At 34.3% G+C, this 57671-nt stretch carries 55 protein-coding genes and 3 tRNA genes (1 of these 58 running past the window's edge); 29 read left to right on the top strand and 29 right to left on the bottom strand.

The genetic code is table 11. From position 1 onward, the window contains the following. The 13 genes from ISP73_06245 to ISP73_06305 all read left to right on the top strand — a co-directional run bounded on the left by ISP73_06245 (nucleotide 1) and on the right by ISP73_06305 (nucleotide 13106). Nucleotides 1–72: transfer RNA gene (locus tag ISP73_06245), tRNA-Gly, on the top strand. Nucleotides 73–82: 10 nt separating this feature from the next. Beyond that, nucleotides 83–154 (top strand) — tRNA-Thr (locus ISP73_06250). 71 nt (nucleotides 155–225) lie between these two features. After that, nucleotides 226–1413, top strand: coding sequence for an elongation factor Tu (tuf, locus tag ISP73_06255; GenBank protein ID MBL6658185.1), 1188 nt, complete (start codon nucleotides 226–228; stop codon nucleotides 1411–1413). Between the two features lie 63 nt (nucleotides 1414–1476). Next, nucleotides 1477–1549: transfer RNA gene (locus ISP73_06260), tRNA-Trp, on the top strand. A gap of 16 nt (nucleotides 1550–1565) precedes the next feature. Beyond that, nucleotides 1566–1757: a preprotein translocase subunit SecE gene (secE, locus tag ISP73_06265; protein ID MBL6658186.1), complete on the top strand. Its 192-nt coding sequence runs from the start codon at nucleotides 1566–1568 to the stop codon at nucleotides 1755–1757. A gap of 8 nt (nucleotides 1758–1765) precedes the next feature. After that, nucleotides 1766–2308 carry a transcription termination/antitermination factor NusG gene (gene nusG, locus ISP73_06270; GenBank protein ID MBL6658187.1) on the top strand — a complete coding sequence of 181 codons (543 nt, stop codon included), beginning with the start codon at nucleotides 1766–1768 and terminating at the stop codon, nucleotides 2306–2308. A gap of 80 nt (nucleotides 2309–2388) precedes the next feature. Then, nucleotides 2389–2835 carry a 50S ribosomal protein L11 gene (gene rplK, locus ISP73_06275; protein ID MBL6658188.1) on the top strand — a complete coding sequence of 149 codons (447 nt, stop codon included), beginning with the start codon at nucleotides 2389–2391 and terminating at the stop codon, nucleotides 2833–2835. Between the two features lie 4 nt (nucleotides 2836–2839). Next, nucleotides 2840–3529, top strand: a complete 690-nt coding sequence (locus tag ISP73_06280) for a 50S ribosomal protein L1 (protein MBL6658189.1) — start codon at nucleotides 2840–2842, stop codon at nucleotides 3527–3529. A 13-nt stretch (nucleotides 3530–3542) separates the two neighbouring features. Then, complete coding sequence (locus tag ISP73_06285) at nucleotides 3543–4064, top strand: 50S ribosomal protein L10 (protein ID MBL6658190.1); 522 nt, start codon at nucleotides 3543–3545, stop codon at nucleotides 4062–4064. 80 nt (nucleotides 4065–4144) lie between these two features. Further along, a complete protein-coding gene (gene rplL / locus ISP73_06290) occupies nucleotides 4145–4522 on the top strand; it encodes a 50S ribosomal protein L7/L12 (GenBank protein ID MBL6658191.1) in 378 nt (125 codons plus the stop codon). A gap of 105 nt (nucleotides 4523–4627) precedes the next feature. Beyond that, on the top strand, nucleotides 4628–8443 hold the full coding sequence (gene rpoB / locus ISP73_06295) for a DNA-directed RNA polymerase subunit beta (GenBank protein ID MBL6658192.1): 3816 nt from the start codon (nucleotides 4628–4630) through the stop codon (nucleotides 8441–8443). A 34-nt stretch (nucleotides 8444–8477) separates the two neighbouring features. Then, the gene (gene rpoC, locus ISP73_06300; GenBank protein MBL6658193.1) at nucleotides 8478–12776 is read left to right on the top strand and encodes a DNA-directed RNA polymerase subunit beta'; all 4299 of its coding nucleotides are present in this window, start codon (nucleotides 8478–8480) and stop codon (nucleotides 12774–12776) included. Nucleotides 12777–12794: 18 nt separating this feature from the next. Continuing rightward, nucleotides 12795–13106 carry a DUF3467 domain-containing protein gene (locus tag ISP73_06305; protein ID MBL6658194.1) on the top strand — a complete coding sequence of 104 codons (312 nt, stop codon included), beginning with the start codon at nucleotides 12795–12797 and terminating at the stop codon, nucleotides 13104–13106. A 72-nt stretch (nucleotides 13107–13178) separates the two neighbouring features. Here the strand turns inward: ISP73_06305 and ISP73_06310 are convergent, their stop codons facing one another. From ISP73_06310 to ISP73_06320, 3 genes are read right to left on the bottom strand one after another with little or no spacing between them, the layout of a single operon-like run. Continuing rightward, complete coding sequence (locus tag ISP73_06310; protein MBL6658195.1) at nucleotides 13179–14258, bottom strand: acyl-CoA desaturase; 1080 nt, start codon at nucleotides 14256–14258, stop codon at nucleotides 13179–13181. Nucleotides 14259–14317: 59 nt separating this feature from the next. After that, nucleotides 14318–15292, bottom strand: a complete 975-nt coding sequence (locus tag ISP73_06315) for a pyridoxal-phosphate dependent enzyme (protein ID MBL6658196.1) — start codon at nucleotides 15290–15292, stop codon at nucleotides 14318–14320. Between the two features lie 11 nt (nucleotides 15293–15303). Then, the gene (locus ISP73_06320) at nucleotides 15304–16521 is read right to left on the bottom strand and encodes an ABC transporter permease (protein ID MBL6658197.1); all 1218 of its coding nucleotides are present in this window, start codon (nucleotides 16519–16521) and stop codon (nucleotides 15304–15306) included. Nucleotides 16522–16530: 9 nt separating this feature from the next. Here ISP73_06320 and ISP73_06325 point away from each other — a divergent pair, with 9 nt between their 5' ends. Continuing rightward, nucleotides 16531–17676 (top strand): DUF1343 domain-containing protein, encoded by a 1146-nt coding sequence (locus ISP73_06325; protein MBL6658198.1) that lies wholly within the window; start codon nucleotides 16531–16533, stop codon nucleotides 17674–17676. Here the strand turns inward: ISP73_06325 and ISP73_06330 are convergent. The 3 genes from ISP73_06330 to ISP73_06340 all read right to left on the bottom strand — a co-directional run bounded on the left by ISP73_06330 (nucleotide 17663) and on the right by ISP73_06340 (nucleotide 19883). Continuing rightward, nucleotides 17663–18151, bottom strand: a complete 489-nt coding sequence (locus tag ISP73_06330) for a YkgJ family cysteine cluster protein (protein MBL6658199.1) — start codon at nucleotides 18149–18151, stop codon at nucleotides 17663–17665. The genes ISP73_06325 and ISP73_06330 overlap by 14 nt on opposite strands. Beyond that, a complete protein-coding gene (locus ISP73_06335) occupies nucleotides 18151–19350 on the bottom strand; it encodes a pyridoxal phosphate-dependent aminotransferase (GenBank protein MBL6658200.1) in 1200 nt (399 codons plus the stop codon). The genes ISP73_06330 and ISP73_06335 overlap by 1 nt, the downstream gene beginning before the upstream one ends. A gap of 74 nt (nucleotides 19351–19424) precedes the next feature. Continuing rightward, nucleotides 19425–19883: a DUF1573 domain-containing protein gene (locus ISP73_06340; GenBank protein MBL6658201.1), complete on the bottom strand. Its 459-nt coding sequence runs from the start codon at nucleotides 19881–19883 to the stop codon at nucleotides 19425–19427. Nucleotides 19884–20009: 126 nt separating this feature from the next. Between ISP73_06340 and ISP73_06345 the strand changes: the two genes are divergently transcribed. Beyond that, complete coding sequence (locus tag ISP73_06345; protein MBL6658202.1) at nucleotides 20010–22619, top strand: valine--tRNA ligase; 2610 nt, start codon at nucleotides 20010–20012, stop codon at nucleotides 22617–22619. Here the strand turns inward: ISP73_06345 and ISP73_06350 are convergent. Further along, entirely contained in the window at nucleotides 22616–25342 is a 2727-nt protein-coding gene (locus tag ISP73_06350) for a T9SS type A sorting domain-containing protein (protein ID MBL6658203.1), read from the bottom strand. The two genes, ISP73_06345 and ISP73_06350, sit on opposite strands and share 4 nt — an antisense overlap. Then, nucleotides 25343–26686, bottom strand: coding sequence for a protoporphyrinogen oxidase (gene hemG / locus ISP73_06355; protein ID MBL6658204.1), 1344 nt, complete (start codon nucleotides 26684–26686; stop codon nucleotides 25343–25345). It abuts the gene before it with no gap. A gap of 55 nt (nucleotides 26687–26741) precedes the next feature. Here hemG and ISP73_06360 point away from each other — a divergent pair, with 55 nt between their 5' ends. Continuing rightward, nucleotides 26742–30110, top strand: a complete 3369-nt coding sequence (locus tag ISP73_06360) for a methylmalonyl-CoA mutase family protein (protein MBL6658205.1) — start codon at nucleotides 26742–26744, stop codon at nucleotides 30108–30110. Here the strand turns inward: ISP73_06360 and ISP73_06365 are convergent, their stop codons facing one another. The 6 genes from ISP73_06365 to ISP73_06390 form a co-directional block, all read right to left on the bottom strand. Further along, nucleotides 30111–30809: a hypothetical protein gene (locus ISP73_06365; protein ID MBL6658206.1), complete on the bottom strand. Its 699-nt coding sequence runs from the start codon at nucleotides 30807–30809 to the stop codon at nucleotides 30111–30113. It abuts the gene before it with no gap. 89 nt (nucleotides 30810–30898) lie between these two features. Further along, a complete protein-coding gene (locus tag ISP73_06370; protein MBL6658207.1) occupies nucleotides 30899–31072 on the bottom strand; it encodes a hypothetical protein in 174 nt (57 codons plus the stop codon). A 40-nt stretch (nucleotides 31073–31112) separates the two neighbouring features. After that, the gene (locus ISP73_06375; protein MBL6658208.1) at nucleotides 31113–31385 is read right to left on the bottom strand and encodes a hypothetical protein; all 273 of its coding nucleotides are present in this window, start codon (nucleotides 31383–31385) and stop codon (nucleotides 31113–31115) included. 23 nt (nucleotides 31386–31408) lie between these two features. Beyond that, nucleotides 31409–32416, bottom strand: coding sequence for a GyrI-like domain-containing protein (locus ISP73_06380; protein MBL6658209.1), 1008 nt, complete (start codon nucleotides 32414–32416; stop codon nucleotides 31409–31411). A 9-nt stretch (nucleotides 32417–32425) separates the two neighbouring features. Then, complete coding sequence (locus ISP73_06385; GenBank protein MBL6658210.1) at nucleotides 32426–32617, bottom strand: hypothetical protein; 192 nt, start codon at nucleotides 32615–32617, stop codon at nucleotides 32426–32428. Continuing rightward, a complete protein-coding gene (locus ISP73_06390; protein MBL6658211.1) occupies nucleotides 32617–33201 on the bottom strand; it encodes a YceI family protein in 585 nt (194 codons plus the stop codon). Before ISP73_06390 ends, ISP73_06385 begins: the two co-directional genes overlap by 1 nt. 69 nt (nucleotides 33202–33270) lie before the next feature. Here ISP73_06390 and ISP73_06395 point away from each other — a divergent pair, with 69 nt between their 5' ends. Both ISP73_06395 and ISP73_06400 read left to right on the top strand, forming a co-directional pair. Then, a complete protein-coding gene (locus ISP73_06395; GenBank protein MBL6658212.1) occupies nucleotides 33271–33672 on the top strand; it encodes a nucleoside triphosphate pyrophosphohydrolase family protein in 402 nt (133 codons plus the stop codon). Then, nucleotides 33656–34084, top strand: a complete 429-nt coding sequence (locus ISP73_06400; GenBank protein ID MBL6658213.1) for a GNAT family N-acetyltransferase — start codon at nucleotides 33656–33658, stop codon at nucleotides 34082–34084. The genes ISP73_06395 and ISP73_06400 overlap by 17 nt, the downstream gene beginning before the upstream one ends. On the opposite strand, the gene ISP73_06405 is transcribed toward ISP73_06400, so the two are convergent. Beyond that, nucleotides 34071–35117 carry a branched-chain amino acid aminotransferase gene (locus tag ISP73_06405; protein MBL6658214.1) on the bottom strand — a complete coding sequence of 349 codons (1047 nt, stop codon included), beginning with the start codon at nucleotides 35115–35117 and terminating at the stop codon, nucleotides 34071–34073. The two genes, ISP73_06400 and ISP73_06405, sit on opposite strands and share 14 nt — an antisense overlap. An 8-nt stretch (nucleotides 35118–35125) precedes the next feature. Next, nucleotides 35126–36214: a M42 family metallopeptidase gene (locus ISP73_06410; GenBank protein MBL6658215.1), complete on the bottom strand. Its 1089-nt coding sequence runs from the start codon at nucleotides 36212–36214 to the stop codon at nucleotides 35126–35128. 59 nt (nucleotides 36215–36273) lie between these two features. Between ISP73_06410 and mnmD the strand changes: the two genes are divergently transcribed. From mnmD to ISP73_06435, 5 genes are all read left to right on the top strand, one after another. Beyond that, nucleotides 36274–36942 carry a tRNA (5-methylaminomethyl-2-thiouridine)(34)-methyltransferase MnmD gene (mnmD, locus tag ISP73_06415; GenBank protein MBL6658216.1) on the top strand — a complete coding sequence of 223 codons (669 nt, stop codon included), beginning with the start codon at nucleotides 36274–36276 and terminating at the stop codon, nucleotides 36940–36942. 95 nt (nucleotides 36943–37037) lie between these two features. Continuing rightward, nucleotides 37038–37289: a 30S ribosomal protein S20 gene (locus tag ISP73_06420; GenBank protein MBL6658217.1), complete on the top strand. Its 252-nt coding sequence runs from the start codon at nucleotides 37038–37040 to the stop codon at nucleotides 37287–37289. Nucleotides 37290–37354: 65 nt separating this feature from the next. Further along, a complete protein-coding gene (gene radC / locus ISP73_06425; protein MBL6658218.1) occupies nucleotides 37355–38047 on the top strand; it encodes a DNA repair protein RadC in 693 nt (230 codons plus the stop codon). After that, a complete protein-coding gene (locus ISP73_06430) occupies nucleotides 38048–39346 on the top strand; it encodes a polysaccharide deacetylase family protein (protein MBL6658219.1) in 1299 nt (432 codons plus the stop codon). It begins immediately after the preceding gene. Then, the gene (locus tag ISP73_06435) at nucleotides 39343–40227 is read left to right on the top strand and encodes a hypothetical protein (GenBank protein MBL6658220.1); all 885 of its coding nucleotides are present in this window, start codon (nucleotides 39343–39345) and stop codon (nucleotides 40225–40227) included. The genes ISP73_06430 and ISP73_06435 overlap by 4 nt, the downstream gene beginning before the upstream one ends. Here the strand turns inward: ISP73_06435 and ISP73_06440 are convergent. The 6 genes from ISP73_06440 to ISP73_06465 all read right to left on the bottom strand — a co-directional run bounded on the left by ISP73_06440 (nucleotide 40224) and on the right by ISP73_06465 (nucleotide 45020). Continuing rightward, nucleotides 40224–40916: an NRDE family protein gene (locus ISP73_06440; GenBank protein ID MBL6658221.1), complete on the bottom strand. Its 693-nt coding sequence runs from the start codon at nucleotides 40914–40916 to the stop codon at nucleotides 40224–40226. The genes ISP73_06435 and ISP73_06440 overlap by 4 nt on opposite strands. Next, nucleotides 40903–41406 (bottom strand): hypothetical protein, encoded by a 504-nt coding sequence (locus tag ISP73_06445; GenBank protein ID MBL6658222.1) that lies wholly within the window; start codon nucleotides 41404–41406, stop codon nucleotides 40903–40905. The genes ISP73_06440 and ISP73_06445 overlap by 14 nt, the downstream gene beginning before the upstream one ends. A 3-nt stretch (nucleotides 41407–41409) precedes the next feature. Continuing rightward, nucleotides 41410–42360 carry a hypothetical protein gene (locus tag ISP73_06450; protein ID MBL6658223.1) on the bottom strand — a complete coding sequence of 317 codons (951 nt, stop codon included), beginning with the start codon at nucleotides 42358–42360 and terminating at the stop codon, nucleotides 41410–41412. A gap of 112 nt (nucleotides 42361–42472) precedes the next feature. Further along, nucleotides 42473–44152, bottom strand: coding sequence for a T9SS type A sorting domain-containing protein (locus tag ISP73_06455; protein ID MBL6658224.1), 1680 nt, complete (start codon nucleotides 44150–44152; stop codon nucleotides 42473–42475). A gap of 4 nt (nucleotides 44153–44156) precedes the next feature. Beyond that, nucleotides 44157–44561 (bottom strand): DoxX family protein, encoded by a 405-nt coding sequence (locus ISP73_06460; GenBank protein MBL6658225.1) that lies wholly within the window; start codon nucleotides 44559–44561, stop codon nucleotides 44157–44159. Nucleotides 44562–44705: 144 nt separating this feature from the next. After that, a complete protein-coding gene (locus ISP73_06465; GenBank protein MBL6658226.1) occupies nucleotides 44706–45020 on the bottom strand; it encodes a YHS domain-containing protein in 315 nt (104 codons plus the stop codon). A 193-nt stretch (nucleotides 45021–45213) separates the two neighbouring features. Here ISP73_06465 and ISP73_06470 point away from each other — a divergent pair, with 193 nt between their 5' ends. After that, entirely contained in the window at nucleotides 45214–45606 is a 393-nt protein-coding gene (locus ISP73_06470; protein MBL6658227.1) for a small multi-drug export protein, read from the top strand. Beyond that, nucleotides 45606–46298 carry a noncanonical pyrimidine nucleotidase, YjjG family gene (locus ISP73_06475; protein MBL6658228.1) on the top strand — a complete coding sequence of 231 codons (693 nt, stop codon included), beginning with the start codon at nucleotides 45606–45608 and terminating at the stop codon, nucleotides 46296–46298. The genes ISP73_06470 and ISP73_06475 overlap by 1 nt, the downstream gene beginning before the upstream one ends. Here ISP73_06475 and ISP73_06480 read toward each other — a convergent pair. The 7 genes from ISP73_06480 to hpt form a co-directional block, all read right to left on the bottom strand. Further along, nucleotides 46273–47499 (bottom strand): 3-phosphoshikimate 1-carboxyvinyltransferase, encoded by a 1227-nt coding sequence (locus ISP73_06480; protein MBL6658229.1) that lies wholly within the window; start codon nucleotides 47497–47499, stop codon nucleotides 46273–46275. The two genes, ISP73_06475 and ISP73_06480, sit on opposite strands and share 26 nt — an antisense overlap. A gap of 3 nt (nucleotides 47500–47502) precedes the next feature. Further along, a complete protein-coding gene (gene aroB / locus ISP73_06485; GenBank protein MBL6658230.1) occupies nucleotides 47503–48513 on the bottom strand; it encodes a 3-dehydroquinate synthase in 1011 nt (336 codons plus the stop codon). Beyond that, complete coding sequence (locus ISP73_06490; protein ID MBL6658231.1) at nucleotides 48510–50063, bottom strand: alkaline phosphatase family protein; 1554 nt, start codon at nucleotides 50061–50063, stop codon at nucleotides 48510–48512. The genes aroB and ISP73_06490 overlap by 4 nt, the downstream gene beginning before the upstream one ends. A 145-nt stretch (nucleotides 50064–50208) precedes the next feature. After that, complete coding sequence (locus ISP73_06495; protein MBL6658232.1) at nucleotides 50209–50751, bottom strand: phosphatase PAP2 family protein; 543 nt, start codon at nucleotides 50749–50751, stop codon at nucleotides 50209–50211. Beyond that, nucleotides 50752–51750 carry a GTPase ObgE gene (gene obgE, locus ISP73_06500; protein ID MBL6658233.1) on the bottom strand — a complete coding sequence of 333 codons (999 nt, stop codon included), beginning with the start codon at nucleotides 51748–51750 and terminating at the stop codon, nucleotides 50752–50754. After that, nucleotides 51750–52322 (bottom strand): adenylate kinase, encoded by a 573-nt coding sequence (locus tag ISP73_06505; GenBank protein ID MBL6658234.1) that lies wholly within the window; start codon nucleotides 52320–52322, stop codon nucleotides 51750–51752. The genes obgE and ISP73_06505 overlap by 1 nt, the downstream gene beginning before the upstream one ends. A gap of 2 nt (nucleotides 52323–52324) precedes the next feature. Beyond that, nucleotides 52325–52855, bottom strand: coding sequence for a hypoxanthine phosphoribosyltransferase (hpt, locus tag ISP73_06510; protein ID MBL6658235.1), 531 nt, complete (start codon nucleotides 52853–52855; stop codon nucleotides 52325–52327). Nucleotides 52856–52948: 93 nt separating this feature from the next. On the opposite strand from hpt, the gene purE reads away from it, so the two are divergent. The 4 genes from purE to ISP73_06530 form a co-directional block, all read left to right on the top strand. Beyond that, entirely contained in the window at nucleotides 52949–53461 is a 513-nt protein-coding gene (gene purE / locus ISP73_06515; GenBank protein ID MBL6658236.1) for a 5-(carboxyamino)imidazole ribonucleotide mutase, read from the top strand. A 654-nt stretch (nucleotides 53462–54115) separates the two neighbouring features. After that, a complete protein-coding gene (locus ISP73_06520) occupies nucleotides 54116–54874 on the top strand; it encodes a hypothetical protein (GenBank protein MBL6658237.1) in 759 nt (252 codons plus the stop codon). Beyond that, complete coding sequence (locus ISP73_06525; GenBank protein MBL6658238.1) at nucleotides 54871–56751, top strand: helix-hairpin-helix domain-containing protein; 1881 nt, start codon at nucleotides 54871–54873, stop codon at nucleotides 56749–56751. Before ISP73_06520 ends, ISP73_06525 begins: the two co-directional genes overlap by 4 nt. A 35-nt stretch (nucleotides 56752–56786) precedes the next feature. Then, nucleotides 56787–57671, top strand: the 5' portion of a protein-coding gene (locus ISP73_06530) for an AMP-binding protein (GenBank protein ID MBL6658239.1). The gene runs 756 nt beyond the window's last position; only the first 885 of its 1641 coding nucleotides appear in the window; the start codon lies at nucleotides 56787–56789; the stop codon falls past the right edge of the window.

Below are 57671 nucleotides of genomic sequence, written 5' to 3' on the forward strand. Positions count from 1 at the left end.
GGGAGTAGCTCAGCTGGCCAGAGCATCAGCCTTCCAAGCTGAGGGTCGCGGGTTCGAATCCCGTCTCCCGCTCTTAATCTAAGCCGATGTAGCTCAGGGGTAGAGCGTTTCCTTGGTAAGGAAGAGGTCACGGGTTCAAATCCCGTCATTGGCTCAACTGATAAAAAAACAGCCTTTCTTTTATAGAAGGTATTAACTTTTTAAACTAATTTAAAATAGCTAGCTATGGCAAAAGAGAATTTTAATCGTACCAAGCCACACTTGAACATTGGTACTATTGGTCATGTTGACCACGGTAAAACTACCTTAACTGCCGCTATTACTAAGGTATTGGCGGACGCTGGATTGGCTGAGGCTCAAGCGTTTGACTCTATCGATAACGCTCCAGAAGAAAAAGAAAGAGGTATTACTATTAACACTGCTCACGTAGAGTATGAAACTGTTAACCGTCACTACGCTCACGTTGACTGTCCAGGTCACGCCGATTACGTAAAGAACATGGTTACTGGTGCTGCTCAAATGGATGGTGCAATTTTAGTATGTGCGGCCACTGATGGTCCTATGCCTCAAACAAGAGAGCACATCTTATTAGCTCGTCAGGTAGGTGTTCCTGCTGTCGTTGTATTCCTTAATAAAGTGGACATGGTTGATGATGAGGAGCTTTTAGAATTAGTAGAAATGGAAGTAAGAGAATTGCTTTCTTTCTACGACTATGATGGCGATAACGCTCCTGTGGTTTCAGGATCTGCTTTGGGTGCACTTAACGGTGAAGCTCAGTGGGTAGATACAGTAATGAAATTAATGGATAGTGTTGATGCGTATATTCCAGAACCAGTTCGTGATAACGCTAAAGACTTCTTGATGCCAATCGAGGATGTATTTACTATTACAGGACGTGGTACTGTTGCTACCGGTCGTATCGAAACAGGTGTTGCAAACACAGGTGATGCAGTTGATATCATCGGTATGGGTGCTGAGAAATTAGGCTCAACTGTTACTGGTGTTGAAATGTTCCGTAAAATCTTAGATAGAGGTGAAGCGGGTGATAATGTAGGTATCCTTCTACGTGGTATTGAGAAATCAGATATCAAAAGAGGTATGGTAATCTGCAAGCCAGGCTCAGTAACTCCTCACACTAGATTTAAAGCTGAGGTTTATATCCTGAAAAAAGAAGAGGGTGGACGTCATACCCCATTCCACAACAAATATCGTCCACAGTTCTACTTAAGAACGACTGATGTAACAGGAGAAATCCATTTACCTGATGGAACTGAAATGGTTATGCCAGGTGATAACTTAACAATTACAGTTGAATTAATCAACAAAGTAGCGATGAGCGTAGGTTTACGTTTTGCAATCCGTGAGGGTGGTAGAACAGTAGGTGCTGGTCAGATTACTGAGATTTTAAACTAGTAATTATAAATTATTGCAGCAATAGGGTAAAGTCTTTAATTAGGCTTTGCTCATTGCTGTTTTACGGGTGTAGCTCAATTGGTAGAGTAGTGGTCTCCAAAACCATTGGTTGGGAGTTCGAGTCTCTCCACCCGTGCAAAAAGTAAAGAGAAATGGCAAGATTTGTCGAGTATATAAAAGAGTCAGCAGATGATCTAATGAACAAGGTCTCTTGGCCAACTTGGAAAGAGTTGCAGAGCAGTTCTATTGTGGTTGCAGTAGCATCCCTAATAATTGCATTGATTGTTTATGTAATGGATTTAAGTTTCCGAAATATTTTGGAAGTTTTTTATGACTTGTTTTAAATAAAGAAATGGCAGATAAACATTGGTACGTTGTTAGAGCTATAGGTGGACAAGAGAAAAAAGTGTCCGCTTACATTGAAAATGAAATCTCAAGATTAAATCTTAGCGATTTTGTTTCTCAAATATTAGTTCCTACTGAAAAAGTATTTCAAATTAGAAAAGGTAAGAAAGTGAGCAAAGAAAGAAATTTCTTTCCTGGATACATTCTAGTTGAAGCCAATCTAGTTGGAGAAGTACCTCACATTATCAGATCAATACCTGGTGTTATCGGATTTTTAGGAGCCACCAAAGGCGGTGACCCTGTTCCAATGAGAACATCTGAAGTTAACAGAATTCTAGGTAAAGTTGATGAGCTTGCAATTACTGATGAGGAAATCGTTATCCCATTTGTTGTAGGCGAATCTGTGAAGGTCATTGACGGACCTTTCAATTCTTTTAGCGGATTAATTGAAGAAATTGACGAGCAAAAGAAAAAATTAAAAGTTACAGTAAAAATATTTGGTCGTAAAACTCCTGTTGAATTGAGTTTTATGCAAGTTGAAAAAGAATAATTTGTGTTAACCGATTTAATGTTTCAGAAACATTTTGCTTCCAGTTTCTGACACAGAAAAATCAAAAATAAATCAAAGCAATGGCTAAAGAAATTAGTAAAGTTGTCAAATTACAGGTCAGAGGAGGCGCAGCAAACCCGTCGCCACCAGTAGGTCCTGCTCTTGGTGCGGCTGGTGTTAATATCATGGAGTTCTGTAAGCAGTTTAATGCTAGAACTCAGGATAAGCAAGGAAAAGTTTTACCGGTTGTAATTACCGTATACGCTGATAAATCGTTTGAATTTGTCATCAAAACTGCCCCAGCAGCTGTACAACTATTGGAAGCATCCAAAAAGAAAAAAGGTTCAGGAGAACCAAATAGAAATAAAGTAGGTTCTGTGACATGGGATCAGGTTAAATCTATTGCAGAAGATAAAATGGCAGATTTAAATGCCTTCTCTATTGATTCAGCAATGATGATGATTGCCGGTACAGCCAGAAGTATGGGATTAAATGTTAAAGGTGGAACCGCTCCACAAAAAAAATAACACTATGGCTAGACTAAGTAAAAATATGAAAGAAGCGACAGCTCAGATTGATAAGTCTGTAGCCTATTCTCTTACTGACGCTGCTGGTTTAATGAAATCTGTTTCAAAAACTAAATTTGACGCATCAGTAGATATCTCAGTCAAATTAGGTGTTGACCCTAGACAAGCAAACCAAATGGTCAGAGGAGTAGTTACTCTTCCTCACGGAACTGGAAAAGAAGTAAAAGTTCTTGCCTTAGTTACTGCAGACAAAGAAGCAGAAGCTAAAGAAGCAGGTGCAGATTATGTAGGATTAGAAGACTACATAGCTAAGCTCAAAGACGGGTGGACTGATGTTGATGTTATAATTACTATGCCTTCAGTTATGGGTAAGCTTGGTGCTCTAGGACGTATCCTTGGACCAAGAGGCTTAATGCCTAACCCTAAAACTGGTACAGTAACAATGGAAGTTGGTAAAGCAGTTTCTGATGTGAAAAAAGGTAAAATTGATTTCAAAGTAGATAAGTTTGGTATTATTCACTGTGCTATCGGAAAGTCATCATTCGAAGCTTCGAAAATTGTTGACAATGCTAGTGAATTATTACAAACTATTTTGAAGTTAAAACCATCAGCTTCAAAAGGTACATACGTGCAAAGCGTGTACATGTCAAGTACTATGAGTCCAAGTGTTCGTATTGATGAAAAATCAATCTAAATCATAAACAGTTATGACAAGAGAAGAAAAAAATAAAGCTATTGACGCACTAAGCGTTCAGTTAGTTGACAATAAGAATTTTTACCTGACAGATATTTCAGGTTTAAATGCTGAAAGTAGCAGTAACTTAAGACGTTTATGCTACAAAAGTGATGTTCAGATTCAAGTAATCAAGAATACACTTTTAAAGAAGGCTATGGAGAAAAATGAAATCGACTTCGAACAAATGTATGATTCTTTAAAAGGAAATACTGCAGTTATGTTCGCAGAGTCATCAAATGCTCCAGCAAAAATTATAAAAGAATTCAGAAAGAAACAAGAAAAGCCAATTTTAAAATCGGCTTACATAGAAGAAAGTTTTTATTTCGGAGATGATCAAGTGGAGGTATTATGCTCATTAAAGTCGAAAGACGAGTTAATTGGCGATATTATTACATTATTACAATCTCCTCCGAAAACAGTTATCTCTTCTCTGCAATCAGCAGGAGGAACACTTTCTGGAATAATTAAAACATTATCTGAGAGATCAGAATAAAAATCTTAGTGATTACGCACCACTAATTTTTAATGCTTCCACATTAAATAGAATTTATAACAAACTTAAACTAAATTAAAATGGCAGATTTAAAAGCTTTCGCAGAACAGTTAGTAAACTTAACTGTTAAAGAAGTAAGTGAATTAGCTGATATCTTAAAAGACGAGTATGGTATTGAACCTGCAGCTGCTGCTGTAGCTGTAGCAGGACCTGCTGTTGGAGGTGGCGGTGACGCTGCTGAAGAGAAATCAGAATTTGATGTAATATTAACAGCCGCTGGAGGTTCTAAGTTAGCAGTAGTAAAACTTGTAAAAGAGTTAACTGGTCTTGGATTAAAAGAAGCTAAAGATATTGTAGACGGTGCGCCAGCTCCAATCAAGGAAGGTGTAGCAAAAGACGAAGCAGAAGCATTGAAAACTCAATTAGAGGGTGCAGGTGCTGAAGTTGAGCTTAAATAAGTTTACATCATCATCCCTAAAGGTTTAGGCTTTAAACATCCGTTTAAAGCTTAGACCCTTTTGTGGTTACAAACAATTCATTTTATAACAAAAAAACATACTAAATTGACTTCAAATAAAACTACCAATAGAATCAATTTTGCTTCAACTAAGAATCAGCTTGAATACCCAGATTTTTTGGATATTCAAATTGGTGCATTTAGGGATTTCTTTCAAATAGGAGCATCATCTGACAGAAGAAAAGAAGAAGGACTATGTAGAGTGTTCAATGATCACTTTCCTATTTCTGACTCAAGAAATAATTTTGTTTTAGAGTTTATTGACTACGCTATTGACCCACCAAGATATTCCATTGAAGAGTGTATTGAAAGAGGTTTAACGTACAAAGTACCTTTGAAAGCAAAACTTAAATTGTATTGTACTGACCCTGATCATGAGGATTTTGAAACCATAGAACAAGAGGTGTTTTTAGGTTCTGTACCTTATGTTACTCCAAAGGGGTCATTTGTAATTAACGGTGCTGAGCGTGTGGTAGTTTCACAATTGCATCGTTCTCCAGGTGTTTTCTTTGGACACAGTTTCCATTCCAATGGAGCTAAACTTTACTCAGCTAGAGTTATTCCATTTAAAGGTTCATGGATAGAATTTGCTACGGATATTCACAATGTAATGTATGCTTACATTGACAGAAAGAAAAAGTTGCCTGTAACAACATTATTAAGGTCTATTGGCTTTGAAAATGATAAAGATATTTTAGAAATATTCGATCTTGCAGATGAAGTAAGAGTTAGTAAAGCATCTCTTAAAAGAGTTGTTGGACGAAAACTTGCAGCAAGAATATTAAAAACTTGGATTGAAGACTTCGTTGATGAAGATACTGGTGAGGTTGTTTCAATCGAAAGAAACGAAGTAATTGTTGATAGAGAGACAATTATCGAGAAAGAGCACATTGATGATATAATTGATTCAGGCTCAAAAACAGTACTTCTTCATAAAGAAGATATTAGTACATCAGAGTATGCTATAATTTACAATACTCTACAAAAAGACCCTACTAACTCAGAAAAGGAAGCTGTAATTTATATCTACAGACAACTCCGTAATGCTGAGCCACCAGATGAGGAAACAGCTAGAGGCATAATTGACAAGTTGTTTTTCTCTGATCAACGATACAGTCTTGGTGAAGTAGGTCGTTTTAGAATTAACAAAAAATTAGGTTTGAATGTTGATTCAGACATACAAATCCTAACTAAAGAAGATATTATTTCAATTATCAAGAACTTAGTTGAGTTAGCTAACTCTAAAACTAATGTTGATGATATTGATCACTTAAGTAACAGAAGAGTAAGAACAGTTGGTGAGCAGTTATCAAATCAGTTCAGTTTAGGTCTTTCAAGAATGGCTAGAACCATTAGAGAAAGAATGAACGTAAGAGATAACGAAGTATTTACACCAGTTGATTTGATTAATGCAAAGACATTATCTTCTGTAATTAATTCATTCTTTGGAACTAATCAGCTATCTCAGTTTATGGATCAAACAAATCCATTAGCAGAGGTAACTCACAAACGTAGAATGTCTGCTCTAGGACCTGGTGGTCTTTCAAGAGAAAGAGCTGGTTTTGAGGTGCGTGATGTACACTATACTCACTATGGTAGATTATGTCCAATTGAAACTCCTGAAGGACCAAACATTGGTCTTATTTCTTCACTTTGTGTTTATGCAAAAGTGAATAGTCTTGGATTTATTGAAACGCCTTACAGAAAAGTAAAAGAAGGCGTTGTTCAGTTGAACGAAGCCCCAATTTACTTGACTGCTGAGGAAGAAAACGATATGACAATTGCTCAGGCTAATGCTCCTGTAGCTGATTCTGGAAAATTTGAAATTGATCGTGTAAAAGCAAGATTTGAAGGTGATTATCCAGTAACAGAGCCGCAGAATATTAGTTTAATGGACGTCGCTCCTAACCAAATTGCATCAATTGCAGCATCTCTTATTCCATTCTTGGAGCATGATGATGCTAACCGTGCATTGATGGGATCGAACATGATGCGTCAGGCAGTTCCATTACTACAAGCTGAAGCACCAATTGTTGGAACAGGACTTGAGCCACAAGTTGCTCGTGACTCACGTGTACTTGTAAACGCTAAAGGGAAAGGTACAGTAGAATATGTTGATGCTAATGAAATTCATATTCGTTACGATAAAACGGATGAAGAACGTTTATTGTCATTTGATGATGATGTAAAGGTTTACAGTCTAACGAAGTTTAAAAAGACTAACCAAAATACATGTATCAACCTAAAACCTATTGTTGTAAAAGGCGATAAGGTTGTAAAAGGTCAGGTATTATGTGAAGGTTATGCTACACAAAATGGTGAATTGGCTATTGGTAGAAACTTGAAAGTGGCGTTTATGCCATGGAAAGGATACAACTTTGAGGATGCTATCGTTCTTTCTGAGCGTGTTGTTCGTGAAGACTTATTTACATCTATTCACATTGAAGAGATGTTGGTAAATGTAAGAGATACTAAGAGAGGACCAGAAGAGCTAACAGCAGACATTCCAAATGTTTCAGAAGAAGCCACAAAAGATCTTGATGAAAATGGTATGATTCGAGTAGGTGCAGATATTAAAGCTGGTGATATAATCATCGGTAAAATTACACCTAAAGGTGAGTCTGACCCTACACCAGAAGAAAAGCTTCTTAAAGCAATCTTTGGTGACAAGGCAGGTGATGTAAAAGATGCTTCACTTAAAGCAAGACCTTCATTTAAAGGTGTTGTAATAGACAAAAAACTGTTCTCAAAATCTATCAAGGATAAAAGAACCCGAGCAATGGATAAAGAAACCGTTGCTGAACTTGAAAAGGATTATAACAAATTATCAGCTGACTTAAAAAATGTTTTAGTTAATAAACTATTTACCTTGTTGAGTGGTAAAACTTCTCAAGGTATTGTTAGTTTGCTTGGTGATGATTTAATCTCAAAAGGAGTTAAGTATACACTAAAGACTCTACAAGCAATAGATTATGAAACATTCAATGTTAGAGCCTCTAAGTGGGTTGTTGACAAAGATTTAAACGCTAAAGTTCATTTGTTAATGAACAATTATCTATTCAAGAACAGCGAGTTGTTAAGTGATTTCCGTAGAAAGAAATTTGCAGTGACAGTTGGAGATGAACTACCTGCAGGTGTTCTTAAATTGGCTAAGGTATATGTCGCTAAAAAACGTAAAGTTCAAGTTGGTGATAAATTAGCTGGAAGACACGGTAACAAAGGTATTGTAGCAAAAATAGTACGTGACGAAGATATGCCGTTCCTAGAAGATGGTTCTACTGTTGATATCGTATTAAACCCACTAGGTGTACCTTCGCGTATGAACCTTGGACAGATATATGAAACTGTACTAGGGTGGGCTGGACAAAAGTTAGACAGAAAATACTTCACTCCTGTATTTGATGGTGCTTCTATTGATGACATCAACAAAGAAACAGATGAAGCAGGTCTTCCAAGATTTGGGCAAACTTATCTTTACGATGGTGGTACCGGAGAGCGATTTGATCAACCAGCAACAGTTGGTATCATATATATGCTTAAACTAGGTCACATGGTTGATGATAAGATGCATGCTCGTTCTATTGGACCATACTCATTGATTACACAGCAACCACTAGGAGGTAAAGCTCAGTTTGGTGGTCAGAGACTTGGTGAGATGGAGGTGTGGGCACTTGAAGGATATGGAGCATCCAATATCTTGCAAGAAATGCTTACAGTAAAATCGGATGATGTTGTTGGACGTGCGAAAGCTTATGAAGCAATTGTGAAAGGAAGTCCAATGCCAACACCTGGTATTCCAGAATCATTTAATGTACTAATGCACGAGCTACTAGGTCTTGGACTAAAAGTAACTCTAGACTAATTAATATAATTCTTAATAATCTACACATATAGATATGGCAGTAAGAAAAGGTAATAAAGAAGTTAACATAAGTTTTAATAACATTACAATTAGTCTTGCATCACCTGAGGACATGCTTTCAAAGTCAAGCGGTGAGGTTACAAAACCAGAGACTATTAACTATAGAACTTATAAACCAGAAAGAGATGGTTTGTTTTGTGAAAGAATTTTCGGACCTACAAAAGACTTCGAATGTCATTGTGGTAAGTATAAAAGAATCCGATACAGAGGAATCGTTTGTGACCGTTGTGGTGTTGAAGTAACTGAGAAAAAAGTTAGAAGAGAAAGAACCGGACACATTCAATTGGTAGTTCCTGTTGCTCATATTTGGTATTCTAAATCTAATCCAAACAAAATCGGTTATCTACTTGGATTACCAAGTAAAAAGCTTGACATGATAATCTATTATGAAAGATATGTAGTAATTCAAGCAGGTTTAGCCAAAAATGCTGAAGGTGAGCCATTAAATTATATGGATTTCCTTACAGAAGATGAGTACTTGGATGCTCTAGAGCAATTACCACCAGAGAATCGTTATTTAGACGATGAAGACCCAAATAAATTTATTGCCAAAATGGGTGCTGAAGCTCTTGTCGAATTACTACGTCGTTTAGACTTAGATCAATTATCATTTGATTTAAGACATAAAGCCAGCACAGAAACATCTCAACAGAGAAAAGCTGAGGCTTTAAAACGATTACAAGTAATAGAGTCTTTCAGAGATGCAAACTCCAGAATTGAAAATAAGCCAGAGTGGATGATAGTCAAAGTAATTCCGGTTATTCCACCAGAATTAAGACCATTAGTCCCATTAGATGGAGGTCGTTTTGCTACTTCTGATTTAAATGACTTGTATAGAAGAGTGATTATCAGAAACAACAGGCTAAAGCGATTAATTGAAATTAAAGCACCTGAAGTAATTCTTAGAAATGAAAAGAGAATGCTTCAAGAATCTGTAGACTCATTATTTGATAACTCAAGAAAATCAAGTGCTGTTAAAACAGAATCAAACCGTGCATTAAAATCATTATCTGATAGTTTAAAAGGAAAACAAGGACGTTTTCGTCAGAACTTATTAGGTAAGCGTGTAGATTATTCTGCTCGTTCGGTAATTGTTGTTGGACCAGAATTAAAAATGCACGAATGTGGATTGCCAAAGAATATGGCAGCTGAATTATTCAAGCCATTCATCATCCGTAAGATGATTGACAGAGGTATTGTTAAGACAGTAAAATCTGCTAAAAAAATTATTGATAAAAGAGAGCCAGTAGTTTGGGATATTTTAGAAAACGTAATGAAAGGACATCCAGTTCTTTTAAATCGTGCCCCAACTCTGCACAGATTAGGTATACAAGCTTTCCAACCAGTAATGATTGAAGGTAAGGCAATTCGTCTTCACCCTCTAGTTTGTACAGCATTTAACGCCGATTTTGATGGTGACCAAATGGCGGTACACTTACCTTTAGGTGAGGCTGCAGTTTTAGAAGCTCAGTTACTTATGTTAGCATCTCACAATATTCTAAACCCTGCGAATGGCGCTCCGGTTACAGTTCCATCTCAGGATATGGTATTGGGATTATATTACATGACTAAGTCCTTAAAAGGAGCTAAAGGTGAAGGATTATCTTTCTATTCTGAAGAAGAAGTTAAGATTGCTTTCAACGAATCTATTGTTGATTTGCACTCAATTATTAAGGTGAGAACTTCAATCAAAGAAGGCGAAGAATTCACTACTAAACTTTTAGAAACTACTGTTGGTAGAGTGTTATTTAACGAACACGTTCCTTCTGAAGTAGGATATATTGACCAATTATTAACCAAGAAAGCCTTAAGAGACATCATTGGTGAGGTATTAAGCATTTCAGGAATTGCAAAAACTGCAGAATTCCTAGATGCTATTAAGGGTATTGGTTATCACTTTGCATTTAAAGGCGGATTATCGTTTAACTTAGGTGATGTTATTATTCCTGATGAAAAGGACACTATGATAACAGATGCTTACAATCAAGTTGACGAAGTTACTTCTAACTATAACATGGGATTCATTACCAATAATGAAAGATACAACCAGGTTATTGATATTTGGTCGAATACCAATGCACACTTGACAGAAAAAGTAATGAAGCAATTGAGTTCTGATAAAGATGGATTCAACTCTGTTTACATGATGCTTGATTCTGGTGCAAGGGGTTCTAAAGAACAGATTAAGCAGTTAGGTGGTATGAGAGGCCTTATGGCCAAACCACAAAAATCTGGTGATAAGAGTGGAGCGGCGATTATTGAAAACCCAATTATTGCAAACTTCAAAGAAGGTCTTTCAATCCTTGAGTACTTTATTTCTACTCACGGTGCTCGTAAAGGTCTTGCCGATACTGCTCTTAAAACAGCAGATGCCGGTTACTTAACTCGTCGTTTAGTTGATGCTTCTCAAGATGTTGTCGTAAAAATTGAAGATTGCGGTACATTAAGAGGTTTAGAGATTTCAGCTTACAAGAAAAACGATGAAATTGTAGAATCTTTAAAAGATAGAATTGTTGGGCGTGTTTCACTACACAATGTTTATGATCAGAATGGGAACATTATTGTTACTTCTGATGAAATGATTGTTGAAAAAACAGCTCAAGCAATTGAAAATGCTCACGTTGAATCCGTTGAAGTACGTTCAGTACTTACATGTGAAGCTAAGAAAGGTGTATGTGCCAAGTGTTATGGAAGAAATCTTTCTACTGGTAATATGGCTGTTTCTGGTGATACTGTAGGTGTTGTAGCTGCACAATCAATTGGTGAGCCTGGTACACAGCTAACACTTAGAACATTCCACTTTGGTGGTACAGCTTCTAAAATAGCATCAGAATCTAGTATTGTTACTAAGTACGATGGTAAGTTAGAAATTGATGACTTAAAAACTATTGAAACCGTAAACGAAGAAGGTGAAAAGGTACAAATGGTTATAAGTAGAACATCTGAAGTAAGAATTATTGATGAAAAATTAGGAATAGTTTTATCATCAAGTAATATTCCTTACGGTTCTAATTTATATGTAGAGCCCGGTATGAAAGTGAAGAAGGGAACTAAAATTTGTGACTGGGATCCGTATAATGCGATTATTGTTTCTGAATTTGAAGGAAAAGTTGTGTTTAAGGATATCGTTGAAGGTCTTTCATTCCGAGTTGAATCGGATGAGCAGACTGGCTTCGAAGAGAAGGTAATGATTGAGAGAAAAGATAAAACTCTTAACCCTACAATCAGTATCGTTAGTAAGAAAGACGAAAACTCACGCTCTTACAGTATTCCAGTAAAAGCTCACTTATCTGTAGATGATAATCAAAAAATTAAGCCAGGTCAAATTATCGCTAAGATACCTAGACTTGCATCTTCATTAGGTGATATTACGGGTGGTTTACCACGTGTAACCGAATTATTCGAAGCACGTAACCCATCTAATCCTGCTGTTGTAACAGAGATTGATGGTATTGTATCTTTTGGTTCAAAAATCAAGAGAGGTAATAAGGAAGTAATAATCACTTCAAAAACTGGAGAGGTTTCAAAATACCTTATCCCATTATCTAAACATATATTGGTTCAGGAAAACGATTTCGTGAAGTCTGGAATGCCTTTATGTGATGGAGCTATTACACCATCTGATATTCTAAGAATTAAAGGACCTACAGCAGTTCAGGAGTATATTGTTAATGAAATCCAAGAGGTTTATAGACTTCAAGGGATGAAAATTAACGACAAGCACTTTGAAGTTGTTGTACGACAAATGATGAGAAAAATGTCAATTGTTGATGCTGGTGATACTAGATTCCTAGATGGTCAGACTGTAACTAAGCTAGAATTCTTAGAAGAGAATGATAGAATCTTTGGAATGAAAGTTGTTGAAGAAAGTGGTGACTCTCAAATCCTTAAATTAGGTCAAATTATTTCTGCTAGAAAGCTAAGAGAAGAAAACTCAAGGTTAAAGCGTAAAGATTTGAAAACTGTTGAGGTTAGAGATGCAGTACCTGCAACAAGTGAGCAAAAGATTCAAGGAATTACAAGTGCTGCACTACAAACCAATAGTTGGGTATCTGCAGCATCCTTCCAGGAAACAACTAAAGTATTGAACGCTGCTGCTATTAACGGTAAGCGTGATACGTTAGAAGGCTTAAAAGAAAACGTTATTGTAGGTCATAAGATTCCTGCAGGAACAGGTCTTCGTGTCTTTGATGATATCGTAGTTGGTTCTCAAGAAGAATTCAATGAGTTGATGTCTGCTAAGGAAAAAGAAGAAGAGCAACAAGAAGCTTAACGATTAGTAAATTTAATTATGTCAGAAAATAAAAAGAAAGGTCTCAATATTGAGTTAACAGAAGAAGTAGCTGAAGGTACGTATAGTAATTTGGCTATTATTAATCATTCGCCGTCTGAGTTTGTTCTTGACTTTATTAAAATTATGCCAGGCGTTCCTAAGGCTAAGGTTAAATCTCGTGTATTATTAACTCCTCAACATGCAAAACGCTTGTTAAAAGCTTTAAGTGATAACATATCTAAGTATGAGTCACAGCACGGAGAAATTAAAAACATTGATTCCCTAAATAATATTCCATTAAGTTTTAGTGGACCAACAGCTGAAGCATAAATAGAAAATCGTTAATCTATATTAAAAAAGACCACAAATGTGGTCTTTTTTTAGTATCTATTATTTGCAAAACTAAGCAGCCTTACCTAATGATTTAAGCATTTTAGTGTGTTCTACTAAAGCTGATAAATAGTTTTTCTGTGTATAGTAAGGGAGATTATATTTTTCAGCTTTCTTCTTTACTATGTGTGAAATGTTTTTATAGTGTACATGGCATATGTTTGGAAACAAATGATGCTCTACTTGGTAGTTTAGTCCACCAACAAACCATGAGAAAAACCTACTCTTTGGAGCATAATTAGAAGTGGTTTGTAATTGGTGAATAGCCCAGTTATTTTCAACTGTACCATTTACGTTTGCATGAGGGTAATCACACTCTGGCATAATGTGAGCAGTTTGAAAAATCGTTGCTAAAATAAATCCAGCTACAAAGTGTAATGTAATGAAGCATACTAACCAGAATCCAAAAGAAATATTTCCAAAAAAGTACGGTATAGCAAACATGTATGCATAATAAATTATTTTCCAGCTTACCATTTCAAACATTAGGCCTCGATATTCTTTCTTATCAATGACACCATCTCTTTTAAACTCTTTAAGTTGTTTAAATTCCTTATCAGTTGCCCAAGAGAATGTCATCAGCCCGTATAAGAACCAAGCGTAAAAATGCTGTAGTCTGTGAATCTTTTTAAGAGGAGCATCAGGAGAAAATCTCAGTAGTCCCATAGGACTTACGTCCGGATCCATATCGTGAATATTGGTATATGTATGATGTAGCCTATTGTGTTGAATTTTCCAGTTTTTGGCACTTCCACCAAGAAAATTTAAGGATAACCCTAGTAGTTTATTTACAAATTTATTTTTTGAATATGCACCATGATTCGCATCGTGCATTACAGATAATCCAATACCAGCCATACCAACGCCCATAAGTACCCACATGAGCCAATATACCCAACTATTTGTAATAATGCCAGATACAGCTACAAAATAGGGAATATAATAAAGTGAAAACATGAAAATTGTTTTGAACACCATATTAGCGTTTCCAAATCTTGATATTTTATTTTTCTTGAAGTATTCGTCAATAGATATTCTTAAATCTTTGATGAATTCATTTGAATGATTCTTGTCAAATTTAATAGTTCTCATAATTTCATTTGTGAGTAACAAATATACTCATTAAAGCGTGAAAGATAGGTGTAAATGTATTAAATAAAACCTTGTTCTTTCATCCAATCGTCATTAAATATTTTGGCTACATATCTACTTCCATGGTCGTGTAGCAGTACAACAACCACATCTTTATCAGAAAGCTGACCTTTTAGTTGATTTAATCCTGCGATGGCACTACCACACGAATAGCCAGAAAATATACCTTCCTCTTTTGCCAAACGACGTGCGTAGATTGCTCCGTCTTTATCGGTTACCTTTTCAAAATGGTCTATAAGGTCAAAATCTACATTCTTTGGTAAAATATCTTCACCAATTCCTTCAGTAATATAGGAATAGATTTCGTTCTCATCAAAAACTCCTGTTTCATGGTATTTTTTATAAACTGAACCGTATGAGTCAACGCCCCATATTTTAATGTCAGGATTTTTTTCTTTTAGGAATTTTGCTATACCAGAAATAGTACCTCCAGTTCCAACCCCAACAATAAAGTGTGTGATTTTTCCATCAGTTTGCTCCCATATCTCAGGACCAGTAGATTCGTAATGAGCTAAACGATTTGATAAGTTATCATATTGATTAGGATAGAAAGAATTTGGAATTTCTTCATTAAGTCGTTTTGCTACTGAATAATAAGACTCTGGATGATCTGGAGCAACATTTGTAGGGCAAACATAAACTTTTGCACCCATTGCCTTAAGAATATCCATCTTTTCTTTAGACTGCTTGTCAGAAATGGTACATATTAATTTATACCCTTTTTGAATACATGCTAGAGCAAGCCCCATTCCAGTATTTCCTGATGTTCCTTCAATGATAGTTCCACCTTCTTTGATTAAGCCAGCTTTTTCAGCATCCTCAATCATTTTTATAGCCATTCTATCCTTTGTAGAATGTCCAGGGTTAAAACTTTCTACTTTAGCTAATACCAGTGCCTTTGTATCAACGACCTTGTTAAGTTTTACCATTGGTGTATTGCCAACAGTATCAACGATGTGATTGTAATAATTCATAGGGTGCAAATTTACTCAAAACGGATGGCACTCACGGGATTTATTCTACTTATTAAGTATGAAGGAACAATGAGAATTGCTAAACAAATCAATAGTGTGCCAATATTTAGTGCTAAAAAATTAAGCCAATTCAAGTCTATTGGAATAAATGACATGTAATATGTTTCTGGGTTCAAGCTAATGAGTTGAAATTTCTTTTGAATGAGCGCTAATGAAATTCCAATAATATTACCGTATAATAATCCTTTTGAAATGAGGTATGCTGAATGGTACAAAAAAATTTTTCTAATTGTCCAATTTGAACTCCCCAAAGATTTTAAAGTACCTATCAATGGAGTTTGTTCAAGAATAAGTATAAACAGTGCGGTAACCATATTGATAGCGCCTACTAATAACATCAAAATCAAAATGACTTTAATATTTAAGTTTTGTAAATCTAGCCAATCAAACAGCTGCGGGTTAGAATCAATAACATTCTTGGCATTCAAGGAATAGCCAATTTTAGAATAAACTAATTGTGTCATTAATTCTAAATCCTCAAAATTCTCAATTTGAATTTCAAGAGCTCCAACATCTTCATTAGTCCATTTATTTAGTTTTTGAATGTGTTTGATATCGCCGATAACCAACATATTGTCATATTCGGCTATCCCAGTTTCATAAATTCCAGCAATAGAAAATTTTCTAACCCTTACTGGCTGTTGTATAAAATACATTTGAATATCATCTTCAAGTTCAAGGTTTAGTTGTTTGGCAATAGTATTGGACAATACAATACTATTGGACTTTTCACCCTTACCATAGGATGGAATTTTGCCAGCTATTAGTTTGCTTTCTAAAAATTTAGGGTTAAAATCCTTGTTAACACCTTTTAGTACTACCCCCTGAATTTCGTCCTTTGTTTTTAGAATCCCTGCCTTTGTCGCATAAGACTGTATGTGAGTAATACCTTCAATATTTATTAGAAGCTGTTTTAGAGAGTCGCTATTCGCTAAAAGGGTTGACTCGTAAGAATTGCTATCAGAAAAATCAGTCACTTGAATATGCGAACTTAAACCTATAACTTTGTCTCTGATTTCATTTTGAAAACCCTTGATGATAGAAAGAGATAATAACATAACCGACACACTCAGAGCAATAGCCGTAATGGCAATGCGTAAAACGGGTCTGGAAAAACGGTATTCGTTTTTACCAATCAATCGTTTCGCTATGAAAAGGTCTAAATTCATAAAATACTAATGGCTAAAATTAATCATTTATTCCTTTGTCTTTTGTGTTTTTTGAATTGGTCTTGTGCGCAAGGCACTTTTCAAGTCGGTGCTGAACGAACGGCTATTTATTTCCCTCTTTTGGAAGAGAAATCGATTGCTGTAGTTGGTAACCAAAGTTCATTGATAGCTTCGACTCATTTGGTGGATAGTTTGGTGAACAGTGGTCTTGATGTTGTTAAAGTATTTAGTCCAGAGCACGGTTTTAGAGGTACAGCTGATGCCGGTGCTTATATAGATAATGGTGTCGATGAACGTACAGGCTTACCCATCGTTTCCCTTTATGGAAGTAATAAGAAGCCGAAGGCTGAGCAGTTGGCAGGAATAGATGTTTTATTATTTGACATTCAGGATGTTGGAGCTCGTTTTTACACCTATATATCCACTTTGCACTATGTTATGGAAGCTGCTGCTCAACATAATATTTCAGTGATGGTGCTAGACAGACCTAACCCCAACGGACATTATGTTGATGGTCCGGTTTTAGATACCGCTTTCCGTTCGTTTGTAGGAATGCATCCTATTCCAATAGTTCATGGGATGACCATTGGCGAATATGCCCAAATGATTAATGGCGAAAAATGGCTCAAAGAGGGTGTAGAATGTGATTTAAATGTTATCCCAATGACGGCTTATGAAAGATATAAGCCTTATGATTTACCAGTAAAGCCATCGCCAAACTTACCCAATGCTCAGGCAGTAAATTTATACCCTTCACTGTGCTTGTTTGAAGGGACTAACGTTAGTATTGGTCGTGGAACGCCTTTACCTTTCCAACACTATGGAGCACCCTATTTGAAAAGCGATTATTTTTTCATTCCTAAAAGTGGAGAAGGAGCTAAGTACCCCAAACATGAAGGTCAAAAATGCTATGGTATAGACCTCGGTAAACATAAAAAACTTGAGCAAATAGATTTATCTTTTCTAATGAATGCCTACGAACAAGCTGAAGATAAAAGCACTTTTTTCAATGCTTTCTTTGATAAATTAGCTGGAGGAAATTCCTTAAGGCTATCTATTCTCGAAGGAAAATCAGAAGAAGAAATTAGAAAAGCTTGGTCTAATGAACTTGAGTCATTTAAGAGAATGAGGAGTACTTATCTTATTTATGAATAGCATCTTTCATCCTCTCCACGATTTCATATACAGCTGGACAAACATCAACATTTTTTTGAGTTAAGTTCAGTATTTGATGTTGTTTAGCTCTATCGGTATGCGGAAATTCTCTACACGCTTTTGGGCGAACATCGTAAATGCTACACTTATTGTCATCACCTAAAAAGGTACAGGGTACAGACTGTAAAATATAATCATTATCCTCATCTATTCTCAAATATTGTTCGGTAAATTCGGATGGTTTTATTCTGAGGTGTTTGGCTATTCGGCTAATATCTTTATCTGTAAATAAAGGTCCGGTAGTGGTACAGCAGTTAGCGCACTCTAAGCAGTTAGTACAGGCAAATACATCTTCATGTAATTGGTGCATCTTTTTATCCAAAACCTTAGGTTTCTCTCGCTTGAGTCGTTGAAAAAACGCTTTATTTTCTTTAGCCTTTTGTTTAACTAAAGCTCGGTGTTTCTTTAAGTCCATTAGAGCGTTCTGCCAGGATATACTTCAAGTGCTTTATCAAGACACTCAATAGCTTGAGTGAGTGAATCTTGATTAAGAACATAGGCAATACGCACTTGATTAGTTCCTGTATTTGGAGTAGAATAAAAACCCGCAGCAGGAGCTACCATAAGCGTTTTGCCATTGTGGTCAAACTCTTCAAGTAGCCATTGTGCAAACTTGTCGGCATTATCCACTGGAAGTTGAGCAATGCAATAAAATGCCCCTTTGGGTTTGGGACAAATTACGCCTTCAATTTTATTTAAGCCTTCAATGAGTAGATCTCGTCGGGCAACATATTCTTCACTCACTTCATCAAAGTATTCTGTGGGAGTACTTAAGGCTGCCTCACCGGCTACTTGTCCAAAAGTAGGAGGAGATAAACGAGCTTGAGCAAACTTCAGGGCAGTTGTCATTACTTCTTTATTTTTTGAAATCAGGCAGCCTACTCGAATACCACACAAACTGTATCGTTTTGAGGTAGAGTCAATTACAACAGCATGTTGTTCTAATCCTTCAATATTCAATACAGAATGGTGAGTGTTGCCATCGTAGCAAAACTCTCTATATACTTCGTCAGCAAAAAGGAATAAATCGTGTTTGATAACGATATCCCTTAGGGTTTCTAATTCTTCTTTGGAGTATAAGTAGCCAGTTGGGTTACCTGGATTGCAAATAAGAATAGCCTTAGTATTTGGTGTAATGAGTTTTTCAAATTCTTCAATAGCAGGTAGAGCGAATCCATCGTTTATAGAAGTTGTTATTGGTTTTACTTTAACACCTGCAGAAATGGAAAATCCATTATAGTTAGCATAAAAGGGTTCTGGAATAATTATTTCATCACCATTATCCATACATGTATTTAGAGCAAATAAAAGAGCTTCGGAGCCGCCAGTAGTTACCATTACATCAGAATGGTCAATATTTATTCCAACTTTTTGGTAATAATTGGCTAAGCCTTTTCGGTAGCTTTCAAAGCCAGCAGAGTGGCTATATTCTACTACTTTATCATTAAAATTATGAATAGCATCTAAAGCTACTTCTGGTGATTTGATATCAGGTTGACCAATGTTGAGGTGAAAAACAGTTTTCCCTTTTTGCTTTGCACCTTCAGCAAAAGGCACCAACTTACGTATTGGTGATTCGGGCATTTTAATTCCCTTGGATGAAATTTTCGGCATTGCTTTTGATAAAAAAACACCTCCGATATTTACAAAGGAGGTGTTTATTAAACTGAATAAATTAAAAACTTAAATTATTTTACTTCTAAAACTGATGCTTTTGGTTTTGTAGGTGCAGCAGGAGCCTGAGCAGGCTTTTTAACTTCACCTTTAACAGTCAAAACTTTAGTTTTTTCAGCAGCATTAGTAGTTAGAGTAATAGTCTTAGTGAATTTCCCAATTCTATTTGTAGCGTATTTCACACCAATTGAAGCCGATTCACCTGGTGCAATTGGGGCTTTTGGCCATGTAGGTACTGTACATCCACAACTACCTTTAGCATTTGAAATAATCAATGGAGCATTTCCAGTATTAGTAAGAACGAATTCTCTTTTTCCATCCGAATTGTGTTCAATTAAACCATAATCAATGACAGTAGATTCAAAGTCCATTTTTGGACCTGCTTTTACTTCTTTTGCAGCAGGAGATGAACTTTGAGCTTGTAATGAAACTGCTGCTCCAATTAAAGCGATAGCTAAAAATAATTTTTTCATTTTATGTTTTTTTTGGTTCTTAAACTTTAGAACAACAAATGTACTAAAATATTGTATTGTATTAATCCAAAATTCACCCCCAATTTTTAGTCTAAAGTATTATTTTTGGTGCTTATAAAAAATGTAATGAGTATATCAAAAACATATAATCCTACCAGTTCTGAAGAGAAATGGTATGCCCATTGGTTATCTAAAGGTTATTTTAATTCTAAACCTGATGATAGAGAGGCATATACTATCGTAATTCCACCTCCTAATGTAACGGGGGTATTGCATATGGGACATATGTTAAACAACACCTTGCAAGATGTACTTATTCGAAAAGCCAGAATGCAAGGTTTTAACGCTTGTTGGGTGCCTGGTACTGACCATGCTTCTATTGCTACAGAAGCCAAAGTAGTGCAAAAACTAGCTAAAGAAGGTATAGATAAATCAGACTTAAGTCGTGAAGAATTTTTAAAACACGCTTGGGAATGGAAAGAAAAACACGGAGGGATTATTCTTGAGCAATTAAAGAAGTTAGGAGCATCATGCGATTGGGAACGAACAAAGTTCACAATGGATGATGACATGAGTGAATCCGTGATTAAAGTATTTGTTGATTTACACCAAAAAGGACTCATCTACAGAGGTGTACGCATGGTAAATTGGGACCCTAGTGCACAAACAGCCTTGTCTGATGAAGAGGTGATACACAAGGAAGTGAAATCTAAATTGTACCACATTCGCTATGAGATTGAAGATTCTGATGAGTACTTAACAGTTGCAACAACTCGACCAGAAACTATACTTGGTGATACTGCTATATGTGTAAACCCCAATGACGAACGCTACATTCATTTGAAGGGTAAAAAGGCAATTGTGCCTTTAATTAATCGTTCTGTTCCAATCATTTTTGATGAGTACGTTGATATGGAGTTTGGTACGGGTGCACTAAAAGTTACTCCTGCTCATGATATTAACGACTACCAACTTGGTGACAAACACGGTCTTGAAGTTATTGATATATTGAATGATGATGGCACATTAAATGAGTCTGCTCAATTGTATGTAGGTAAAGATAGATTTCAGGTGCGTAAAGAAATCGACAATGACTTAGAAGAGAAAGAGTATTTAGTGAAAACCGAAGACTTACTAAATAAAGTTGGCTTTTCAGAACGTACAGATGCCGTGATTGAACCAAAGCTATCCATGCAATGGTTTTTTAAGATGGAGGAATTTTCTAAACCAGCTTTAGAAAATGTAATGAATGATACCATCAAATTTCATCCAGATAAATTTAAAAATACCTATCGCCATTGGATGGAAAACATAAAGGATTGGTGTGTTTCTAGACAACTGTGGTGGGGACAGCAAATACCAGCTTACTTTTATGAGGGTAATAATTATGTCGTTGCTGAATCTAAAGAATTAGCATTAGATCAAGCTCAAAAAATAAATCCAAATATCACTCTTTCAGACTTAAGACAGGATGAAGATGTTTTGGATACCTGGTTCTCTTCATGGCTATGGCCAATTTCTGTTTTTGACGGTATTCGAAACCCTGATAATGAGGAGGTTAATTATTATTACCCTACTAATGACCTTGTCACTGCTCCTGAAATTTTATTTTTCTGGGTAGCTAGAATGATAATGGCAGGTTATGAATATAAGGGTGAATTGCCATTTAAAAATGTTTATCTGACAGGTATAGTACGTGATAAATTAGGACGAAAAATGTCCAAATCTCTAGGGAATTCGCCTGACCCAATAGAGTTAATGAATAAGTATGGTGCTGATGGTGTTAGGGTTGGGATGTTACTATCTTCGCCTGCTGGAAATGATTTGCCATTTGACGAATCCTTATGCGAACAGGGACGAAATTTCTCCAATAAAATATGGAATGCTACACGCTTAATAAAAGGGTGGGAGGTAGCTGACATTAATCAACCAGAATCATCTGCAATAGCTATCGATTGGTTTGAAAATAAATTTCAGCATACCCTTGAGTTGATAAATCAGGCTTTTGAGAAGTACAGAATATCTGAAGCATTAATGCTCACGTATCGTTTAGTTTGGGACGATTTTTGTTCGTGGTATTTAGAGTCCATTAAGCCAGATTATCAAAATCCTATTGATTCAAAAACTCTTGAATTGACTACAGAGTTTTTAGATAACATACTGAAACTATTACATCCTTTTATGCCATTTCTCACTGAAGAAATATGGCATATAGTAGCTAAGAGAGATGAAGATATTATCGTTTCTACATGGCCTAAAACTAAAGAAGTAAATCAGTCTATTATTAATGATTTTGAATATGCTACAGAAATTGTATCTGCCATCAGAACAATTAGAAAGGAGAAGCAAATACCGAATAAAGATGCTTTACAATTATTTATAAAGACCAACGAAGAAACATCTACTTCAATGGATTCTTTAGTATGTAGACTGGTGAACCTATCTGAACTTTCTTACACTAAGGAGACTGTTGATGGGGCTTTTTCTTTCAGAGTTAAATCTAATGAATTCTTTGTGCCTTTATCTGATAATATTGATGTTGGTGCTGAATTAGACAAGCTGCGTTCGGAATTGGAATACACTCATGGGTTTTTGAAGTCTGTTGAGGGTAAACTGTCCAACAATCGATTTGTAAATAATGCTCCTGAGCAAGTAGTAGCCATTGAAAGAAAAAAGCAATCTGACGCCTTAGCGAAGATTGCTTTTTTAGAGGAACAAATAAAAGCCTTATCCTAATTTAGGATTAGCTTTTTGCTCTCTTTTTTCTGTTCGCCAATTAGGTTTAAGAAGTAAACTCCTCTTTCTAGTTCAGCGGTTCGCAATGTGATAGAACTAGAAGAAATCTTTTCTTCAATTACTACTTTTCCACTCGCGTCGATTAATTGTATTTTTTTCCATTCTTCATTTTCTTCCAAGTCAATATTTACGATGTCTTTTGCTGGATTTGGATAGATTGAATATTGAGTGTGGTCAATCTCATTTACACTCACCAAATCAGGAAATACATCGTATATAGAGGTAATAATAGTTGAATATACGCCAGTACCGTGCGTTCCTACTACAAGTTTACCATCGCTATCTCTGAATCGAATATTTTCAATGACTACATTTCCTATAGCACTTGTTCCAATCTGACGCCATTCAGTATCTAAACCTTCTAACTTATCTGTTCCATAAAGCCCAGTACTACCACCTACTAAATATAGAGTATCACTGCCAAGAACAGCAATTTCTGCAGTTCGCATGGAAGGTCCATTTCCACCACCAGAAAAAGAGTCTTCTAGATTACCTCCAACCTTTTTCCACGTTTGTCCACCATCATCAGTAAATAGGAAGCTATATGTAGAATAGTTTGAAATGAGCACCAATACCCGTTCAGCATTTGTTGGATCAATTTCTACTGCCGAGACGTTTTTATTACCAAATCCTATTGGTAAAGTGTTTAACAGAACCATATCTGGATCCCCTTCGTGAGCATTGTCAATTCTATAAATATAATTATCGCTCGTACCAATGTAAACTGTATTTGGTGGGTTAGTCGAAACGTCCATACATGAAATTGTTCTATTTGTAGTGTCAGAGAAAACCTCCCAACCTATATTGGTCCTAGTTTGTGAATTATTGTAAGGGTAGTTACTAGCGTCGTTATTTCTCCACAGATGATAAGCGTTGTTCATGTAGATAATATCGTCATTATTAGGGTCCATAGCTAGGTAGTTAATGAAGTCATACATTACTGTATCAGCACCTAGTGGATCCATTCTATTATATGCCATTACTTCACCTTGATTATTTAACTTCATTTTGAATAAAACACCCCTTTGTATTTGTAAATAAAAGTCTTCTTCATTGTCTGCAACAGCACTGTAGCACCCATCTCCATTGAAAGGCATTACCCAGTCGTCTGTTTCGTCATCGCTAATTGTTACAAAGTTTCCGTTATCCTGGAAGCCACCGACAATTAAGTCGCTATTTCCTTTACCCATTGTTACGGAATAAAGCTGGGTTGTCTGATACCCATTATTAAGTCTTGTCCAAAGATGAGGTGTAGCTAAACAGTTTGTTGACTTATAGATTCCTCCATCATTAGCACTTAGAATAGTATTGGGGTCTGAAGGTAAAAATAGAAGGTCGTGCTGGTCTGGATGGTGTCTGTCATAGATATCCCAATTATCGTATCCATGATCGGAACCTTCATAATATCCTCCAATTTGAGCTGTATTTGTATCCGAAGTAAAACCATCCGTTGAACGCCATAAGTTAGTACCCCCTATGAAAACAACGTTTGGCTCATCTGGTTTTACTTTTACCAATAAATCATAACCACCCTGAGCATTGAAGTTGTCGAAAGTTGTTGGTTTGTTTGCTGGAATATTTTGGGAAAGATTAATCCATGTACCACAGCTATCCGTACCGTCGCCACATAAGTAAGTGTATTTCCACAAAGAAGTCCAGGTTTCACCATTGAAAAAAGTATTTGTGAACTGACCAGAATTTGTAGTTTCAGCAGTTAAGAAATAGACTTCATTTTCGTTGGACGGATTTATGCCAATAGCACTTCTTCCGTACGTATTCCCAAAGCTATCAGGTAAAATATTTGCCCATTCCATACCATCAGCAGAACGCCAGAACCCTTTGCCTGCACCATCTGAGCTAAGTGTGGCGTACACTACTCCTGTTGAAGTAATTTCTACATTGTTGTAGTAAGCTTCCCCGCCACCAACTTCTTCATTCCAAGACTCACCACCATCAACCGAGCGGTAGATGCCTCCATATGTTGCCAAATACATTTCATCTTCCTCTAGATTTGAAGGGTCAAGAACAATGTTCCAAGCAAAATCAAAAACATTGAAACTTCCAGCTGGGCTATTATCAGCAGTAGAACTAATGGAGTCCCAAGTGAGTCCGTTGTCAATGGATTTGTAAATACCATTACCATCGAAATAAGCACCACTTCCACTAGCAGAATTACCAGCTAATTCACCTGTTCCATAGTACCATATATTTTCTTTTCCTTCTCTAGTATCTTGAGCTAAGCAGGTAACGTTATGTAATTGAAAAGGTTTTGTCATTTTACTCCAACTCTGTCCCAAGTTTGTTGACCGCCAAATACCACCAGAAACACCACCGGCTATTAAGGTGTTTTCGTCAGTAACATCATAGGCTAGTGCTCTAGTGCGTCCTCCAACATTGTAGGGTCCTTCAGCAGTCCAAACGAGATTAGAATTATTTAAATCATTTGGTAAAGATTGTGCAAATTTCAACTCCTTTCTTCTTATGCTTTGTGGAATATTACCATTGGCATCAAGCAAACGTTTTGCATCCCACGCCTTTCTCGACTTAGGAGATTCGGAAGGTGCTTTGTAGATGGAATTAAAATCAATTGGTTTGTCAGGAGTTAGCGCTACAAATGTAAGTCCAGCCAAAATTAATACGGTTAAAATTTTAAATAATTTCATTTAGTTGTTGTTAAGATGCATATTTTCAACGAAGATTTCAGCTTTTTTAACACAGTCGCTGACAGAAACCCCGTTGAAATAATTCCCTAAAATATGAAAGTTAGGGAAATTGCTCTCAAATTTATCTATTTCCAATATAAGTTGGTCAAGTTCAAGGCCATATTGGGGTATACCTTTGATGTATGATGTATGGTTTTTGAAGGTAGGTATTTTTTTGCATTGCATTAACTCCATTACTTCATCTAAAACAATTTTTTCGAGTTCATCTTTTTCCAAAGAACATAGTTCGGACTGCCTACTTCCGCCTACAATTACGGTAAATAATTCCTTATTTTTTGGAGAAACATGAGGGAAAATTCTTGAATTAAAAAGTATTCCTAGAAAGTGTTTGTTGTCAGATTGTTTACTAAGTACTCCAAAACCTTGTGCTTGATTTTTCACCTCATTTTTATCAAATCCAAAATGAAATACATCAATAGGTACATATTCAATAGCATTTAAATTAGTTATTAGCTCGATGGTTTCAATGACTTTTGAAAGTGAATGAGCAGGTATAGTAGATATAATTTTTTGACAGTGAATAATATTATTATTTGAATCGATAATTTCATATCCCTCTTCTATCTTAATAATACTGACTACCTCTGTATTGCATTGGATTTTATCTTTTAGTCGTTGGCTAATTTCATCAGTTAATTCAGAAAGACCATTTGGGAAATTAAACATTCTAGCTTTTGGAGCTTTCTTTTTTTTCATTAAACCTTTTATAACGGAACCATGTTTTTGCTCAGCTTCCCATATCATTTTAAGAGTATGCTTAGCACTCATTTTCTTTGGATTTCCAGAATATATTCCAGTTACAAAGGGTTCCACAAACTGTTTTAGTATGGCTTTGCCAAACCGTCTACTAATGAATTCAGCTAATGAAGTATCGCTTTGGTGTGGTTTAATAAAAGGCTCTTTCAATAACCTCAATTTTTCATACCATTTCAATAATGGTGTTTTTATGAACTCTATTGGATTTCTTGGAAGTAACTGTAATTTATTTTGATGTAAAACGTAACGGTTATTTTCAGCTGTTTCTAACGGAGTCGACATTTTATTCCATAATCCGCAATCTTTGATGAGTGATTTAATAGATTCATTATTAAGCAATACGGTATTTGGTCCATTTTCAATAAGGTAACCATCAATTAATTTAGAATGAATGTTTCCGCCTGTTTTTTCACTTTTTTCTAAAACAATAAAGTCATCGGTTTTCTTTGAAAGAAAGTGTGCTACACTTAGGCCAGAAATACCACATCCTAATACAACGGTATGTTTTTTTATAGAAGCGATATGCAAATTTAGCCAAAATAAGCGCGTAAAATATATATTTGCATACCCAAGTTAATTGAAAATGCAAGAACCGAAACCATACAAACCCAAAAATAATATTCGGATAGTTACTGCAGCCAGTCTTTTTGACGGTCATGATGCAGCTATTAATATTATGCGTAGAATTATACAAGCTACTGGATGTGAAGTCATTCATCTTGGTCATGACCGTTCCGTTGAAGAGGTGGTTAATTGTGCCATTGAAGAAGATGCAAATGCAATTGCAATGACTTCTTATCAGGGAGGGCATACAGAGTATTTAAAATACATGTATGACTTACTACAAGAGAAGGGAGCTAGTCAGATTCGCATTTTTGCTGGAGGTGGAGGTACAATATTGCCTGAAGAAATTAAGGAACTACATGAATATGGTATAAGCCGTATTTATCATCCTGATGACGGAAGAGCTATGGGGCTTCAAGGAATGATAAACGATTTGGTTGAAAAATCAGACTTCCCTACAGGCAAAGGAGTCGAAAATTGTGCTAAAGATTTATCAAATGTTCAAAATATTGCGCGTTTGATTTCTGCTGCAGAGAATTTCCCTGATGAAGCTAAGAATGAATTGGCAGAAATTTCAAAACTGGCTAAAGAATCTAAGACGCCTGTGTTGGGTATAACGGGTACAGGTGGTGCTGGAAAATCTTCTTTGGTGGATGAATTGGTTAGGCGTTTTCTGATTGATTTTTCTGATAAGCGATTAGCTATTATTTCTGTTGACCCATCAAAGCGTAAAACTGGTGGGGCATTGCTAGGTGATAGAATTAGAATGAACTCTATCAAAAATAAGCGTGTTTACATGCGTTCTTTAGCAACTAGACAAGCCAATTTAGCCTTATCAGCACATGTAAATAAGGCCTTAGATATTCTAAAAGTCGCCAATTTTGACTTGATAATTCTTGAAACATCTGGAATTGGTCAGTCAGATACTGAAATTTTAGAACATTCTGATGCTTCCTTGTATGTAATGACTCCTGAATATGGTGCAGCTACTCAGCTTGAAAAAATTGATATGCTTGATTTTGCAGATTTAATAGCCATAAATAAGTTTGATAAGCGTGGCTCATTAGACGCCTTAAGAGATGTTAAAAAACAATACCAGCGTAATCACAAATTATTTGAACAGGATGCTGAGACGATGCCTGTATTTGGAACTATTGCCTCACAATTCAATGACCCTGGAGCAAATACCTTATACAAAGCTTTAATAAGTAAGATTGTTGAAAAAACAGGAGTCTCCTTAGATTCAACTTTTGAGATTAGCAGAGAAATGTCGGAGAAGATTTTTGTAATCCCTCCAAAAAGAAGCCGTTACCTATCAGAAATTGCAGATGCCAATAGAAACTACAATGAATGGGTAGGACAGCAAAAAGAAGTTGCTCAAGAGCTTTATGCTTTACAAACCTCTATTAAGTCTATCGAGCGAGCTAATGTTGAAGATAAAGACCGTTTAATAAAGCAGTTGCAAGAAGTTTATAATGAAAAAGCTTTAGATATAGACCCTAAAAATATGCTGCTTTTAGAGGCTTGGAATGATGTTAAAAATGACTATAAGAGAGAACATTACTCCTTTAAAGTCAGGAATAAAGAGTTAAAGATAAAGACACATACTGAATCCCTATCAGGTTCGCAAATACCTAAAATATCTGTGCCAAAATATTCTGGATGGGGCGATATATTACAGTGGCAACTACAAGAAAATTTACCAGGAAAATTCCCATTTACTTCAGGGATCTTCCCATTCAAAAGAGAAGGAGAGGATCCAACACGAATGTTTGCTGGTGAAGGTGGCCCTGAACGAACAAATAAACGTTTCCATTATGTGAGTTTAGGAATGCCTGCTAAACGTTTGTCAACAGCCTTTGACTCCGTCACTCTATATGGTAACGACCCTGATTATAGACCAGATATTTATGGTAAAATTGGTAATGCAGGTGTTTCTATTTGCTGTCTGGACGATGCTAAAAAATTATACTCTGGTTTTGACTTGTGTAATTCGTCCACATCTGTTTCAATGACGATTAATGGACCCGCTCCAATGTTATTGGCATTTTTTATGAATGCTGCTATTGACCAACAATGTGAATTGTATATTAAGGAAAATGGACTTGAAAAAGAAGTTCAAAAGAAAATAGACTCATTGTACAAAGGCAAAAAGCGTCCACAATACCAAGGTAATTTGCCTGAAGGTAATGACGGTTTAGGTTTAATGTTACTCGGCGTCACAGGAAATCAAGTATTGCCAACTGATGTTTATGAGAAAATAAAGCGAGAGACTCTTAAAGTAGTAAGAGGAACGGTTCAGGCAGATATTTTAAAAGAAGATCAGGCACAAAATACCTGTATATTTTCAACTGAGTTTGCACTCAGAATGATGGGTGATGTACAACAGTACTTCATTGAAAAAGAAATAAGAAATTTTTATTCTGTATCTATTTCAGGATATCATATAGCTGAAGCAGGAGCAAATCCAATTTCACAATTGGCATTTACTCTAGCAAATGGCTTTACTTATGTAGAGTATTATTTAAGTAGAGGAATGGATATTAATAAGTTTGGACCTAACTTATCATTCTTTTTCTCAAATGGTATTGATCCAGAATATGCCGTAATTGGTAGAGTTGCCAGAAGGATTTGGGCAAAAGCAATGAAGCAACGTTATGGAGCAAATGAGCGTTCTCAAATGCTTAAATATCATATTCAAACATCTGGTCGATCATTGCATGCTCAAGAAATAGATTTCAACGACATTAGAACTACTCTACAGGCATTGTATGCCATATACGATAATTGTAACTCATTACATACCAATGCTTACGATGAAGCCATTACTACTCCAACTGAAGATTCTGTAAGACGAGCAATGGCGATTCAGTTGATAATCAATAAGGAACTTGGATTAGCTAAAAATGAGAATCCACTTCAAGGCTCATTTATTATTGAGGAATTAACGGATTTAGTTGAAGAGGCCGTTTTGGTTGAGTTTGATAGAATTACGGAAAGAGGTGGTGTCTTAGGTGCTATGGAAACTATGTACCAACGTTCTAAGATTCAAGAAGAATCAATGCACTATGAAATGCTTAAGCATACTGGTGAGTATCCAATTATTGGAGTAAACACCTTCTTAAATTCGAAAGGCTCGCCTACAATAATCCCTTCAGAGGTTTTTCGTGCTGCAAAAGAAGAAAAGGAGTATCAGATAGAAATGCTTATCAACTTAATAGAAAACAACAGTAGTGCTTCAAAACAAAAGATTGAGGAGCTACAACAGTCTGCTATTCAAAATCAAAATATTTTTGAGGTAATGATGGAAGCTGCAAAAGTATGTTCACTCGGACAGATTACCAATTCTCTTTTTGAAGTAGGTGGTCAGTACCGAAGAAATATGTAGTTATTCAAAAGCTTTCTTTTGGGTTTGGGTTTCTTTTAATTTGCTTTCGGATTTTTTGAGATTTTCTTCGATACCTTTTTGTTCTTCTTCTAGATTAACAATCTTATTTTCTGAAAGTCTTATGTTTTCAGTGTTTTCGTTAATACCATTAGTCTCCTTTTCAATTTGTTTTTCAATTTTCTTTTTCTCTTGATTTAGCGATTTAGATTCCTTTTCAAGTAGCTTTAGTTGTTCTTCTAGAGCCATTTCATCATGCTCTGTTATTTCTTTTTTAATGTTTGAAATATTTTCTTGATTAGTTTGAATTTTTGTTTCTAGTTCCTTTATGGCATTTTCTTCGTTAGCTACTGAGGTTTTTAGAGTTTCGATTTCTCCGATACTCTCGAGGATAAGTTTGTCAATTTGTTTGATTTTCTTTCTCCCAGCCTTGTCTAATTTATCGTGCTTTTTGAGAGCTGCCTTTTCTGTTTCATTACCTTTCATTGAAGAGTTTTGGATAGCTATCTGACCATTTTTTATTGCGATTTTTTCTTTGTGTTTATTTATTTCTTTCAACAATGACTTATTAGTTTTTTCTAAACCAGTGATATTTTTTTGCATGCCTTTTATGCTTTTTGATGCAATTTCAGATTCTTTACTTCTTATTTTATCATCATTCTTTAAAATCAGTTTTTCCTGAGATGATAGGCTTTGCTTCAAATTTTCTATTTCATGGTTTGAGTTTTTAATACTGGTGGTATATTTACTGATATTCTTATATTGACTTTCTTGATTTTTTTTAGCTTGATTTATTTTTTTTTCAGTGACTTTATTTCGTTTTCTTGTTTGTCGATAAGTTCAATATAGACTAATTCAACAGCTTCATTTGCGATGTTTTTCACGACTTTTTTATAGTTATTTATTTCGCTCGGTGTTTTCTCTTCACTAATTTCTGATTCTTCATTGGCAAAGTAAGAGTACAATATGGCATTACCGTTGTTTTCAGTGATTTTGAATTTTCCTTTACTTTTGATTACTCTCTAATGAAAATTCACTCACTAAAAATTCGTTATCACTACCTTTTATTGGAGTTAGCTTGGCATTATAGGCTTTAAAAATGGTTTTTAAAGCCTTCTCTACATTGCTCTTAGATACTTTATCAAATTGGGTTTGAATTACGGGTAAACTTCCACTGTTAAAATTAAATTCTGTGCTAATAGCTTCAGTAAAGTTTTGTGCATTTGCACTAATAACTATGCAGGTAATAATGCTTAGAGTATTGATTAATTTTTTCATGTTTTAAGTTTTTCAATTAGTTGTCATTCCAGTTCATACACCACTAAAGTTTCCCAACTTGCTGTATTTGTTGTGAGTTGCGGATCGGTAAGGTATATTTCGTAAGGCTGTGGTTTAAGCTGATATCCATTTTTATCACAAAATGCTCTAATCTTTTCATGGGTTTTGAAAATAGTTCTATAATCACCTTTGTGTATAGCTTGAGCACTTAGTGTTGCTGGTTTTTCCGAGTATTCCATTTTTGCTGGCAAGGGGCTTGAAACAGGGACTTCTATAAACATTCCAGATTTTAAAACAACTTTATTTTCTTCGCCAGGCGTGTTTGGAAATTCCTCATATTGGGCAAATGGAGAGCTCGTTGGCATTATTCCATTTTCTGCAAGAAAAACAAAAATAGTATTGTAACTTTCAGAAAGTGAAGAACTAATACCTTCTGTTGAGCAGCTCGTTGTAATCGAGATTACGTTCTGACTACCCCAGTCTTTTATACTAACTTCACCGCTTTCTGAAGGTATAGATTCACAATAATTTTTAAGAAGTTGTAATCCTTTTTCATGGTCGGACTTCATCATTTTAGTCATTACAGGACCAAATATTCGTGCTAAGAATGGTAGTTCTCCATAATTTTTCCAACTAACCTCAATACCGCTATTATTAGGGGCTAATTCAAAACTAGCTTGGAAAGGTGAATTATCTTTTATGGTAATTTTATATTCAAGTGATTTAAGAAAAATAGTATTAGTCAATTCAATTGCACCTTCTCCAGAATTTTCACTTTTCCATTTTCTTACGGCACCAACTTCATATGGTTTTGGCGAAAGACTTGTTTTTATAGTAGTATCCGTACTTAACCAAGGGTCCCAATTTTCCCAATTTGAAAAGTCACTAATTTGATTGTAAACTATAAAAGGGCTACTATCAATTTCTATAGAGGTTTCAACTTCAAATTCTCTGTCAAAGAAAAAATTAGCAATAAGGTAAATAGTGAGTATTCCTAAAAGTGCGTATAAAATTGATTTGATGAATTTCATATCTAAAGTTTAAATCATATAGCCTCTGAAAACATAGGCAAGAAAAGCAAAAATTACAACAGAAAAAACAAATAGGATACTTCCTTTGTAGTGTATCCTATTTACTTTAAAATCTTTCACATAAGACCATATTAAGTAGCCAATGAAAGCTATTGCAAAACAAATTGCAAAAACCCAATGGCCAGAAGTAATATTTTCCATTACTTATTTAAAATAATATTAAAGTCTATTAAAACATCATCGTTGATTGCTTTATCACCTAAGTTTTCAAAGAAAGAGCCAGAATCGTACTTAATATCAAATTTTGTTCTGTCAAAAGAGAAAGTTCCTGAAACTTCCAATTCAGATTTTGATTCTTTCAGCTGCATAGGAAAAGATATTACACCTTTGATGCCTTTGATAGTAATATTACCAAATACATCAAATTTTCCTTTGCCAAGAGGCGTAGCTTTAATCATATCAAAACTAACTTCTGGGTATTTTTTAACGTTAAAAAAATCTTCACTTTTAAGGTGACCAACAAGTTTGTTGCTATATTTTTCAGATTTGATATCATCATTAGTAATCGTATTCATATCTACCACAAAATTTGCAGAAGCTATTTTTCCATGATCCATAAAGACATTACCACTTTTTAATGAAACGTGACCATCATGACCACCAGTTACTTTTTCTGCTTTCCAAACGACTTTACTCTTGCTTACATCAACAGTATATTTATCGACATGCGTAGTAAATGCTGATAAAACAAACAAAGCACTTAAAACAATTGCTATTTTTTTCATAATTATAGTTTTGAATTTGATATTTACGTTACAAAATTAACTTATTTTGAAACAAATTAGTATTTATAAATGGAAGATAAGATAAATAAGGTTAAAAAATTTCACGAAGTATTTTTAATTGGAAATGAAGAGGAATTAAAAAGAGATGTAGATGAACCTACCTTTCTTTTGCGTCACAGACTGATGCATGAAGAAAATGAAGAGTATTTGGAAGCTTGTAGAAATGAGGATGTTGTAGAAATTGCAGATGCACTTGGGGATATGTTGTACATCTGGTGTGGAACAGTGCTAAAACACGGGATGCAAGATGTTATCGCCGAAATTTTTGACGAGATTCAAAGGAGCAATATGTCAAAACTTGATGAGTCAGGACAGCCTATTTTTCGTGAAGATGGAAAAGTGTTAAAAGGGGCTAACTATTTCAAGCCTAACATCAAAAAAATATTAGAAAAGCATGTTGGAAGTCTTTAGACTAAACTTTTCTGACAGTTTATTTTCTGATGTTCGAGCGATAAGACAAAGTGTTTTTGTTGAAGAGCAAGGCGTTAGCAGCTCAAAAGAAAACGATGAGTTTGAACAGGAAGCCTTTCACTATTTACTAAGATATAATAGCAGAAATATTGGTGCGGCTAGAAGGAGAACGACCAGCAATGGTATTAAATTAGAGCGTTTTGCTATTCTAAAGAAATTCAGAGGTAGAGGAATGGGCAAAAAGCTCGTAAAGGAAGTATTGATGGATGTAAAAGATTCTGATAAACAGATTTACCTTCATGCTCAAATTCAAGTCGTTGACTTTTACGAAAATTTAAATTTTGTAATAGAAGGAGAGTTGTTTGAAGAAGCTGGGATTAATCATTATAAAATGATATTTAAATCTCCATAGTCCACCCAAAAGTATCTTCGACTTTTCCATATTGAATACTTAACAATTCTTTCTTTAAAAATTGCCCGTATGATTTTGGTGTTTGTTTTTCAATATGGATGTCTAAATCCCTAAAAGTAATTTTGTCAATTGGGTTAAGTGTAACTGCTGTTCCCACACCAAATGCTTCTTGTAAAGTATTGTTTTTGTAAGCTTGCACAATTTCCTTCACAGAAATTTTTCTTTCTTCAACTTCAATGCCTTTTTGTTTTGCAATAGCGATAACACTATCTCTAGTAATTCCTCCTAGAATACTATCGCTAAGTTGAGGAGTTATAAGGGCGTCATTTATTCTAAACATAATGTTCATAGTACCAGACTCCTCAATGTATTCATGATTTTTGGCATCGGTCCAAATAACTTGAGTATAGCCATCATTTTGAGCATCTTTAGTTGGTGCAAATGCAGCGGCATAATTTCCTGCAGCTTTAGCAAAACCAGTTCCACCTTCAACAGAACGTGCAAATTTTTCTTCGATTTTTAAATTGGTTTCACCTTTATAATAACTCGCAGTGGGTGATGTAATTATCATAAATCGATAGTTTGAAGATGGAGTAGCACGAATAAACTCACTGTCAGCAATCATAAAAGGTCTTATATAAAGTGACTTTTCATCAGAATGAGGAATCCAGTCGCTATCCACTTTTAAAAGTTCAGTCAAGCCATTCATGAATAAATCTTCATCAATGGTTGGCATGCATAATCGTTCTGCTGAAGTGTTAAATCGCTTTAAGTTATCAAGGGGTCTAAATAGAAGTATTTTCCCCTCTTTATTTTTATAGGCTTTCATGCCTTCAAAAATAGCTTGACCATAGTGAAATACATGCGTACTTGGAGCTACACTTATTGGTCCATAAGGAATTATTTCTTCATCACACCATTTACCATCTTTAAAGTTGGCAGTAAACATATGGTCGCTAAAACTTTTACCGAAAGAAAGGTTGTCAAAATCGGTATTAGCTAATTTAGAATAAGTTGTTTTAGTGATTTTCATCAACAGATTTATTTTAAATATCTAAAATCGTGATTATCTTCTATCTTTAACAATGCATTATAGATTAGGTCAATTACATTTTCAACATCATCTTTATGAACGCTCTCTACAGTAGTATGCATATACCTTAATGGTAACGAAATAAGTGCAGAAGCAACACCTCCTGTAGAGTATGCAAAAGCATCTGTATCAGTGCCTGTAGCTCTAGAAGCAGCAGCTCTCTGGAATGGAATTTCATTCTTTTCTGCTACATCAATTATTAAGTTCAGTAAATTATTTTGAACGGCAGGCCCATAAGTTAAAACAGGTCCTTTGCCACTAAACAAATCACCTTGTTTGATTTTATTAATCATTGGTGTTTGAGTGTCATGACAGACATCAGTAACTATGGCAACGTCAGGATTAATTCTTTCCGTTATCATTTGAGCTCCGCGTAATCCTACTTCTTCTTGAACGGAATTAGTTATGTATAGTCCGAATGGTAATGACTTTTTATTTTTTTTTAAAAGTCTAGCTACTTCAGCAATCATAAATCCACCAATTCTGTTGTCTAAAGCTCTACCAACGTAATAAGAATCATTTAGAATCATGAATTCATCTTTATACGTTACAACACAGCCAACATGAACACCAAGTTTCTCAACCTCTTCTTTACTACTACAGCCACAGTCAAGGAATATGTTATCTAGTTTGGGTGACTTCTCATCAGCACCGTGTCGAGTATGAATTGCTGGCCATCCAAAAATGGCATCAACTGTTCCGTTTTTAGTGTGTATATTAACCCGTTTTGAAGGAGCAATTTGATGGTCACTACCACCATTTCTTCTAAGGTAAATAAAACCTTCTTTAGTTATATAATGAACAAACCAAGATATCTCGTCGGCATGTGCTTCGATAACAACCTTGTACTTAGCTTCTGGATTTATGACACCAACAACAGTACCGTAGGTGTCAACAAAGTAATCCTCAACATATGGTTTGATATATTCTAACCATAATTTCTGTCCTTCACTCTCAAAACCTGTAGGAGAGGCATTATTAAGGTATTCCTCCAAAAATTTTATTGAATTCTTGTTAGTCAAAGTCTTTTTAGCCATAATACAGTCGGGTTTGAATTTTGGACTGCAAATCTAAGAAAATATAGTTAATTTGTCGAATGAATGGACTAAAAGTGATATTTACAAAGGACGGTAGTAAGACCTTACACATGCAAGAGCTAAATGTGCAATACCACTCAATTCATGGAGCTATAAATGAAGCCAAACATGTTTTTATTAAAAATGGGCTTAGAGAATGCAATCAAGAGAATATTACCATTTTTGAAATGGGTTTTGGAACAGGCTTAAATGCCTTTATGACCTTTCTAGAGTCTAATAAGTCATTACAAAATGTGCGTTATTATACTATTGAAAAAAATCCTTTATCAATAAACCTTACTGAGTCTTTAGATTACCCTGAACAACTTAATGCTGGTGAAGAAAAGTCTATTTTTTCAAATCTTCATTCTTCTGAATGGAATGTCTTAACAACTATTTCACCTACTTTTGAGTTCTTTAAAATTAGTGGTGATATCCAAAATCTACATCTTGATGAAAAGGTTGATTTGATTTATTACGATGCTTTTGGGCCTAGAGTACAGCCTGACTTATGGATTGAAAAAATATTCTGTAAAATTTCTGCTATTATGAAGCCTGAAAGTATTCTTGTTACCTACTGTGCTAAAGGTGAAGTAAAAAGAATTTTGAAACGATTAGGGTTTGTTGTTGAGACCTTAGCCGGACCTCCTGGTAAAAGAGAAATGATAAGAGCAAAAAAGATTAAATAACATGCAATCATTCTTTTTTGCACAAAAAAATAATTATTAGCAAATAAATTAATACATTTGCCCTCCTGATTTTTAATGAATAAAAAACGATAAATATGGCTAATCACAAGTCAGCAAAAAAGAGAATAAGACAAACTGCTAGAAAAAATGCTGCTAACAGTTATTATCACAAAACTGCTAGAAATGCAGTTAAGAATCTTAGATCAGTTACTGATAAGAAAGAGGCTTTAAAGTTACTACCTTCTCTTGAGTCTATGTTAGATAAACTCACTAAGAAAAATATTATACACAAAAATAAAGCGGCTAACTTGAAGTCTAAGTTAGCAAAGCACGTTAATAGTTTGTAAAAACAAGCTCTTAGTATTTATAAAGGCTTCTCATTAATGAGGAGCTTTTTTTTTATATTTTAATCATGAATCATGAAAAACTTAGTATAAAATCTTGGTCAGAAGATGATAAGCCAAGAGAAAAATTAGTGTTAAAAGGCTCTAGAACACTAAGTCACGCAGAATTGTTAGCTATTTTAATAGGCTCAGGAAATAAAAAAGAATCTGCTGTAGAGCTGTCTAAGAAAATTATGAGCAATTGCAATGGTAAGTTAAACCTACTTTCCAAAATGTCACTTAAAGAATTGATGCAGTTTAATGGAATTGGTCAAGCAAAAGCCGTTACTATAATAGCTGCACTCGAACTTGCAAAGAGGAAAGCAATGGAAAATTCAACTGAAAAGCCTTCAATAAATTCTAGTATTGATGCCTATAATCAAATGCGTTATGACTTTGAAGGTCTTGACCATGAGCAGTTTTGGATATTACTTTTGAATAGAGCAAATAAAATTATTGAATCCAAAAATATTAGTAAAGGCGGAATAAGTGCTACAGTAGTTGATCCAAAACTTATATTTAGCTCTGCTTTGCAAGAAAAAGCCTCAGGAATAATATTATTTCACAACCACCCTTCTGGTAATGTCTCCCCTAGTAAAAGTGATATAGCACTCACTACAAAACTTAAAGATGGGGGTAAATTGTTAGAAATTAACATTATTGACCATATTATTATTGGTCAAAACACGTATTTTAGCTTTGCAGACGAACAAATGCTCTAGATGCTAATTTATACACCTAAAATAACAAGTAGAACAGAATATACGTTTAATTTAATTTTTGACACTATTTGGGACATTGAATACAAGTTAACCGATGATGTTGAATTTTTCAAGGAGTACGATGGCAATAAAATCAACTATTCAAGCAAAAAAATAGAGGATGAGTTTTTTGTAAAACGTTATGGTTTATTAGAGGAGGAAGGAGTATCGGTGCAAGAAATTAACTTTAATCAGTGGAATAACTTGCCTGTTTTTTATCAAAATTCTGATGAAAATATTCCTTTTGATGTTTTTTCTGCCACCTTTTTTCTTGTGTCTCGTTATGAAGAATATTTACCTCACATCAAAGACCATTACAACCGTTTTACAGCTAAAGAAAGTTTAGCTTATAAACATAACTTTTTAGATAGACCATTAGTAAATCTATGGCTAAAAGAATGTAAAAAAGTTTTTCAAGACCATTTTCCATTATTAGTTTTTCCTGTCAAAAAATTCAGCTATCAATCCACTATTGATATTGATAATGCCTATTGCTTTTTAGAGAAAGGATTTGTGAGAACAACAGCTTCCTTTATCAAATCAGCTTTTGAAATGGATATAGAATTGATAAAAAAAAGAAAGAATGTTTTATTAGGTAATGAGAAAGACCCGTATGATACATTTGAACTTCAGTTAGCATTAAATAAACGCTATAATGTAGATGTCGTTTATTTTATTTTATTGGCAGATTATGGTTTCAACGATAAAAACTGTTCAGTTCATAGTCGTAAATTTCAATTGCTCATAAAACATTTGTCCGACCATGCAAATCTGGGGATACATCCTTCTTTTGCCTCAAATGCGTCCTTTGAAACATTTGCTGAGGAAAAAAAACGTTTAGAAAATATTATTAAAAAAGAGGTCGAGCTTTCAAGGCAACATTTTCTTAAATTAGATTTGCCAAAAACATACAGGAACCTAATTGAATTGTCGGTAAAAGACGACTACACTATGGGTTACGCCTCTTTGCCAGGTTTTAGAGCTAGTATTTGCACCCCTTTTTACTTTTATGACTTGGAAATGGAAACAAAAACACATTTAAAAGTTCACCCTTTTGCTGTAATGGACGCGACCTTTAAATACTATTTGAGAACATCAGCAGAGAATTCTCTTCCAATGATTAAAAAGATTATTGATGATGTTAAATTAGTTGATGGACATTTCATTTCTTTGTGGCACAATGAGACTTGGTCTGAATACAAAGAGTGGAAGGGTTGGAGCAAGCTCTATGAAAACATGCTTGAACATATTTATAATTGATAAAGTATATACATTATAAAGACATTGATTTCCAGAAATGGGATGCTTGCATTAGCAATGCCGTGAATAGAAATATTTATGCTTCTAGTTGGTATCTTGATTTAGTATGTAAAAATTGGGACGCTTTAATTTTAAACGATTATGAGGCCGTGATGCCATTGCCTTGGAATAAAAAATGGGGGCTAAAATATATTGCTCAACCTCTGTTCTGTCAACAACTTGGTGTATTTCATCAATCTGATAGTATTATTGTCGATGATTTTTTAAAATCAATTCCAAAGTCATTTTTATTTGTCAACATGAACTTAAATACCCACAATGGTAAGCCTAGATTCAATTACATAAAGAATGCCAATTATGAGTTGTATATTCATGATTATCACCTTTTAAAGCGGGGGTACTCTAAAAGTCATTTAAAAAATGTTAGTAAAGCTGAAAAGTACACGGTTGAAATTTCGAGCAAGGCAGAAAGCCCCAGCGATTATCTTTTAAGAAAATCTCATGAGGCTAAAGACTTCATGACTAAAGAACAATTAATGATGGAGTTTATCATCATTGAAAATGCTATTAAAAAATCTAGGGGCGTAATGTTTTCTGCATCTTTAGGAGGTGAAAATGTCAGTTCTATTTTTTTGTTGAAAGACGGTAAGCGTTTAACCTTACTCACTTCATGTACTGACGCTAAAGGTAAAAAAGCATCTGCATACTTTTTTCTTTTAGATTATATCTTTTCTCTAGAAAAGTTCAAAGGATACATTTTTGATTTTGAGGGTTCTAATATTCCTGGTATAGCACAAAGAAATAAGGGCTTTGGTGCAGAACTTACCAACTACTATACTGTAAAGTTTAATTTTTTAGATAGATTTTTTCGTTTTAACTAGAGTTTAAGTATTGTGCTTTTATTGGAGATGAAATCAGAATAGAGGAATGATACTTTTTTATCCTTTATTTCTACACTTGTTATACTAGTTGTAAGAATGTCGCTTTTTTTCTTTTTAATTTCAAAGAGTTCCGAGTTATTTTCCTTTAGGTCTAGATGAAAATCAATTGGATTATTCCCTTGGTTTTTTGTTTCCCAATCCAATAGTAAATCATGCCTTTTCTGTTTTACTTCATTACTGTACAAAGAAGTTGATGTCCAAAGATGAGGAATTGTATTATCTAAAGATCTTACAGTTAATTTTTCGCCATTCCAATTGAACTCTTGGATATGTGTGTTTTTTTCAAAATCGACTTGTAATAGAATAAAAGGCTCAACATATTTTAAAGGAATTTGTTTGAGGAAATCTTTTGTATTCAAAAACTTAAAATTATCAAGTAAAATTTGACCTCTACTAATTTTGGTAAGAGCATTAACTGTTTTGTTAATCTTTCCGTTTAATAAACAAAGTATACGGCTTTTTGAACTAGCAATCCAAGTTCCTCCAGATTTACTATCCTTAGGGAAAATCAGACTCTCTTTATTCAACATCCTCTTTTTAGGTGTTGAGGTTGGTCTATTTACACTCTCATCTCTGCTTGATGTAAGTATAAAGTCATTATTTCGTGGGATGTAACTAACTGTACACATTATTTCTTATTGTTGAGTATGCCATTCCAAATTTATCATCTATTAACTTTTCTTTACCTAATTCTATTAATGCAACTTTGATTAGGGCCTGATGATGAATGCTGTGGTCTAAGCAAAATAGTAATTCTCTTAAGGTATTACTTACCATTTCAGCAGACTGATTGTCTTCAAAGGTGTAATTGTATTCAAAAATAATTGCACTCTGATTGTTTGTTTTTGTTGAAAGTTTTTCAACGATTGAATTTATTGTTTCAATACAAAATGTTTTGTTTGATTCCAGTTTCATTGAACGTTCCCTAGAATCGAAGTTGATGTGATTATCTTCGATGCCTTTCAAGTAGCAAAAATAGAATTCAATTATGTGTCGGCTGTGTTGACCGATAGTTGAATTATTCAAGTGTTTTATAGGAGTGCTATAATCTTTATTAGTAATTTTCTTTAAAAGAACTGAAATTGAATTTAGATTCTCCTTGCAAATTTTGTTTATCATAAGTTAATAGCTATAAAGTCGATAAATATCTATTAATATTTCTTTAAAGGAAGCTGTTTTTAACCCTTTTAATTCTCTGTTTTGTTGACTGATTTTGAACATCATATCCATATGCCAAAAGAGGTCTTTGTATGCATCTTTAATATTAGTTTTTGTGTCATAAATATGAGACGGCTCAGAATTTACTCCATTCACTTCTAAGACTTTTAGGTCTTTATTAAGTAAAGCGTCGATACTTTTTGTTTTTAAGTCAATTCTGCCATAGTAGAAGTCTGGAATATGCGATACTAACCACGAGATTACATCTACTAACTCTGGACTTATTAGGCTATTTGCATTTATAAATTCAGTACCTCTATTATGGTTACCAATAGGTTCTAATAACACTTCCTTGTCTTTTGGTACAATACTATTCCATTCAGATTGTAATTCCTTTTTTAGTTTTCTTTTTTGACCTATTGCTCTAATATTTTTTGAAATTATTTTTCTTAATGTTGATTTACCATCCCCTTTAATACTTAGAAATTTCTTTTTTGTGATTGATGTTATTTTTTCTTCTTTTCCGTCAGGTGTTTTGATAAAAAATATGCCAAGCTCTATAGGTAGATTAATGTATTCTTGTAACAAAAAATCATCTCTTGATGCCTGAACTAAAAAATCTATTAGTTCATTCATTGAGTTTACCTTTTTCACCTCTTTTCCTCTTTGACCTTTATCAGGCTTAATAATTAATGGAAATTGAAATTTATTTTGAATTATTAAGTTTTGAAGTTTATAATTTTCAATTTTCTTATTTATAAGTAAGGTTTTTGGTATTATTTCTTCTGGTAAAAAACGGTAATAATCCATTTTTGAATATTCTAATCCACCACTATACCTCATGCTAGGGTTTACAGTAGTGAAGAACGTAATAGAACGAGCTTTCAAGGATAGTATTAGCCCGTATAAAGCCACTGGGATATAAAAAATCCACATAGGCCAAAATTCAAATTTGAAAATCCTTTTAAGTCTTAGAATCACGTGTTTTTTTTCACTTTGTGTATGAGCAGTTGTATCCTAAAAGGTGCTATTGCTTATACACTTTGTTAGCAAAAGTTTTTATCTTAATTATATACAATCCACTTGGTAAATCAGATAGGTCAATAGATTGGTTTCCTATCACATTAAAGTTTTGGAATTCTTGACCTATAGTATTGACAATTTTTATTTCCGATTTCATAAAAGTTAGCCCTTCAACCTTAAGTATGTTCTTTACTGGGTTCGGGTAAATTGAAATCGAAGAAATAAGCAGGTCATCTATACCTAATGTTGAGATGTGTTCAATTGCCCCTATATCTGGATTTGCGTCCCTGCTATTTCCAAAAAAGTCAGTTGTTTGTCCACTTTGTATTGAAGCATTGTCAACAGCAGTTGAAGAATTGCTGAGTGAAAAATCATAATTATTTTCGTCAACAAATAATGGATTTACTTCATTCCAACCATTTGTTAAAGGATTAGATGAAGTGCTTCTTATAACGTTTATGCTTCCAGAGTTATTAAATACAATGTTAGAATCTAGAACAAGGTTAGTAACAGGTTCTGCCAATATCCCCAAAGCCCATTTATTAGATTTTGAATAGGAAATATTACTCAATATTTTTACATTATCAGATACATTTACTCCAATTCCACCTGGGTTTCCATGCTTAGTTGTGGCATTATAAAAAACGGTATTGTGTTCTATGGTTACATCATTAGTATGATGACAAACTATTCCGCTAGCCCCATTTTTATAAGATAAATTATTTGCTATTAGGATTTCTCCATGTGTGTAGGTGTCCTTATTCCGTGTAAGAAATATTCCAGTTCCTTCATCTATTTCTAAATGGACAAATGTTTTTGTTGGATTCCAAGAAATAAGTCTATTTCCATTTTGGTAAACTTCATTTTCAGCAATAATGATTTTGGTTCCAGTAAAGGTATCTCCTGATGGCCTTACAGTTGCTTCACTTATAGTAATAGCACCTACGCCTTGAGTAGTCCAAAAAGTATTATTATAAACTTTGTTTTTAGAAATGGTAATATAATCAGATTGCTGTGCTCTTATGGCAGCAGAGGGTACATTTTTAATTATATTTCCAATAAATTCTATGTGATGAGATTTGTTGGCAACCAAAGCTCTACCGTTATACTCAATAGGCTTTTCAATTGTATTATTTGAACTAGATGGCTGATTTATAGATGTCCCTATAATATATGGGTCTGTTATATCAATGCCCATTTCAGCTTCTAAGTCATGGATAACGCCATTTGTATCTTTATATAACCCCCAAGCATCTTCTGCTTGTTGTTGAGTTATACTATCAGCGATACCATCAAAAATAAAATCTTGTATTTTTATATATGAAGAGTTCTGAATTAAAAAACCGTAGATACCATCAAATTCAATAAAAACTTGTTCGTTCTCATATGGGGTAAAAGTTATATAATTACCTATTGTTCCGTTTATGTTTGATAATCTAGCTACCGGTTCTCCTGTCCAAATGTCATTATCACCAAAGTCAGAGTTTTGATAGGTTCCAGCTCTTACTAAAATCGTATCACCAGGCATGGCTTGGTCTCCAGCATATTTTATAGTGCCATATGGATTAGTAATACTTCCATCACCTGTACTATTGCTTCCTGTAGTACTAACAAAAATTTGATTTTGACCGTAACATATTCCAGTCATAAGAAGTGTGGTTAATATTATTATTATTATTTTCATTTTGTTAATTTTTGTTAACCTTGGGATTAGTTGATAGATGACTTTTGAGATTTAAATAAATAAGTATAATGCAAAGAATGATGACTATTACAGCCATGCTAAAAAGCTTACCATAATCTGACTCTCCATTCCAATTCACCACAATTCCTAAATCAGTTGTTAAATGAAAAAATACTGCTCCAAGCATTAATACTAAACTTCCAATAGTAGCTAGAAAAGAAAACCTTGGAATAAAAAATAGTAGAGCACATATTAGTTCAATACACCCTATGCCTACTCTTCCAAAAGGTTCCATATTCAATGTTGAAAATATGTGTATGGCCTGTGGGTGTCCAGAAAATTTAAAGAATAATGATTGAATAAATATTATCGCAACGATTAGCTTTAAGAAGAAGTTTGTAAGTTTCATTTAGATATTTTTTTCCAATTTATTTTGGCTTTTTGCTCTAAACTCTTTGGGTTAACGTTCCATTTGTTTTTAGTATCATTAAATATTGAATCATAGAATAAATACAATTCATTACCATTTATGATAAAGCTTTTAGGGTCAATCTTAACTTTCTCTCCAGTTTTTTTCCATTGCATAAGCACACCAACCTCCAAAACTTGGCAAATAATTTTGTGGTGATTTTTTAAAGGTATTAAGGTGTTTTTCAGAAGAAAAATAGTAGTTAGCACCCTTGAAAGTAAACTTGAAATTTTTCTTTCCTGGTACTGCTCGATTTTCTTCAAAATAAGAAACTAAATCATAGCCATCAACAGCAATGTTTTTTGAATTTAAATTAAGTTGATGAGTGTCATTTTGAGAATAAATAGGTTTAAAATATAAACCAAATAGAAGAAGAAGTAATATATACTTTATTATCATTAGCTTTTAAGTTTTTACGAAGTTATGGTTTTTGTTTAACTAATTATATACTTTTATGTAAGATTTTATAAGTCATTTTGTAAAAGAATATGTCAATTTTTATTGCTATTAGTAATATTTTCGTGAGTTTTGCGTTATATTATATTATTAGGGCTATAAAATGCATATTCTCGAATTATTTTCTGTTTTCTTTATGAGTTTTGTCAAGTTTTTTCTGGCAATTCCATTGGCCTTTACTTTTGATTTTGGCTTTTGGGAAACTTTTCTAATTACTTGTTTAGGAGGTATTTTAGGCGTTTTGTTTTTTGCTCAGTTTCGCAAGGTAATTCTGAAAATATATCACAAATTTTTCCCTTACAATCCTAAGGCACATAAAAAAAGAGGATTTAAAAATGCATTAGCTATTAAGACAGCGAAAAAATACGGATTATTTGGTATAGCATTCTTAACACCAATAGTATTTTCAATTCCTTTAGGAACATTTTTAGCTCTTCACTTTTTTCCTAATAAGAAAAAGACCTTACCTATTCTTATTGCATCTGTTCTGGTTTGGTCTTTCATTTTAACCCTAGCTTGGAATATATAATGTACAAGCATTTATTTTTTGATTTAGACCGTACTTTATGGGATTTTGAGAAAAATTCTAATGAGGTTCTCAGCGATTTATTTTTCAAGTATAATCTTTTGGGAAGGGGAATTATTAGCGTTGATGAATTCATTTCTAAATACAAAACTAACAATGAAAAACTTTGGGACTTATATCGTCAAAATAAGATAGAAAAGGAAAAACTTCGAGATGAACGGTTCAGAGTAACGTTAGCAGAGTATAATGTTTTTGATGATGATTTATCTACTCGGTTTGGTTTAGACTATGTTGAGCTTTGTCCAATGAAAACACATCTTTTTCCATTTGTACATTCAACATTGACGTTTTTAAAAAGCAGGTATGAACTGCATATTATTACCAATGGTTTTGAGGAAGTTCAGTTCAAAAAATTAAAAAATAACAATCTGTTAGAATACTTCAATCAAATCATAACCTCTGAGCAAGTTGGCTTCAAAAAGCCCAATAAGGAAATATTTAGTTATTCTTTTAAAAAAACATTTTCAAGACCATCTGATTGTTTAATGATAGGAGATGATTTGTTTGCAGATATTCATGCTTCTAGAGAGGTTGGAATGGACCAGATTTATTTTAATCCAAACTCTATCCCTCATTCAGATGATAATATTACATACGAAATTCAATGTCTTAGCGAGTTAGAGCAGATACTGTAAATCCCATTTTTTTTAAGTCCTCCCAAAATGTGGGGTATGATTTGCTCACCACTTCAACATCATTTATTTTTATATCGAATAGCATTCCTAAAGGGGCTAAACACATTGCCATACGGTGATCATTATGTGTTTCTAGGTTTTGCTTAGGTGAAGTCAGTGTCGAATCTCTGAGTATAAAATCAGTGTCAGTATAGTTTGATTTTTGTTGAAATTTTTCAAGTTCACATTTTAAGGCTGAAAGGCGATGACTTTCTTTATACTTCAAATTTTGAAGGCCCTTAATAGTAGCCGTTTTACCAAGACCAGCAAGAGAACAACAGTAGGCTTGAGCTAAGTCAGGATAATCAATTAAATTTATATCTAGAGATGTTGAGTTTACTATTTCCTTCTTTGAAAGGTGTAATGAAGAGTATTGAAATTTACCTTCTACCCCTAAATTCTTATATATTTCTAAAACCTTAGAATCGCCTTGCCAACTATTTTCAAATAAGCCATTAATTTTGAGAGTTCCACTTTGTGCCAATGACATAATTTCTAGCAGAAAAGCTACAGCACTCCAGTCGCCTTCTATTGTAATATCTTTAGCTTTGTATGGCTGATTTTTGACACTAATTGTATTTCCAATCCATTTGCTTTCAATGCCAAAATAGGACAATATTTCTAATGTCATTTTGATGTATGGAGTGGAAAGAATATCTCCTTCTAGTGAAATAGTTAAGCCTTTTTTCAAAGAGGCAGCTATTAATAATAATGCAGAAACAAATTGACTACTGATGCTTGCATCTACAGAAATACCGCCACCCTCAATTTGTTTTCCACTAATTTGTAAAGGAGGATAGCCTTCTTTTTCAATGTATTTAATATCTGCACCAAGTTTTTTCAAAGCACTGACCAATTCTTTGATAGGGCGTTCTTTCATTCGTTTACTTCCAGTTAGGGTAAATTCACCCTCTTTGCACGCCAATAATGCAGTTAGGAAACGAAAAGCAGTACCACTATCACCAACATCAATGGTATTCGATTTAGTCTTTAGAGCAGTCGATAAAAGTTGAGTATCTTTTGAAGTGGATAGTTTGTGAATTTGAAATGAACCAGAAGTTAATGCTTGAATTATTAAGGCTCTGTTGCTTATACTCTTGGATGTAGGTAGATTTACTTCAGCATTAATTGTTTTTGTTTTATGTGAAATATGGTAGTCCATCAGTTAAAACTGAGCTTTAATTTTTGAAAGATCTACGGTGCAATTATAGTCGCATTTCCCGATTTTTGAAAGCAATGAAAACTTAAATTCGTTACTCTCATTTTTCTTGTCATTTTTTAAAAAAGGAAAAACACTTTCAAAATTAGGTAAGTCAATTATTTTAAAAGTAGTGTGTAAGAAGTTATGTATCTCGGTTTTCTCCTCAATAGAAAGGCTTGATAGTTTACTTTCCAATAACATTCCAGTTGCTACAGCTTGACCATGCAACACCTCTTTTCCAATAGATAAATAATAGCTTTCAATAGCGTGTCCTATGTTATGGCCAAAATTCAAAATTTTCCTAACTCCCTTTTCTGTTGGGTCAGCTTTTACTATTTCATTTTTAATCTTGACGCTTCTTTCAATAAGCTCTTCCCAATTTAACTGTTCAACGGATGATGCGCTAAGAGTTTTCCACATTTCAGCGTCGTAAATTAAAGCATGTTTTATTACTTCTGCATAGCCAGAGTATAGTTGTTCTTTATCTAAAGTATTTAGGAAAGATGGAAAGATGTAAACACTCTTTGGATTTTTAAACAAGCCAATTTGATTTTTTAAGTTAGAAAAATCTATTCCAAGTTTTCCGCCAATTGATGCATCCACCATAGCCAAAAGGGTAGTGGGTATCTGAATAAAATCGATACCCCTTTTGTAGCATGAAGCTGCAAAGCCACCCATGTCGCCAATCACTCCACCTCCGAGGTTTATGAATAGAGACTTTCTGTCAAATTGATGTTGGCTTAATTCATCCCAAATTAGTTGGCAAGTATTGATAGTTTTATGTGTTTCCCCAGATGAAATACAGATTAAAACATCGTAAGAGATATTCGTTTCATTTAAGAATATATCTAAACAGGATTCCTTTGTGTTTTCGTCAACAAGAATGGCAATTTTTGAATATGTTGACACATCTATTTCCTTGAGAACAGTATTCCCAACATATATTGAATAGTTTTGACTTTTGACTATTCTCATTCAGTAATATTTCGGATTGGGTTTCCAGTACAGCCATTTGGAAAAGAAATGCCAAGTAATGTGCTAATTGTAGGCGCTATATCGCTAATTGAAATGTATTCGTCAGAAAGGCCATGTTTAATGCTTTTACCCCAGAATAATAAGGGTACGTGCGTGTCATAACTAAAACATGAGCCGTGTGTGGTACCCGTTGGAGAGTTCCATTCAATCCACCCTGAATTTAAGGCTATAACTACATCCCCAGAACGTTTTTGATTAAAGCCTTTTTGTATAAAGGAATGAAAACTATTTTGGTATTCGTTATTGTGAAGCTGATGAGCAGTGTAAGTGTACTGAACGCCATCAACATTAAGTAAAAAGTCGGCAGCAACTTGCTGTACTTCATAATGGCTTAATTTACTTTCTTCAATCAATTTTCGATTTAGGAAAAACTGTTGATTAGAATATTTCAGCACCCAATTTTCTTCGCCAAATCGTTTAGAAAGATGAGCGTTTAATTGGGTGGTTAAATCAGAAGCATTAAAGTAACCGGCTGGTATTTTTCTTTTCTTTAATTCATTTGGAACACTTACTACACCATGATCTGAAGTTAAAAATACAAGCGCATTTTCTTTACCAACAGTTGAGTTGATATATTGGATAATTTCTGCAATATCTTTATCAAGTTTAATGTAGGTGTCAACTAATTCTTGAGCATGCGGCCCAAACTGATGACCTATGTAGTCTGTTGATGAAAAACTAACAGACAATACATCCGTTATATTATCTTTTCCTAATTCTTCACTTTTCATCAACTCAATAGCTAAATCTTTGAGGTAAGTATTGCCTTGAGGAGTGCTTTTTACAGATGAAGGCCCTCTGCTTGCCAGCAAACTGTCCATGGGGTAGCCAAAGCCTTTACCTTTCCATGCTCCTTTGAAATAGCTTGTAGCAGGTTTGTCTTGTTGAAATTGCAACAACCATTCGGGAAGTTGTTCATAGTAGTAAGAACTTGAAATCCACTCTCCACTTTTACCCATCCAAAAGGCACCATTGGCCATATGCCCAGCAGGTAAAATAGCTCCTCTATCTTTTATTGAAATACCAAAAACTTTGGATTCAGGACTAAACAATTTTAGCTCATCACCAAATGTAGTAGTCAACATTCGGTGAGGTGACATCTTACCAGCTGCTGATTCCACATCAATATGGTTTTCACAATCGCAAACAGTGGTAGAATTACCATCTCCAGCACAGTAGACTGAAAGTCCATCCGCTTTATTATACCAGTTGTTTCCTATGATACCGTGAACAGACGGAGTAGTACCTGTGAATATACTTGCATGTCCAGGTCCTGTATAAGTAGGGGTATAGTTGTAATGTGTGTTTCTTAAAAAATAACCTTCATTGACAAGTTTTTTGAAACCATCATCTTGAAACTGATTCCAAAATCGGTAGATGTAATCATAACGCATTTGGTCTACTACAATTCCAACAACGAGTTTAGGCTTTTCTTGTGCTTGTGTAATTCCACTTGAAAGTATTAAAGCTATGATTAAGATTTTCTTCACTGTTTTAATTTTAGATTAATTTGATATGCAAAAATAGAAAGAATGACAGCAACAATAACATCTGCAATTGGCGGAACAGATTCCCAGATGTAATTCCAACATATGACTAAAACAAGCCAAACAAACCAAACTAGATTAAATTGCTTCATTTTTTTGTTAGATAAGTATGTAACTTAACGGTTAACAAAGCTACAAAAGTTCCCCATAGCATTCCACCAATTATATCAATAGGGTAGTGAACGCCTACATATACTCTACTATAGGAGACTAATACTGCCCAAAAAAAGAGAAGTAGAAATAGGCTTTTCTTTTCTAAGAGTTTTCCAATTATTATTGCCAGTCCAAAGACATTGGAAGCGTGTGAGGAAATAAAACCAAATTTACCACCACAGCCTTCAGTTACTAAGCGAACATTTTCTAATGCGTAGCATGGACGTAATCGTTCGAAATTATTTTTAAAAAGGTGTACGCTTCCCATGTCACAAAGAAGAATAACAAAGCCAATAGCTGCAAAAATCCAGATGCTTTCTCTCTTTTTTTCTCTAATAATTAGTAGTACTAAAAGTAAGTAGAGTGGTATCCAAGAGAGTTTATGCGTTGTAAAGAGCATGAAAGCGTCCCAGCTTTCTCTACCCGATTGATTAATCAGATAAAACCAATCTTTGTCAAGTTCAAGAAGCCAATCCATTTAGGAAGTTAATTTTTTCCAAATTAAATCTTTGAGTTCTACTAGTCCTTGCTGGGCTACTGAAGAAATAAAAATACTTTCAATGTCTTTCGGTAGTTCATTAGATATTTCTTCTTTAAGTTCATCATCAAGCATATCAGATTTACTTATGGCAAGGATTTTGTCTTTATCTAGTAATTCAGGATTATATTTTTCAAGTTCACCTAGTAAGATGTGGTAATCTTTAGCAATATCATTGCTATCAGCGGGCACTAAAAACAGTAAAGTTGAATTACGTTCAATATGTCTTAAAAAGCGTAAGCCCAAGCCCTTTCCTTCAGCAGCACCTTCAATTATTCCAGGGATATCTGCCATTATAAATGAGCGATCATCTCGATAAGAAACTATTCCAAGATTTGGCACTAAAGTGGTAAATGGATAATTAGCAATTTCAGGTTTTGCAGCAGAAATTACAGATAGCAGAGTGGATTTTCCAGCATTCGGAAAACCTACAAGTCCAACATCTGCTAAAACTTTAAGTTCTAGAATAAACCAATCTTCTAGTGAGTCAATGCCTGGTTGAGCATAACGTGGCGTTTGGTTTGTTGATGATTTAAAATGTACATTTCCTTTTCCGCCTTTTCCGCCCTCAAGGAGTATTCTTTCTTCATTATGTTCTGTAATTTCGAATAATACTTCACCAGTTTCAGCATGTTTGGCAACTGTCCCAAGAGGGACTTGAAGTAATTTACTTTGTCCATCTTTTCCAATTCGATTATTTCCGCTTCCTGAACCTCCATGTTCAGCGAAAAGATGTTTTTGGTATTTCAAGTGTAGCAATGTCCACATTTGGTCATTTCCCTGAATGATAATATGTCCACCACGACCTCCATCACCTCCGTCAGGACCTCCTTTAGCTGTAGTCCTATCTCTAAGAAAGTGAGTTGAGCCAGCCCCTCCTTTACCAGAACGGCAAAAGATTTTAACATAGTCAACAAAGTTGGAGTTTTTTACTTTCATTATAAATTATCAATAGCTATACACAACTTAGAATTGATTTCTTCGATTGTACCTACACCTTCAATAGATTGTAATTTGAGTTGATTGTTGTAGTATTCTTTTAGTGGAGCTGTTTTGTTGTTGTATTCGTTGATTCGATTTCTGATGATAGATTCATTTGCATCATCAGCACGCCCACTACTTTTTCCTCTTTCCAATAAACGCTTGGTGAGTTCATCATCATCGACATCAAGAGATAATATTGTTGTAATAGAGGTGTTTAAATCAGATAGCATATTATCAAGAGATTCTGCCTGAGCTGTAGTTCTAGGGAAACCATCGAAAATAAAGCCTGTTGCTTCTAAATTATCTTCTAAGATTGACTGAATCATTTTAATGACAACGTCGTCAGGCACTAAATCGCCTCTGTCCATAATGCTTTTGGCTTGTAAACCGAGTTCACTTCCTTTTGCAATTTCACCTCTTAGAATGTCTCCTGTCGAAAGGTGGATAAGCGAATACTTATCAATCAGTAATTGGGATTGTGTTCCTTTTCCTGCACCAGGAGGTCCAAACAAGACAATATTTAACATAGTTAAGAATTTTTGAGTTTGTAAATTTGTGTTAAAGTTCGTCCTAATTCTTCATAATCCAATCCATATCCAACAACAAAATGGTTAGGAATTTCTTTTCCTACAAAGTCAATTGGTATTTCTTTAGAATACACATCAGGTTTTAGTAATAGACTAGCGATGTGAATTTTACTAGGATTTTCTTTGGATAATCGATTGTACAAATATTCCAATGTATTGCCAGTATCTACAATATCTTCGATTATAACAATTGTTCTATCTTTCAAATTCATTGGCACACCCATTATATCTTTAATCTCTCCTGAACTCTGAGTGCCTTCATAGGATTTGATTTGCATAAATGTTATTTCAGAATCAAAAGAAAGTGCTTTAAGTAAATCGGAAGCAAATAGAAAAGAACCTTTCAAAACAATTATAAAAAGTGGATTCTCATTTTTGAGAATATCCATTTCCTTTGCTACTTGACTAACAATATTTTGAATGTCTTCTTGTTCAAGGAATGGTTCGAAGGTTTTATCGAGTATTTGCACTATTTATACAATTAGTCTGCGAATTTACAATAAAACTAGGATTTTATTTTAACAACTTTTTTAAATTCGCAGCATTAAATTATAACAACACAAATTATGAAAGCAGTAGTAAGTATCATTATGGGGAGTACATCTGATATGCCAGTTATGCGAAAAGCAGCAGACTTCCTTAATTCAATGAAAATCCCATTTGAAATAAACGCTTTGTCGGCACACCGTGTTCCCGAAAAAGTAGAAGAATTTGCCTCAAATGCACATGCCAATGGCATTAAGGTAATTATTGCTGGCGCTGGTGGTGCTGCTCACTTGCCAGGTGTTGTTGCTGCTTTTGCTACAGTTCCAGTAATTGGTGTTCCCTGCCGTTCATCTATTTCTATTGACGGATGGGATAGCATCCTCTCAATCCTTCAAATGCCTCCTGGAATTCCAGTTGCAACAGTTGGACTAGATGCAGCTTACAATGCTGGGATTTTAGCAGGACAAATCTTATCTACTTCAGATGAAGAGCTTCATGCTAGAATGGTAGAGTTCAAAATGAACATGAAACAAAAAATTGTAAAAGCTAACCAAGATTTAGCAAGCGAAAAGTTTGAATTTAGAGTTCAGTAGTCGATTTCAACTTTATATAATTTTTACAAAGCCTCTGCTAATACAGCAGAGGCTTTTTTTTGACTAATTCAAAAATATTTTTTGATAAGTCAGCTTATGAATATGATAACTTTCTAATTTTTTAGGGTGAAAGCTTATTTGCGTAATTATGTGAAAAATATAAAATACTTAAAGATATGATGGTATTAAAGTTATTGAATCGCATGAATTTTTTAATGATAACTATTCTGCCTTTTCTTTACAACTGGCAAGAAGGGACACAGTAGAAAGTATTTTAGTGCTGCTTAATCTTGATGAAAAATTTGAAGTCATAAGAATTGACAATGATATACATTTTGTCGATCTAAGTGGTAATAATAAGGTTGAATTAGTGGATAATGATGGTAGTCTTTCACACAAAATTGAGTCAAACAAAAAAAGAGAAAAAATAGTGTTTAAATGCAATGGTTCTTGTTGTTTTTTCTCTCAAATAACCGATACTCATTTAGCTGTGTTTGCCCAGATGCTAGAGACGTTACAATATCTACAGGTGAAAATTGAAATGTTACAATTAAAAGAGGAGGGCGATAGTACCAAAGAGAGCAGTCTTGTTAATGATAATAGAGTTCATAATCTCTGAAATATTTAATACCTTAGGCTTTCATTATTTTAGCTATGAAAGCCATCTTGCTTTGCCTGTATTTTACAGTATTTAGTTGCGTATTATATGCACAATCCACTCTTATAGAAGGTCAATCTGTAATAGGAAAAGGATTGTGGTCTCATAATTGTGCTGGTATAAGTCACTCTTCAAATTACGCTCTTGGTGTTTCCAACACCTATGCTTTTGGATTAAGTGAATTGTCAACTTCAAAATTAGCAGTGGTCGGCCCTTTAAATTTTGGAGTAATTGGGGCTAGCTGGATAAATTCAGGAGATTATATATACAATGAAAATGAAATAGCACTTTCATTTGCCCGATACTTTTCATCAGCCTTTCAGCTTGGAATGAGAATGAGAGTTAATTCAATTTCTATACATTCTGAAAATCGATCTTCTTTCATTGCTGATATTGGTATGCAGTCGTCAATCAGTGAGAAAATTTCATTTGGAGTGCAGTTAAAAAACCCTTTGAGAGCAGAATTGCAAACTACTTCTTTAGATATAGGCTTTGCCTATTGGCTTTCAAAAAAAGCAGCATTATTTCTTTCGGCTCGAAAAGAATCAGATTTGCCTACTTCAGTGATACTGCATGTCAATTATACAATTTTAGAAAAAGTATCTATTCAAGGAGCTGTATCAAACACTGCTTTTTTTAATCGTTTCGGACTAGCTTATAAATTGAAAAACATATCCTTAGAAGCTTTTCTATCTCATCATTCTTATTTGGGTTTTAGTCCTCAAGTTGGAATTTCATATTCTTTTAGAAAATGAAAAAAATCCTTTTAATGATTCTCATTTGTAACTGTGTTTACGCTCAAGAATTACCAGAGGCATTGGCTTTTTATTTGGAAAATGAAAATGTAGACGAAAGTGAACTTTCTTTTCTATACGAGGTTTTGGAATCTCCCATTAATCAAAATGATTGTTCTATTGACGATTTATTGCAACTGCCATTTGTAACTAAAGAAGAAGCAATCTCAATTATAAAATATAGAGAGTCCAAAACATTGTTTCGTTCAGTGTATGAATTGCAAGCGATTAATGACTTAAAAAGAAATACAATTAGTTTATTGTTTGAATGTGTAAGTGTCGAGCCAAAATCAGCTGAGGTAAAAAAATTACGCCATCAATTAATTGCTCTTTACCAAAGTTTTTTGGAGGATCAGATAGAATTTTCTGACGGAACCTTTATTGGAAATAAAAGCAAATATAACTTAAGGTATAAGGGTAGTTATAAAAATGTGAATTTTGGCTTTGTTAACGAAAAAGATGCTGGTGAAAAACACTTTGATTTTAACTCTTTCCATTTAAATGTTAAAAAAAGAAATACACATCTTTTTATTGGAGATTATCAACTTTCATTGGGGCAAGGATTGTTAAATTATCAGGGGTTTAGCTTTGGAAAGTCAGCAAATGTATTGAATACATTTAAAAGAAGTCCTACCTTTCGTTCACATACTTCAACTCGAGAAAGTCACTTTTACAGAGGGTTAGCAATTGAACAAAAATATAAGAGATGGAAATGGTCTTCCTGGCTTTCTTACAAAGAAATTGATGCTAATTATGATGAAACATCACAGTTGATAACGTCTTTAAGTGATGTAGGCTTGCACAGAACACTAACTGAGATAGAAAATAAACATCAACTTCTTCAAAAAACATTTGGAAGTCGGCTATCCTTTCAAAAAAGCCGCTTCAATTCTTCAGTTTATTTTAATTATCAAGATTGGGATAAACCTATAAAAGTTCTCAAAGATACTCTTGAAAATTCACTTTCTGTTGCAGCGGATTATTCCATTACAATTAAAAATATGTACTTGTTTGGCGAAATGAGCCTAGCACAACATTCGTTTTCATGTTTGTCTGGAATGACAATAAATCTATCACGAAATTTATCATATGCTTTGCTATATAGAAATTATCCCTCAGATTACTACTCTTGGGAATCGAACGCCTTTTCTGAGCAATCCACTATTAGAAATGAAAGAGGATTATATTCGGCAATAAATCTTGATTTATCAAAAAAATGGAACTTATCATCTTATTCAGATTATTATTATTTTCCTGAAAAGAGTTATTATACGGATGTTCCTTTAAGAGGTAAAGACCACAACATTCAACTAAAGTATAAAGCATCAAAAAAGCATCAAGCTTTGGCACGAATAAATTGGGAGTCAAAAACTACAAATCAAAATGATGAAATAGGGCTTGATGTTATTGAAGAATCGTCTTCCATGAAGATTCTTGCACAACTAAATTTTAAACTCAATGATTTTTCATTTAAAAGTCGTTCATCATGGAGTATGTCAGAAAACGATTGGGGGTATTTGATTTTCTATGATGTAAAATATAAACCCTTAGAAAGTAATTGGTCATGTTCAATGAGGTATCTTTTATTTGATACTCCAAATTATTCGACAAGAATTTACGTCTATGAACCCGATGTGTTATACTCCTTTTCTGTTCCAGCGTTTTATGGTGAAGGACAAAGAATTATTGGGCTTCTAAAGTATAAACTTAACAAACAGTTAACCCTTAACTTTAAGGTTGCACAAACGCTTTATTACGATAATACGTCCATTCGTTCAAGAAGTATCGAAGGCGATAGATTGACTGATTTTAAGATATTAGTTAAATATGTAATGTAAATTTTTATATTTGGGGAAATCAAATTAAAATACCTATGCAAGATTATCAATCACCTTTAGAAATGCTATACCGTTGGGAGAATGAATCGCCTAACAAATTATATATGCGTCAGCCCATAAATGACGAGTGGCACAAATGGACTTGGTCCGAATCGGCTACAGAAGTCAGAAAAATGGCAGCATATCTTCAATCTCTCGATTTAGCACCTAAAAGTAAAATTGCAATACTTTCTAAAAACTGTGCACATTGGATAATCAGTGATTTAGCCATCATGATGGCAGGTCATGTTTCAGTTCCCTTATATCCAAACTTAAAGGCTGAAAGTATAAAACAAATTCTTGATCACAGTGAAACTAAATTGGTGTTTGTAGGTAAATTAGATGATTTTGCAAGTATGCGACCAGGTATTCCAAAAGATATGCCTTGTATAGCTTACCCTTTTTACTCTGAAGAAGGATATCCGGTTTGGGGAGATGTAATAAAAGATGTTGAGCCTATTTCAGAAAATGTGATAAGAGAGCCAAAAGATTTGGCAACTATAATATACACTTCTGGTACAACTGGAATGCCAAAAGGAGTGATGCATAAATTTTACAACTTTTCATTTGCAACATCAAATGCAGTCCCATTACTAGGATTAGCAACTGAAGAACGCTTTTTCTCCTATCTACCACTCTGTCATATCGCAGAACGTCTGTTAGTGGAGATGGGTAGTTTATACTCAGGCGGTATGGTATCTTTCGCTGAAAGCTTAGATACATTTGCAAAGAATTTATCAGACACTAAACCAACGGCCTTTTTAGGTGTTCCACGAATATGGACAAAATTCCAACAAGGTATTTTAACAAAATTACCTCAAAAGAAATTAAATATTTTACTTGCTATTCCTGGTGTTTCATCTCTTATTAAAAAGAAGATA

It is taken from the genome of Flavobacteriales bacterium, assembly GCA_016779935.1.
Classification (GTDB): Bacteria; Bacteroidota; Bacteroidia; order Flavobacteriales; family UBA7312.

What these genes read in the sequence shown, in the direction of transcription:
- tuf (MBL6658185.1), top strand. Translation starts at nt 226, where the DNA reads ATGGCAAAAGAGAATTTTAATCGTACCAAGCCACACTTGAACATTGGT.
- secE (MBL6658186.1), top strand. Translation starts at nt 1,566, where the DNA reads ATGGCAAGATTTGTCGAGTATATAAAAGAGTCAGCAGATGATCTAATG.
- nusG (MBL6658187.1), top strand. Translation starts at nt 1,766, where the DNA reads ATGGCAGATAAACATTGGTACGTTGTTAGAGCTATAGGTGGACAAGAG.
- rplK (MBL6658188.1), top strand. Translation starts at nt 2,389, where the DNA reads ATGGCTAAAGAAATTAGTAAAGTTGTCAAATTACAGGTCAGAGGAGGC.
- ISP73_06280 (MBL6658189.1), top strand. Translation starts at nt 2,840, where the DNA reads ATGGCTAGACTAAGTAAAAATATGAAAGAAGCGACAGCTCAGATTGAT.
- ISP73_06285 (MBL6658190.1), top strand. Translation starts at nt 3,543, where the DNA reads ATGACAAGAGAAGAAAAAAATAAAGCTATTGACGCACTAAGCGTTCAG.
- rplL (MBL6658191.1), top strand. Translation starts at nt 4,145, where the DNA reads ATGGCAGATTTAAAAGCTTTCGCAGAACAGTTAGTAAACTTAACTGTT.
- rpoC (MBL6658193.1), top strand. Translation starts at nt 8,478, where the DNA reads ATGGCAGTAAGAAAAGGTAATAAAGAAGTTAACATAAGTTTTAATAAC.
- ISP73_06305 (MBL6658194.1), top strand. Translation starts at nt 12,795, where the DNA reads ATGTCAGAAAATAAAAAGAAAGGTCTCAATATTGAGTTAACAGAAGAA.
- ISP73_06310 (MBL6658195.1), bottom strand. Translation starts at nt 14,258, where the DNA reads ATGAGAACTATTAAATTTGACAAGAATCATTCAAATGAATTCATCAAA.
- ISP73_06315 (MBL6658196.1), bottom strand. Translation starts at nt 15,292, where the DNA reads ATGAATTATTACAATCACATCGTTGATACTGTTGGCAATACACCAATG.
- ISP73_06320 (MBL6658197.1), bottom strand. Translation starts at nt 16,521, where the DNA reads ATGAATTTAGACCTTTTCATAGCGAAACGATTGATTGGTAAAAACGAA.
- ISP73_06325 (MBL6658198.1), top strand. Translation starts at nt 16,531, where the DNA reads ATGGCTAAAATTAATCATTTATTCCTTTGTCTTTTGTGTTTTTTGAAT.
- ISP73_06330 (MBL6658199.1), bottom strand. Translation starts at nt 18,151, where the DNA reads ATGGACTTAAAGAAACACCGAGCTTTAGTTAAACAAAAGGCTAAAGAA.
- ISP73_06335 (MBL6658200.1), bottom strand. Translation starts at nt 19,350, where the DNA reads ATGCCGAAAATTTCATCCAAGGGAATTAAAATGCCCGAATCACCAATA.
- ISP73_06340 (MBL6658201.1), bottom strand. Translation starts at nt 19,883, where the DNA reads ATGAAAAAATTATTTTTAGCTATCGCTTTAATTGGAGCAGCAGTTTCA.
- ISP73_06345 (MBL6658202.1), top strand. Translation starts at nt 20,010, where the DNA reads ATGAGTATATCAAAAACATATAATCCTACCAGTTCTGAAGAGAAATGG.
- ISP73_06350 (MBL6658203.1), bottom strand. Translation starts at nt 25,342, where the DNA reads ATGAAATTATTTAAAATTTTAACCGTATTAATTTTGGCTGGACTTACA.
- ISP73_06360 (MBL6658205.1), top strand. Translation starts at nt 26,742, where the DNA reads ATGCAAGAACCGAAACCATACAAACCCAAAAATAATATTCGGATAGTT.
- ISP73_06375 (MBL6658208.1), bottom strand. Translation starts at nt 31,385, where the DNA reads ATGAAAAAATTAATCAATACTCTAAGCATTATTACCTGCATAGTTATT.
- ISP73_06380 (MBL6658209.1), bottom strand. Translation starts at nt 32,416, where the DNA reads ATGAAATTCATCAAATCAATTTTATACGCACTTTTAGGAATACTCACT.
- ISP73_06385 (MBL6658210.1), bottom strand. Translation starts at nt 32,617, where the DNA reads ATGGAAAATATTACTTCTGGCCATTGGGTTTTTGCAATTTGTTTTGCA.
- ISP73_06390 (MBL6658211.1), bottom strand. Translation starts at nt 33,201, where the DNA reads ATGAAAAAAATAGCAATTGTTTTAAGTGCTTTGTTTGTTTTATCAGCA.
- ISP73_06395 (MBL6658212.1), top strand. Translation starts at nt 33,271, where the DNA reads ATGGAAGATAAGATAAATAAGGTTAAAAAATTTCACGAAGTATTTTTA.
- ISP73_06400 (MBL6658213.1), top strand. Translation starts at nt 33,656, where the DNA reads ATGTTGGAAGTCTTTAGACTAAACTTTTCTGACAGTTTATTTTCTGAT.
- ISP73_06405 (MBL6658214.1), bottom strand. Translation starts at nt 35,117, where the DNA reads ATGAAAATCACTAAAACAACTTATTCTAAATTAGCTAATACCGATTTT.
- ISP73_06410 (MBL6658215.1), bottom strand. Translation starts at nt 36,214, where the DNA reads ATGGCTAAAAAGACTTTGACTAACAAGAATTCAATAAAATTTTTGGAG.
- mnmD (MBL6658216.1), top strand. Translation starts at nt 36,274, where the DNA reads ATGAATGGACTAAAAGTGATATTTACAAAGGACGGTAGTAAGACCTTA.
- ISP73_06420 (MBL6658217.1), top strand. Translation starts at nt 37,038, where the DNA reads ATGGCTAATCACAAGTCAGCAAAAAAGAGAATAAGACAAACTGCTAGA.
- radC (MBL6658218.1), top strand. Translation starts at nt 37,355, where the DNA reads ATGAATCATGAAAAACTTAGTATAAAATCTTGGTCAGAAGATGATAAG.
- ISP73_06430 (MBL6658219.1), top strand. Translation starts at nt 38,048, where the DNA reads ATGCTAATTTATACACCTAAAATAACAAGTAGAACAGAATATACGTTT.
- ISP73_06440 (MBL6658221.1), bottom strand. Translation starts at nt 40,916, where the DNA reads ATGTGTACAGTTAGTTACATCCCACGAAATAATGACTTTATACTTACA.
- ISP73_06445 (MBL6658222.1), bottom strand. Translation starts at nt 41,406, where the DNA reads ATGATAAACAAAATTTGCAAGGAGAATCTAAATTCAATTTCAGTTCTT.
- ISP73_06455 (MBL6658224.1), bottom strand. Translation starts at nt 44,152, where the DNA reads ATGAAAATAATAATAATAATATTAACCACACTTCTTATGACTGGAATA.
- ISP73_06460 (MBL6658225.1), bottom strand. Translation starts at nt 44,561, where the DNA reads ATGAAACTTACAAACTTCTTCTTAAAGCTAATCGTTGCGATAATATTT.
- ISP73_06465 (MBL6658226.1), bottom strand. Translation starts at nt 45,020, where the DNA reads ATGATAATAAAGTATATATTACTTCTTCTTCTATTTGGTTTATATTTT.
- ISP73_06470 (MBL6658227.1), top strand. Translation starts at nt 45,214, where the DNA reads ATGAGTTTTGTCAAGTTTTTTCTGGCAATTCCATTGGCCTTTACTTTT.
- ISP73_06475 (MBL6658228.1), top strand. Translation starts at nt 45,606, where the DNA reads ATGTACAAGCATTTATTTTTTGATTTAGACCGTACTTTATGGGATTTT.
- ISP73_06480 (MBL6658229.1), bottom strand. Translation starts at nt 47,499, where the DNA reads ATGGACTACCATATTTCACATAAAACAAAAACAATTAATGCTGAAGTA.
- aroB (MBL6658230.1), bottom strand. Translation starts at nt 48,513, where the DNA reads ATGAGAATAGTCAAAAGTCAAAACTATTCAATATATGTTGGGAATACT.
- ISP73_06495 (MBL6658232.1), bottom strand. Translation starts at nt 50,751, where the DNA reads ATGGATTGGCTTCTTGAACTTGACAAAGATTGGTTTTATCTGATTAAT.
- obgE (MBL6658233.1), bottom strand. Translation starts at nt 51,750, where the DNA reads ATGAAAGTAAAAAACTCCAACTTTGTTGACTATGTTAAAATCTTTTGC.
- ISP73_06505 (MBL6658234.1), bottom strand. Translation starts at nt 52,322, where the DNA reads ATGTTAAATATTGTCTTGTTTGGACCTCCTGGTGCAGGAAAAGGAACA.
- purE (MBL6658236.1), top strand. Translation starts at nt 52,949, where the DNA reads ATGAAAGCAGTAGTAAGTATCATTATGGGGAGTACATCTGATATGCCA.
- ISP73_06520 (MBL6658237.1), top strand. Translation starts at nt 54,116, where the DNA reads ATGAAAGCCATCTTGCTTTGCCTGTATTTTACAGTATTTAGTTGCGTA.
- ISP73_06525 (MBL6658238.1), top strand. Translation starts at nt 54,871, where the DNA reads ATGAAAAAAATCCTTTTAATGATTCTCATTTGTAACTGTGTTTACGCT.